Raw genomic sequence first — 56,042 nt, forward strand, 5'->3', positions numbered from 1 at the left:
GCGCGCCGACCCCGATCGCAATGCTTCTTCCGCAGAATGATCAGGTCTGGATCAACTATGTGAACAGCTGGATCAAGCTGAAGCAGGAAAAGGGCTTCTTCGACGCCACCGCCGCAAAATGGGGCCTGCAGTAAACGGACTGCCCCCAGAATTGAGAAGGCCGGGTGTTCGCCCGGCCTTTTTCACGCAAGTGGTGCGGTTTGATAAAGCTTCACCTTGGTGCCCCCATGATCGATCGGAGGTCCGGGGGGTAGGAACGGCAGGCCCGTCGCCTTGGCCAACCCGCCATCCGAGGTGATGATCGCCACGCGCCAACCCTTGAACCGCTCCTGAAACACTTTGCCCATCGTGCCGTAAAGCGCGAAGAGAAGTTTCTTGTTGCCGATCCGCGCGCCGTAGGGTGGGTTTACGATGATCAGCCCCGGCTTCGCGTCGGGGCGGGTGATGTCGCTGATCGACGCCTCGGTAAACTGGCACATCGACGCGACGCCCGCGCTTTCGGCGTTTTTCTGGCTGTTCGCAATCGCGCCTGCATTTCGGTCGGACCCGAAAAATCGAACATTTTCGAGCATGGCTGGTACGTTCGCGCTTTTCAGGCTTTCGAAAGCCTTGGCATCAAAACTTGCAAGCTTTTCAAAGGCAAAGCTGCGGTCCCGACCGGGCAGAAGCCCTGCCGTCATCTCGGCCGCTTCGATCAGGAATGTGCCCGATCCGCACATTGGGTCCAGAACAGGTCCCTCGCCATCAAACCCCGCGGCGCGCAGGAACAAAGCTGCCAAGGTCTCGCGCATTGGCGCCTTGCCGGTTGCGGTTTTGTGACCGCGCTTGTGCAGGCTCTCGCCCGAGCTGTCCAAGCTGATGGTCACAAGGTTGTCGTCGATGCGCACCTTGATGACCAGTGCCGCGTCCTTGCTGATCGGCGCACCCAGAGTCTCGGAAATCGCGCGCTCAACACGTTCTGCGGCCCCTTTGTGATGATAGATTTTCGAGCGTTTGCAGACGGCCTCGACCCGCACGGGGGTGTCCGGGCGCAACACATCTCCCCAAGGGAACTTGCGGGCGCGTTTGTCCAGTTGCGCCATGTGGAAGGCCCGAAACTCGCCCAGACGGACCAGTACGCGGGTTGCACCACGCAGGGTCAAGTTGGCGCGCCAGACCTCGGACCAATTGCCACGGGTGGTGACGCCGCCGGGGCTGACTGTTGGCGTTGGAAAGCCAGCAGCGCGGGCCTCGTCTGCAAGGAACGGTTCCAGACCGGGCGGGGCGACAAGGAAAATCTCAAGATCATCGGTGCTCATGGGGCCTTCTAGCCCAAAGGTCGCGGAGCGGCGAGCGAAATGCGCAAGGCTTGCTCACCCAAGCTCGTCCGTTGGAATAAGCGGGAAGAACTGACCATCCGACCAAACGCCAAACCAGCTTGCGCCTTGGAAATCTTCGGCCACGCCCAGATCGATCAGGCGATAGAAGGTCTTGCGATCAATCAGCGCCTCAAGCCCTGCGCGAACCTCGACATAGGGGCAGGGGGTTTGAGACGTGCAACCCAGCCGCAGGGGGTGATCCGGACCCGCGGTCACAGTATCGCCGACATGGGTCGTAAAATTTAGCCGCTGATCTCGTCCCTCACCTTTCACCGTCATGTCGGTGGCCACAAAAGGTGCGTCTTCGACCGTGATGCCCCACTTTTCAACGGGTGTGACAAGGAAATACTTCCCGTCTTCACGCTTCAGGATGGACGAAAACAGCCGCACAAGCCCTTCGCGTCGGATCTCGCCACCTTCGTGAATCCAAGTGCCGTCGCGGGTGATGCGGATGTCGATCTCGCCGTTATATTCCGGTGTCCAAAGATGTACGGGGGGGAGAGATCTCCCGGCGTCCACCCCAACGGCTTTCGACACCGCGTCGGCGTCAAAGGCCCGTATACCCGCCGATTTTCCAGAGCTTGCCGAATTTGTCATTTGGTCCCCATCTAAATCTGGCCTTTAATGAACTTAGTAGTCACGCAAAGGAATTGCCATGCAGAACGAAGATCTTCTGAGCGATGTCGAGGCCCTTGGCGCAAAACTTACCAAAGCGCGCAAGATGGTTGGCCGCAGGATCATGGGGCAGGATCAGGTGGTGGATCTGACGCTGGCCGCTGTTTTAGCCGGTGGGCATGCGTTGCTGATTGGTTTGCCGGGACTGGGGAAAACCCGATTGGTCGAGACGCTGGGGACGGTCATGGGATTGCACGATGGGCGCATTCAGTTCACGCCGGATTTGATGCCGTCCGACATTCTAGGGGCCGAGGTGCTGGAAGAAAGCGACACTGGCGCGCGATCTTTTCGCTTCATCAAAGGTCCGGTGTTTTGCGAACTTCTGCTGGCAGACGAAATCAACCGCGCCAGCCCCCGCACGCAATCCGCACTGCTGCAAGCGATGCAGGAACACGAGGTTTCCGTCGCAGGGCAGACCCATAACCTTGGTGAAGTGTTCCACGTGCTCGCCACGCAAAACCCGCTTGAGCAAGAGGGGACTTATCCGCTGCCCGAGGCGCAGTTGGACCGTTTTCTGGTGCAGATTGATGTGGATTACCCGGACCGCGATGCGGAACGGGACATCCTGCTGGCCACCACGGGAACCGAGGATGCACAGGTTTCGCCCGTCTTCAGTCGGGCCGAGCTGATCGCCGCGCAGACGCTGTTGCGCCGGATGCCGGTCGGCGAAAGCGTGGTCGAGGCCATTCTGGATCTGGTCCGCGCCTGCCGCCCCGATGATCCCAGCGCGCCGCAGATCGTGCGCGAAAACGTCAGCTGGGGGCCGGGCCCACGCGCCACGCAAGCGCTGATGTTGCTAGCCCGGGCGCGGGCGCTTTTGGATGGGCGCTTGGCACCGGGGATCGACGACATTCACGCGCTGGCGGCGCCTGTGCTCAGCCATCGCATGGCCTTGGGCTATGCCGCGCGGGCCGAGGGGATGACCCTGTCTGATGTCATCGGACAAACGGTGGCTGCGGTGCTGCAAACCGAGGTCGCGGCGTGAATTCCGACGGCGCCCCCATTCAGCTTCGGTCCCGTGCCGAGGCCTTGGCGGCGCGCCTTCCGCCCCTTCTGGTGGCGGCGCAGCACTTGGCCCAGTCCGTCGAACTTGGTGAACACGGGCGGCGACAATCCGGGCAGGGCGAGGCGTTCTGGCAATTCCGCCGTGCACAACCGGGGGATCCGTCGCACCGCATTGATTGGCGTCGCTCGGCACGATCCGACCGGCACTATGTTCAGGAAAAAGAATGGCAGGCGGCGCATTCGGTACAGATCTGGGTGGACCCGTCTGCATCTTTGGCGTTCACGTCCAACCCGAAACTGCCTGAAAAACGCGCGCAGGCTCAGATCATCGCGCTGGCCTTGGCGTCTTTGTTGCTCAGCGGCGGCGAGCGTGTTGGCCTGCTGGGCAGTGCCTTAACGCCGGGACGTGGTCAACTGACGCTGTCGCGCATGGCGGATCAGATGCTGCGGACGGATGCACCCCTAAGGGACGTTTTCGCGGTACCCCGCGCGCGGCAGGTGGTGTTTTCGGACTTCTTAGGGCCTCTGGATTCCACCCGCGATTTCCTACACGCCGCGCAGGGCAGGGGGCAGCGAGGGGTCCTATTCCAAGTGCTCGACCCGATGGAAGAGGTGTTCCCCTTCCATGGCCGGGTGCTGTTTCAGGACGTGGGCGGTGTGCTGCGCCATGACACGCGCGAAGCGGGCGATTTGCGTGATCGCTATCTGGATCGTCTGGCGCAGCGCAAAGCCGAGCTCTCCGAGATCGCAAAGCGTGCAGGCTGGCGGTTCCATAGCTATCACACGCAAGATCCGGCAAGCGCGGCGCTTTTGTGGTTGTGGAACGCGATCGGGGGGCCACGGTGAGCGTCGTTGGCATAGGCTTCACGACGCCTTTGCTATTGCTGGGGCTTCTGGCGCTGCCCGTGATCTGGTGGCTTTTGCGGGCCGTGCCCCCTGCACCCCGAAAACAAGTTTTCCCGGCTGTCACCCTGCTTTTGGGGTTGGAAGATAAAACTGTTCAGGCGGATCGCACGCCGTGGTGGCTTTTACTTTTACGACTTCTGGCGGTGGCCGCGATAATCATCGGATTTGCCGGTCCGGTGCTTAATCCGGATACCGCACCGGGCAGGTCGGGGCGGCTTTTGATCTTTGTCGATGACTATTGGCCTGCAGGGTCGGATTGGTCGCAGCGGATGCAGGTGATCGAGACGCGGCTTGAACGCGCACAGGTCGCCGCGCGCCCTGTTACCCTCGTATTGGCAAGTTCCGTTGGACGCACGGATGTGGATCAGGACACCGTGTGGCAGACCGCGGACGCGTGGCAATCGGCGCTTCCGGGGCAGTCTCCGGTGGCGTGGGACGTCCCCTATGCGGTCACCAAGGACTGGGCGCAGGCGCAGGGATCTGCGGATGTGTTGTGGATTTCGGATGGGGTCGCGCGCGCGGGCCGTACTGATCTAATTGCATATTTCGAACAAATGGGCGTGTTGGAGGTATTGGAGCCCCCGTCGGCCCGCATTGGCATTTTGCCTGCCATATTGGACGGTGGTGATCTGGTCCTGTCGGTGCTTTCCACCGGCCCCGCCCCTGCAACCGAGCTGACCGTCGAGGCGCTGGGACCGGACCCCGAGGGGATCGAGCGCGTGTTGCTCTCGGCCCCGGTCTCGTTCGACATTGGGGCCAATCGGGTCGAGCTACGGTTGACCGTCCCAAGCGAATTGCGCAACCGGATTGACCGTCTGCAGATTGCCGATCATCGGGCTGCCGGGGCCATTACCCTTGCCGATGACAGCCTGCGCCGCCGCCGGGTGGCCCTGATGAACACGGTGGGCGAGCGTGAAGGGTTGGAGCTTTTGTCGCCACTTCACTATCTGCGCGAGGCGTTGGTCACGACCGCAGAAACGGTCGAACTGCCCGCGCTGTCCGAGCTGATCAAGGCGGGTCCTGATGTGATTATCCTGCCGGATGTGGCCAACTTTTCAGACTCAGATCGCGCGGCTTTGACCGAATGGGTCACGGAAGGCGGGCTTCTACTGCGGTTCGCAGGCCCACAACTGGCGTCATCAGATCTTGGACAGGGGGAAGAGGACACGCTGCTGCCCGTGCGCCTGCGGGCAGGCGGGCGCGTGGTCGGCGGCGCGATGAGCTGGGGCGACCCGCGGGCGCTCGCGCCGTTCACCGAAGAATCGCCCTTTTACGGGTTGCCCGTCCCGGATGACGTGCAGATCGAGGCTCAGATCCTCGCCCAACCCGGCCCCGATCTGGCCGAGCGCACGATTGCCACCTTGTCTGACGGCACGCCCATCGTGACTCGGCGTGCGCTGGGGGCGGGGCAGGTGGTGTTGTTCCATGTCTCGGCCAATGCCGAATGGTCGTCCCTGCCGTTCTCGGGACTGTTCGTGCAGATGCTAGAGCGGCTGGCGGTCTCGTCCCAAGGCAGCACGCGCGACGGCGTGACGTTGGAGGGGACGACGTGGGTCGCCACTCACATTTTGGACGGATTCGGACAACTGTCGCCCCAAGATGCGGTCGCGGGTGTGCCGGGGCCAAAGCTGGCGGATCCTGCCGGACCTGACCATGCACCGGGGCTCTATGCAGATGAGGACCGGGTGCAGGCGGTGAATGTGCTGCGCGCAGACAGCGTGCTGGAACGCGCCGAGTGGCCCGCGCGTTTGGCCCCAAGCTGGCAGGTCGAAGAGACCCAACAAGAGTTCGGCCCGTGGGTGTTGGCGCTGGCGCTTGCGCTTGGGGCGCTGGATGTTCTGCTGACGCTCTGGTTGGCGGGACGGTTGTTGCCGACCGCGCGGCGGGTCGCTGCAGGAGTGGTCACGGGCCTTTTCCTGCTTGCTTCGTCGCAGTCTGTCGATGCCCAGTCCGACACGCCGCCCAGTGTCTTGGACGCGGCCAGTATCGTCACGCTGGCCCATGTGAAAAGCGGAGATCCTGCGGTCGATCAGGTGGCGCAAGCGGGTCTTCTGGGCCTGTCAGATCAACTTTTCCTGCGCACTTCGGTCGAGCCAGCACGCCCTGTTGGTGTTGATGTCGAAGTCGATGACCTGTCGGTGTATCCGCTGCTCTATTGGCCGCTGACCGACATGACACCGATCCCCAGCCCTGACGCGACCCTGCGCCTGAAACGCTATTTGGCCGCGGGTGGGCTGATCCTGTTTGATACGCGCGACGCGGGGGCCGGGGGCAACTCGCCTGCCAGCCGCCGGTTGCGCGCCGTTGCGTTGCCGTTGAACCTGCCGCTTCTGGATCAGGTGCCGCATGACCACGTGCTGACGCGCAGCTTTTACCTGCTGCAAGAATTTCCCGGTCGCAACCGAGGACCCGTCTGGGCCGAGGCCCCGCCCCCGAACGCCGAACGCGCCGAGGGGATGCCTTTTCGCAATCTGAATGACGGGGTGACGCCGGTGATCGTCGGCGGCAACGACTGGGCCAGCGCTTGGGCCATTCGCGAGGATGGACGCCCGATGTTCCCCGTAGGACGGGGGCAGGCGGGCGAGCGGCAACGGGAAATGGCTGTGCGGTTCGGGATCAATCTGGTGATGCATGTGCTGACCGGGAACTACAAATCTGATCAGGTCCATGTGCCTGCACTTTTGGAAAGGCTGGGGGAATGAGTGCCGTGTCACTTCACTTTGCACCCGGTCTGCCGTGGTTGCTGATCCTAACTTTGGCAGCCGTTTCGCTTGTGGTGCTTTCTGTGGCTCTGTGGCGCGGACTGTCCGGCTGGGCGTTGCGGGCCGTGGCGGCACTGGTCCTTCTGGCGGCACTGTGCGGGCCGTCGCTTCAGCAGGAAGAACGCGATCCGCTGACGGATATTCTGTTGGTGCTGGAAGATGACAGCCCCTCGCAATTCCTGTCGGACCGCCCTGCGCAGAACCAACTGGCGCGCGCGGGATTGATGGCGCAGATCGCCGCCCGACCCTCGGTCGACGCCGTCGTGCAACGCCTGTCCGACCTTGCACCTGAAGGCGAGGATGCGACTGAGGGGACGCGTCTTATGGCTGCCCTTAAGAAAGCTTTGGCCGAACTTCCCGCGAACCGACTGGCAGGGGTGGTGCTGATCACGGATGGTGCCGTGCATGATGTGCAGAACGCGCCCGGTTTGCCTGTGCCCGTGCATGCGATGATATCGGGCCGTGCGCGGGATTGGGATCGGCGGGTCAGCGTCACCGAGGCGCCGGCCTTCGCCATTCTGGGCGAACAGATCGAACTGCGCCTGAAGGTCGAGACACTTGGCAACACTCCCAGCGGACTGCCCCCTGCCTTTCTGTCCGTCTCTCATGATGGCACGCCCCTTGCGGATATCCCGGTGACAGACGGCGCAGACATCGTGATGTCGCTGACGCTGGAACATGCGGGACGGAACCTGATCCATGTGACGCTTCCGGTGGAAGAAGGCGAGTTGACCGGGCGCAACAACGAGGTGGTGATCGAACTGAACGGCGTGAGGGACCGCCTGCAAGTGCTTCTGATTTCAGGCACGCCGCATCCGGGGACGCGCACCTGGCGCAACCTGCTGAAATCCGACAGCGCGGTGGATCTGGTTCATTTCACCATCCTGCGCCCGCCTGAAAAGCAGGATGGTGTGCCGGTGAGCGAACTCAGCCTGATCGCCTTCCCCACGCAAGAGCTGTTCATCGACAAAATTGACGAATTCGATCTGATCATCTTCGATCGGTATCAACTCCGGGGCATTCTGCCGGGCGGATATCTGGCAAGTGTGCGCAATTATGTGCAGCGGGGTGGGGCGGTGCTGATCGCGGCGGGGCCGTCTCTGGCCAGTGCTGATAGCATAGGGCGCACCGCGCTTGCCGACATTATGCCCGCGACGCCGACTGGGCGTTTGTTTGAAGTACCGTTCAAACCTGCCGTTACCGATGACGGCCAACGCCATCCCGTCACGCGCGACCTGTTGCGACACGCGCCGGAGGGTGGCTGGGGGCCATGGATGCGCCATGTCGAAGTCCTGCCGCAGCGCGGGCATGTGATCCTGTCAGGACCGGATGACGCACCGCTTTTGATGGTGGATCGAAGTGATGAGGGACGTGTGGCGCTTTTGGCATCAGACCACGCGTGGCTTTGGGCGCGGGGGCATCAGGGGGGCGGACCTCAGTTAGAGCTACTGCGCCGTTTGGCCCATTGGCTGATGCGCGAACCCGAGCTGGAAGAAGAAGCGCTTTCGGCGGTAGCAACGGATGAAGGTCTTTTGATCCGGCGCAATACGATGCTGCCCGAACTGCCCGAGGTGACTGTCACCGCACCGGGCGGCGCGCGTATTCCGGTACTTCTGTCTCAAGGCGTCCCCGGCGTGTTTGAAGCGCAGTTTGCAACGGAGGCAACGGGGCTTTTCCATGTGGAGCAGGGCGAGCTTTCAACGGTTGTGGTCCGTGGCGCAGCGACATCGGTCGAGTTCAGTAATCCTTTGGCGCGGGGTGATTTGTTAAAGCCCGTGCTGGCAGTAAGCCGCGGGGCCGCGTTGCGGATTGAAGATGGCTTGCCCAGTTTGCGGGCCGTGCGTGCGGGCCAACCCGCATCGGGCCGCGGGTGGCTGGGCTATACCCCGCGCGAAGCCTATGTCACGACGGCAATCCGACTGCGTCCTCTGGCGCCGCCGTGGGCCATGTTGATTGTGGCTGCATTTGCTTTGGTGTCTGCGTGGTTATGGGAAGGACGTGGTGGCGCGGCACGACGCGACAGCTGACCGGGTCAAGCGTCAGGTTGCATCAATACCGAGCGCGATTGGGACGCAAACTCGCGCCGCCACAAAACCGAAAATGTAAAGAACGTGGCCACGATCAGGCTGATTGGCCCGATCAGCCACGCCAAAGCGGCCATCGAGAAATAGACCGACCGCAGACCCCGGTTGAAACTGCGCGCCGCGGTGATGTTGATCTCGCCAGCCTTTCGCGCGCGGGGCAGGGCGGTTGGGTCGGTTTCATCGTTGGGAACTGACGCCATGACCACCGCGCAATACCCAAACAGCCGGTGCGACCAGACAAATTTCAGAAACGCATTGGCTAGAAACAGGATGACCAGAAGGATTTTGACCTCCCATACCAATTCTGGTGCGCTGGTTTGGGTCAGGTCATGTGCTACACCGCGCAACCGCTCGGTATTGCCAAGCAAGGCCAGCCCGCCGCCTGTGGCGATCATTGTGGCAGAGGCGAAGAAGCTTGCCCCTTGCCGCAAGTTGGACAGGATCGCGCTGTCAAAAATGCGCGGTTGGCGCGTGACGAACTGTACCATCCAGTCGCGCCGATACTGGGCCACAATCTTTGATACGGATTGTTTTTCACCTGTGGCGCTTTCAATGCGCCACCCGATTGTGACCCAAGCCAGCAAGATCACAGCAACGGCGGCCAGATCAAGGATCGAAAACAGTGTGAAACGGTCAGCAAAACTCATGTTTCACGCTTAAGCCGTTCCTTGTTGTTGCTAAAGTGAAAAATTGGTTATATTTTTTTACCAATTTACTCGCGAGGGGGATTCTCATGCAGATGCCAGAACCAAACGCCAGCATTCTGTCGCGCAAGGACCACATCGTCTCGCGGCTGCAATCTGTGTTGCCGCAGGGTGCCGTGGTGCATGACCCGATCCAGACACGCGCCTATGAATGTGACGCGCTGACGGCCTATAAATGCCCGCCGCTTTGCGCGGTCTTGCCGACCTCGACCGACGAGGTGTCGGCGGTCATGCGCATCTGCTTTGAGGAAGGTGTGCCCGTCGTGCCGCGCGGGGCAGGGACGTCACTGGCGGGCGGCGCACTGCCCACTGCAGACAGCGTGATCCTTGGCGTTGCGCGTTTGAATGACGTGCTGGAAACCGACTATGACAACCGGTTCATCCGTGTGCAGTCGGGCCGCACAAACTTGTCGGTGACCGGCGCGGTCGAGGAAGACGGGTTCTTTTATGCCCCCGATCCGTCCTCGCAGCTGGCCTGTGCGATTGCGGGCAACATCGCGATGAACTCCGGCGGGGCGCATTGTTTGAAATACGGTGTGACCACCAACAATCTGTTGGGTGTAACCATGGTCATGGCCGATGGCGAGGTGGTTCAGATCGGCGGCGCGCATCTGGATGCGGGCGGGTTGGACCTTCTGGGGCTGATCTGCGGCTCGGAAGGCCAGCTTGGCATCGTGACCGAGGCCACCCTGCGCATCCTTGCCAAGCCCGAGGGCGCCCGCCCGGTGCTGGTTGGTTTCGACAGCAACGAAGTCGCTGGCCATTGCGTGTCCGACATCATCAAATCCGGCATCCTGCCCGTCGCGATCGAGTTCATGGACCGCCCCTGCATCCGCGCAACCGAAGCCTTCGCGGGCGCGGGCTATCCCGATTGCGAAGCGCTGTTGATCATCGAGGTCGAGGGATCAGAGGCCGAGATCGACGACCAACTCTCGCGTATTGTAGAGATTGCCAAACGTCACAACCCGGTGGAAGTGCGTGAAAGCACCTCGGCTGAGGAAAGCGCGAAAATCTGGCTGGGCCGCAAATCGGCCTTCGGCGCGATGGGGCAGATCAATGATTACATGTGTCTGGACGGGACGATCCCCGTGTCCGAACTGCCCTTGGTCCTGCGCCGCATTGGCGAGATGAGCAAGGAATACGGGCTGGACGTGGGCAATGTGTTCCACGCGGGCGATGGGAACATGCATCCGCTGATCCTGTTTGATGCCAACAAGCCAGGCGATCTCGAGAAGTGCGAGGCGTTCGGCGCTGACATTCTGCGCCTCTGTGTTGAGGTCGGCGGTTGCCTGACCGGTGAACACGGTGTGGGGGTCGAGAAGCGCGACCTGATGGTGTCGCAATTTGGCAGTGACGATCTGGAAATCCAGTTGCAGGTCAAGGACGTGTTCGATCCAGGATGGCTTTTGAACCCTGCCAAGGTCTTCCCTCTGAAGGTCACCGAAACCCGACGCGCCGGATAGGGGCTCTGCCCCTTCGGCTTGATCTGCGATCTGCGCCTACCCCGAGATATTTGAGACAAGAAAATGCGAAAAACTCCGACAAGTGAAGAAGACCTTTCCGATCTGATCCAATCCGCAACGGGGCCGATCCGAATTGTAGGCGGCGGGACGCGTGATATTGGCGCGCCGGTTGATGGAACGCTGGTATCCACGGCTGGTCTGTCGGGTGTGACACTGTATGAACCGGGCGCGCTGACCCTTGTGGCGCAAAGTGGAACGCCGTTGGCGGAGATCGACGCACTGCTGGCCAAGGAAGGGCAGCGGCTGGCGTTTGAGCCTTCAGATTTGCGTGGGCTGTTGGGCACCGAAGGGGTGTCGACCATCGGCGGCGTTGTGGCCACCAACGCGTCAGGCCCGCGTCGCGTTCAAGTCGGGGCCGCGCGGGATTTCTGCTTGGGTGTGCGCTTTGTCGACGGCGCTGGGCGCGTGTTGAAAAATGGCGGCCGCGTCATGAAAAACGTGACGGGCTATGATCTGGTCAAACTGATGGCGGGCAGTTGGGGCACGCTGGGCGTGATGACCGAAGCCAGCCTGAAGGTCATGGCCATTCCTGAAACAGAAACCACTCTGGTGGGCGAAGGCCAGACCGCCGCGCAGGCGGTCGAAAGCCTGTCCGCCGCGCTGGGCTCGCCCTTCGATGTGACGGGGGCCGCGTTCTCGGAAGGGAAGACCTTTGTGCGGATCGAGGGGCTTGAGGCCTCTGTCGCGTATCGCGCGGCAGAGCTTGCGAAGGGTGTGCTGGCCGGGTTCCAGCCCGTTTCGGGTGTTGCGTCGTCCGACATTTGGGCGCGGATTAGGGATGTCAGCGCTTTTGCGGGGCGCGATGGTGCCGTCTGGCGCCTCTCGGTCAAACCTTCGGACGGGCCACGTCTGGTGGCGGCGCTGGACGATCTGTCGCCAGAAGCGATCTATGACTGGGGCGGCGGCCTTGTCTGGCTGCATGTGGCGGATCAGACGGATGCAGGTGCTGCGCGTGTGCGGGCCGAGCTGTCCAAGCTGGGTGGTCATGCCACCTTGGTTCGCGCCCCTGCAGATGTGCGTGCAACCGTTCCCGTGTTCCAACCCGAATCCACCCCGATTGCCGCCTTGACCAAGGGCCTTCGCCAGAAATTCGACCCGCGCGGGATCCTCAATCCCGGCCTGATGGGAGCCTAATCCATGCAGACCCATTTCACGCCTGAGCAGTTGAAAGACCCTGCTATCGAACGTGCGAACGAGATCTTGCGCTCTTGTGTGCATTGCGGGTTTTGTACCGCGACATGCCCCAGCTATCAGGTGCTGGGCGACGAGTTGGACAGTCCTCGTGGCCGGATCTATCTGATCAAGGACATGCTGGAAGCCGGGCGCCCTGCCGACAAGAAAACGGTCGAGCATGTGGACAAGTGCCTGTCCTGTCTGGCCTGTATGTCGACCTGCCCGTCGGGCGTGCATTACATGCATCTGATCGACCACGCCCGCGCGCATATCGAAAAGACCTATAAGCGTCCGCTGTTCGACCGGCTGCTGCGCTGGACGCTGGCGCAGGTGATCCCCTATCCGGGCCGGTTCCGGCTGGCGATGCAGGGCGCGCGGCTGGCGCGACCCTTGCGCAAGTTCATGCCCGATCCCCGTCTGGAAGCGATGCTGGAAATGGCGCCGCCGAAGCTGCCGCGCAAATCCGCCAACGACGCGCCGCAGGTGTTCCCGGCTAAGGGCGACCGCAAGAAACGTGTGGCCCTGCTGACGGGCTGTGCGCAGAAGGCGCTGGATACGGATATCAATGACGCCACCATTCGCCTTTTGACCCGACTGGGCTGTGAGGTCGTCGTGGCCAAGGGCATGGGCTGCTGCGGTGCGCTGACCCATCACATGGGCAAAGAGAACCAAAGCCACGCGCAGGCGGCGGCGAACATTACCGCGTGGATGCGTGAAAAGCGTGGCGACGGGCTGGATGCGATTGTCATCAACACCTCGGGCTGTGGCACCACGGTGAAGGATTACGGCTTCATGTTCCGAAATGACGCGCTGGCCGAAGATGCGGCGGCTGTGTCGGGTATGGCGATGGACATCAGCGAGCTTTTGATGACGCTGGATCTGCCTGAGGCGACGATGGAACTGCGGGTGGCTTATCACTCGGCTTGCAGCCTGCAGCACGGGCAACAGGTGAAAACCCACCCGAAAACGCTGCTGAAAAAAGCGGGGTTCGAGGTGGTGGAGCCTGCCGACCCGCATCTGTGCTGTGGCTCGGCTGGGACCTATAATCTGATGCAGCCCGAGATCTCGAAAGAGCTGAAAAAACGCAAAGTGGCCAATCTGGAAGCCAAAACGCCGCAGATCATCGCGGCGGGCAATATCGGTTGTATGATGCAGATCGGGTCGGGCACGGGCATCCCTGTGGTCCACACGGTCGAGCTTTTGGACTGGGCAACTGGCGGCCCAAAACCGCGCAAAATACAACCGGCAGCGCATTAATCCTTTCGTAACCGTCTGTTTTCGCCTTACATATAGCGCAAAGGGCAGAATAACTGCCCAGACTAGGCAGTTGTAGATGAAGTATCTTGTGGCATTCCTGATGGCCGCATTTTTGCTGGCCGGACCTTTAGGGGCATCCGATCCTTCGCCTTTGCGCACCTTGATGACCGGGGATGACAGCAAGGGTTGGGAAGGCGTGGGGCGCCTGAATATCGGTGGCGGAAGCTTCTGCACTGGGTCGTTGATTGACGAAAACCTCGTTCTGACAGCAGCGCATTGCCTGTTTGATCGGGACAGCGGCGAACGCTTCAAACTGTCGGAAATCGAGTTTCTGGCTGGGTGGCGCGGCGGACGGGCCTCGGCCTATCGTGGGGTGCGGCGTGCTGTCGTGCATCCGGGGTTTGAGTTCACGCCAGAGAAAGGCCCGACCCGCGTGGCAAATGATCTGGCGCTGCTCGAGCTGGACACACCCATTCGCAACATGTCCGTCAAACCGTTCAAGACCTTCTCGAGGCCGCGCAAAGGGGCCGAGGTCGGCGTCGTCTCCTATGCCCATGATCGCTTGGAAAGCCCGTCGCTGCAGGAGACCTGCAAGGTGCTGGCCCGGCAGGGCGGGGCATTGGTGCTCAGCTGCACTGTGGATTATGGCTCGTCCGGTGCGCCGGTATTTGTCATCGAAGGCGGCGAGCCGCGCATCGTCTCGGTAATTTCTGCAAAGGCGATGGTGCGGGACATCCCCGTGTCCCTGGGAACAGATCTGGAAACGCCACTTGCAGAAATGTACGAGATGCTGGCGACCGATAACGGCGTGTTCAAGCGGGTTGAAACGGTGAAGGCCCCCACTGTTCGCCAGGTAGGCACCGGCGCGGCGGGTCCCGGAGGGGCCAAGTTCGTCCGCCCGTGACCTCGTGTCCAAAGGGGTCTTGAACCCGTCATTTCCTGACATATCTCTATTCTACGGATGCCGCCGGGCGGGTCCGTGAACTGCCTGTCCCAATCGGGAAGGCCCAACATATGTCGCTTTGTGAAAGGACACCAAATGCGTAATTTTGATATGTCGCCCCTTTACCGTGCCACCGTTGGCTTTGACCAGATTGCCGACCTGATGGACCGGGTTTTGACCAATGATGTCAGCCGCGACAGCTATCCCCCGTATAACATCGAGAAAACCAACGAAGATGCGTGGCGTATCTCGATCGCCGTGGCTGGGTTCACCGAAGATGAACTGTCGGTCGAGTTGCGCGACAAGGCGCTGTTTGTCTCGGCCAAGAAAGCCGCGGAAGACGAGCGTACCTATCTGCACCGTGGCATCGCCACCCGCGCGTTTGAGCGCCGCTTCCATCTGGCCGATCACGTCCGTGTCTCGGGCGCGACCCATGAAAACGGCATGGTGCATATCGACCTGATCCGCGAAGTGCCGGAAGCGCTGAAACCGCGCCGGATCGAAATTGCGGGCAAGAATGATGTCGAAGCCAAGGCTATCGAGGCCTGATCCGACACCTCAGACGAAACGAAGGGCGCGGAATATTCCGCGCCCTTTCTGTATGTCACCGGAATTTTCGAAAATTCCGGCCAAAACTCTTGCAAGAGTTTTGGCTACGCAGCTGCCCCGCGGCGTTCCTGTTCTAACAGCCAAAAGCTGGCCGCCAGAATGATCGCCGTGCCGATCCACATGGACCCGGTGGGCAGGAAGCCGAAGACCACAAACCCTAGCACCACGTTGAACACCAGTTTCAGGTGGTCAAACGGCTGCAAAAACGCAGCATCCGCCATCGCATAGGCGCGGGCGAGCACGTGTTGGGCAAACGCCGTCAGAAGACCCGCGCCCACCACCAGCCAGATCGCATTGGGCGGCAGGGTGAACCCGGTGCTCAGCGCCAGACCTGCATTGATTGGGCTGAGAAGGAGCAGCAGATAGATGGTGATCGTTTCGGTGCTGTCGCGATGGGTCAGGAACTTCGTGACGACCGAGCTCGACGCCCACAGCGCCGCCGCGCCCACAGGCAGCAGGGCGGCCAGCTCGAAGCGATCTGACCACGGCTCCAAGATGATTGCGCCGCCGATAATGCCCAGCACCACCGCGCCCCAACGATGGACCGAGACCTCTTCCCGCAGCACCAATCCCGCGCCCAAAGTCACGAAGAACGGCGACAGCAGGATCAACGCAATCGCCTGCCAGATCGGCACATGCGCCAGCCCCAGCGTCCACAGCTGCACACCGCCCGCCGCCAAAGCGACGCGCAGCACATGCAGCCATACCTGTCCGGTTTTCATCACCGCCGCCCGGTGGCGAAACACCCAAGGCAGGTAAAAGCCAAGCGCAATCAGATATTGCCAGAAAGTCACGGCAGGGGCCGACGCGCCCTTGCCCATGGTTGCCGATTGCAACCCCGTATTGACCAGCGCAAAGGTCGCGCCCGCCAGAACCATAAGCCCCGCCGCGCGGGCAGGTTGAGTAAGATAAGTTGACTGAGTCATGCGAGATGTCCTTTCTTCCTTACGCAATGACCCAAGGCAGAAGGACAGGGCACACGAGAACCCCGCGCACCCCAACCCATTCTCTTCCATCCGGACTGTGACCGTCGGCTCTGGAGTTTCACCAGATCTGCTGACACCCCCATTGGGGGCCGCTCGCGGGCTTTATTTTTTGTGCGGCTCAACGGCCTCGCAATTCAAACTAAGTGTGTTTGATTTGCGAGACACACAGATGTGACTCCGCAAAAAAACTTACCGCCGGTGGGGAATTTCACCCCGCCCTGAGAATGTCACCACCCCGGCTGGGGCAGCGACAGGGAACGTAGGGTGGGGAGGAGGGAGGGTCAAGAGTGCACACGATTAGCTAAATCTCGGCGTCTATGCGGCTTGCGCTTGAGATCCGTTTCAATCAACTTAGCCGGGCAAGAATTAAGGGCCGAGCAAACAAGGACGCCAAGTGCATAAGACTAAAATTAATTGGATTTACGTCATCGGATTACCGACGATCGCGTTCGGTATCATGATGTTCAAAGGTGCCGTTGATCAACAGACACTCTTTCCATTTAAAATAGACGCGTTTGGCTCAGGACTTTTGTATTCTGGTCTGATCGTCGTTTTCAGCGCTCTTGTTTTCGATGCGAAAAACATCGCAACCGCTTGGGTGGTAAACGCAATAGCGCTGTTGCTGCTATCTATCACAGCGGTGGATATGTCTGAATTTGATGGACCAACTGACTTTTGGGCCGATGCTGGGCTTAAGACCTACGGATATTTGATCTTCCTAGGCTTTGTGATCAGGATTGCCCTTTATTTCGACAAATCAGAATAGAAAACGGAGGGTCTCCCCTCCGTTTCCTTGTCGTTTTTTATGAACTTGATCAGTTCACCACGGCATCGTCAATTTTGCCGATGTTGAAGAACATGGTCTCGCCCGAGTGGTCGTCGACACCATCATTATCGGTCGACACCCACGCGGTGCCGTCAGCCGCGATGGCCAGTCCTTCGACCTTGTCCAGAACATAGCCGCCGGTGGCGGTCAGGTCGGGCAGCAGGTCGCGCACTTCCTGTTTCGAGACAACTGGCAGGTCACCACCCAGCGGCGCAGGCACCATGTCGGCGGCCGGGATGCGATAGATCTTTTTGGTCACGGCGCGGTGGTCATGCTGGTTGTCGCGCTCGATCACGTAGAAATAGTCACCGTGAGCTACGATTTCCGACAGGCCAACCCAACCGGTGGCGGGCTCGGCTTTTGGATAGTGCACGGCGCCCCATTCCTTGGTCTCAAGGTTATAGGCGACCAGTTTCACGTGGTTCTTCGGGTCGTCGTTCCATTCGCGCTGCACGGCCATCCACAGGGTGTCACCCACCTTGGTGATGCCTTCAAAGCCAAAGCGTTTCTCGACGGCGGCCAGTTCCGGCGGGATGCCGATCTCGCCCTTCAGGTTCTTGATCGAACCGTCGGCCTTCACGTGATAGATCGCGTGCGGGATCAGGCGTTCGGTGCGGCCTTCCGAGGCGACGTAGAAGCCCCCTTTGCCGTCCAGCGTGATGCCTTCAAGGTCCAGCTTCTGCGCAGGGGCACCGTTACGGGTGATGCGGATCACGTCGGTGATGCGGGCGGGGGTGGCGTTGGTGTCGATCTTGAAGATCGAGGGCTGGAAGCCATAGAAGCTGTCCGAAACCGCCCAGACGATGCCGCCTTCGTCGGCAACCATGCCCGAGATTGCACCCCAGCCAATCAGCTGATCCGCGCCTTCCGAGGTCAGCATGGGATAGCTGGCAGGGGCGTTCTGCAGCTCGTAAATCATGACATGCGCGCGCGCGCCGCCATCTTCGATCAGGTCTTTTTCGTTTGCGGACACCAGCAGGTTGCGGCCCGGGATGGTCACGTAGCCTTCCGGCCCGACGCCCGAGGGCAGCAGCTGTTTCAGAACCGGGTTGGCCAGATCAGCGACGTCATAGACACCGACGACCGAGCCGCGTTCCGATCCGATAAAGGCCAGCTCCATGTCGCCATAGGTGGCGGCCGTTACGCTTTCCGGCTCGACGCCTTTGGCATCAGACCGCTTGTCGGGATAGTGGCCGATCTGCACGATGGCATGTTCGAACGACGCACCGCTTTCATAAACGACCGTGCCGTCCTGATGGAAGATCGTCCAGCCGCGCGAACCGCCTTCATAGTCACCTTCGTTGGCGGTGGCGAAGTGGTCATTGTCCAGCCATTTCACCGCGTCAGGCTCGCGTTTGCGGCCCTGTTGGATTTCGGTGAAGATCAGCGCGCCGCGTTCGTCTGTGGCGTCGATGCCCTTAAGATCAACCGCGCCAGCCGAGAAATGGCTGAGCAGTTTTCCGTCCTTCGACACAACCGCGATGTGGTTGTTTTCCTGCATTGTGACGACGATCTCGCCCTCGGCGTTGATATCGACATATTCGGGTTCGGGGTCCGACGGGGCGACGTCGGCCAGACCGGTCAGGTCAACGCGTGTGATGCTGTCACAGTCCAGCATGCCGTTTTTCAGAGTAGCCAGAACCAGATCGCCCGCCGGCCCCTGCGGGATGATGCCATCATTCAGGTCTTCGTCACGCTCGTTCTCGATGGCAACGGCGATGAAGCTGCCGTCCTGCGCCTTGGCGACGCTATCCGGCTGACCGCCCAAATCGCACGAGGCCAGTTCTTCACCGGTCACAACGTCGATGGCTTTCAACTCACCCGACGGCGCGGTGTAGCTTTCCGAGGTGTTCACACCCACAAACGCGGTCCCGCCGATCACAGCGACCGAGGTCGGCTCGCCCGGCAGCGCGATGTTGCCCAAAGGCTTGGGGTTGGCGGCGTCGGTGATGTCGATGCGGCCCAGAACGCCCAGCGGGCTGTCCGTATAGACCAGCGTCATGCCGTCGGCGGTGACATCAATGATCTCGGGGCTGGTTTCGCGTTTGGTGTCCTCACCCGCGGCCATGTTTTTCACGACGGGGAAGGACGCGATGCGGTTAAAGTTCATCTCGGCCATTGCCGCACCGGCGGTCAGGGCGAGGGCGGAGGTCAGACACATCAGGCGTGCAGTCATACTAAAATCCCAGGTTTACGTCATAGTTGGACGTGGGATGGCGGTGTAAGTTGACGGCTGCGCGACAGATTTGAATCAGTTTTGTAAGAAGGGGTGGATGGGCGAAACCAAACTTTAATTGTTGGGTGAAATACTGTGAATCCGAGCATTTGAAGGCTAAGTATTATGGACAGCTCTGATATTTCTCTGGTTCAATCCAGTTTCGCCCGCGTCTTCGCCCGTAAGGCCGAATTGACAGATCGCTTCTATGCGCATCTCTTTGCACGGATGCCTGAGGTCGAGCCGCTGTTTAGCGGTGATTTCGTCAGGCAGAAGCAGATGTTTGCATCCATGCTGGCATCAACTGTGCGCAGCCTTTCGGATTATGAAACTTTCGCGCAGCTTGCACAGAAGCTTGCCCAAAGCCATGCGCGGTTCCATTTGAGCGAGGTACATATGGAAAACGCGGCCCAATCGCTTGTGGCCGCGTTGCACGAGGTGATGGAGGGGAAATTGACCCCAGAAGAGGAAGCGGCCTGGACCCGCGCCATCACCAAGCTGAGCTCAGTGATGGTGGCGCGCCCAGCCGCGACTGCCGGTTAGACCGACATGCAGATGTACTTCATCTCAAGGAAATCCTCGATTCCGTGGCGCGAACCTTCGCGGCCAAGGCCCGACTGTTTTACGCCACCAAACGGGGCGACCTCGGTCGAGATGATGCCAGTGTTCACGCCAACGATGCCGTATTCTAGCGCCTCGGCCACTTTGTAGACGCGGCTCAGGTTGTTGGCGTAGAAATAGGATGCCAGACCAAAGATCGTGTCATTGGCCTGCGCGATCACGTCATCTTCGTCCTTGAACTTGAACAGCGGTGCCATCGGGCCGAAGGTCTCGTCCGTGGCGACGTCCATGTCGCGGGTAGCGTTTTTGATGATGGTGGGTTCGAAGAACAGCCCGCCCAGATCATGCTCTTTCCCGCCAAGGATCACTTCGCCCCCTTTCGAGGTCGCGTCGGCCACATGCTCGCGCACTTTCTGAACGGCGGCGGGCGAAATCAACGGACCAAGGGCGATGCCTTCGTTCAGACCGTCACCAACGGGCAGGGCGGCTACGGCTTTCGCGAAACGTGCGGCGAAGTCGTCGTAGACGCCTTCCTGCACATAGATCCGGTTGGCGCAGACGCAAGTCTGGCCGTTGTTGCGGAACTTACAAGCAATGGCACCTTCCACAGCGGCGTCCAGATCTGCGTCGTCAAACACGATGAACGGGGCGTTGCCGCCCAGCTCCATCGAGCATTTCAGAACCTGATCGGCGGCCTGACGCAGCAGGATGCGGCCCACATTGGTCGATCCGGTAAAGGTCAGTTTACGCACCAGCGGGTTCTCGCAGAACTCTTTCCCGATGTCCGAACTGCGCGAGCTAGGCACGATGTTGAAGACACCTGCAGGCACGCCAGCGCGCTCGGCCAGCACGGCCAGAGCGGTGGCCGACAGCGGGGTCAACTCGGCCGGGCGGCCAACAAAACCACAACCTGCAGCAATCGCCGGGCCGCATTTGCGTGTGATCATCGCGTTGGGGAAGTTCCACGGCGTGATCGAGGCGACAACGCCAATCGGTTGACGTATGACCATCAGACGCTTGTCGGGCTGGTGGCCGGGGATAGTTTCGCCGTAAATGCGCTTGGCTTCTTCACCGAACCATTCGATAAAGTTGGCACCATAGGCAATTTCGCCCATGGCTTCAGCCAGAGGTTTGCCCATCTCGGCGGTCAGGATGATCGCCAGATCGCCCTGGTTTTCCATCATCAGGTTGAACCAGTTGCGCATGATATTGGCGCGGTCTTTCGCGGTGCGCTTGGCCCATTCGCGGCCAGCCTTGTCGGCGGCCTCGATCGCCACCGCCACATCTTCGCGCGACAGGTCGGCCACTTGGGCAATCACCTCGCCGCGGGCGGGGTTGGTCACGTCGAAGGTAGCGCCATCCTTGGCATCCACCCATTCGCCGTTCACATAGGCGCGGGTTTCGACCAGCGACGGGTCTTTCAGAAGCTTCTTCAGCGCAGCGGCATTTGCGGACATGATCGTGTCTCCCAAGTCGAGTCTTGCTGGATGACTAATGGCATAACCGCACATTAGTTAACAAGGCAAATAATTTTAATGGGTGTAATCCCCAGTCTCGACTCGGGCATAGCCCAAAGACGTGTGAAATTCATCCTGTTTGGCGTCTGGATTTGATCATTTTTTGAAACTGGCTGTATAGGAATGTCGTTCCGGCACAACTTTCTTCCAAAAAGGCAGATGTAGGCAGAGATTCTGCCTGCATCCCTGATGACTTACGCAAGGATCAGCGCCCGAAGTCTTCCAGCCCGCGATGATCGATCTCGGCCAGAACGGATTTCATCCTTTCGACATCTGCACCCGAGGCCTGGATCAGGATGCGCCCATCCACGATACCCGACAACTCGCCATCTTGGTTGAGGTATTTCTGGCGCCCAACGCGCTCCAGCTTTATGCCCATCAAGCTGGCATTGGCCATCATGCCGGACAGAGCACCGACCATGGGATTGTCGGCCATGATGGTGATCGTGAAGCTTTCGGTGTCGTTGCTATAGGTGGCTTCGGCACCCGACCCACCGCCGAACATGGCCATGCCCGTGCTGACATCATTCGACACCTCGCGGGTCCACCCTTCGGGCGCTTCCGGCAGGAAGGTCGCCAGATCGGCGGTTTTCATCGCCTGCATCAGCTGCTTGGCAAATTCCAATTCTTCCAGCGCATAGGACAGGTCGCCTTCCTCATAGGCGCTGAGGGCAGATTTCAATGTGTCTGTGACCTCGTCCGCATGGGCAAGTCCGGGCGTCAAAAGCGTGGCGGCAAGCGCCAGTGTGCGTAAATAGGACATGCGTATCTCCTTTATCGAAATGGGCCGAAGCCGGTCATGAAAACTTTTCCACCCAAGTGGGCAATGTGTCATTCGGATGGGCGCGGGCCGCATAGACTCCGCGGGCCACCGCGCGGGCCAGACAGGTTGCGGCGGCATGACCCAGCCGAAGCGCATCAAATCCGGGTTCCGCGAGCGTGATCTTTCCTGTTGCAGCGGCAAAGATCAGATCGCCATCAAACGGCGTGTGGCTGGGATGAATGGCGCGCGCCATGCCGTCATGGGCCGCGGTGGCCAACCGTGTCGCCTGCGCCTGATCCAGATCTGCATCGGTGGCGATGATGGCGATCGTTGTGTTCTCGCCCAATTGCGCCTCGGGGCGCGGTTCAAAACTGGGGTCATGTTGCCCCATCCCACGCGCGCCGAACTCTCCGTCCATCTCCCACGGGGCGGCCCAGAACGAGGGCTCGTCGCCCATCGTGACAGACCCCAGCGCGTTCACGGCGACCAAGGCGCCGACGGTTACGCCGTTTTCCAGCACCAGTGACGCCGATCCAAGCCCGCCTTTCAGGCCCGCGGTGGTCGCGCCAAACCCAGCACCGTGACTGCCGATCCGGAAGTTGTCTGACGCCGCCGCATAAGCAGCGCGCCCCAAGCCTTTATAGGGGTTCTGGGCCCATCCCTTGTCGCCGCCGTTCAGCAGGTCAAACAGGATAGCGCCCGAGACGATGGGCACATGCTGGTCCCCCACCTGAAACCCACGCCCTTCCTCGCGCAAGGCGTCCGCAACGCCTGATGCCGCGTCCAACCCAAAGGCTGACCCGCCCGACAACACCAAGGCATCCACCTGTTGAACCAGCTTGTCCGGGGCCAGCAAATCCGTCTCGCGCGTTCCGGGTGCGCCGCCCATGACGTGCACGCCTGCGGTAAAAGGCGCGTCCCCGACCAATACCGTTGCTCCCGTTTTAATCACTGCGTCGTCGGCATTGCCCACCCGCAATCCGGCCACATCTGTGATCAGGTTTTTCGGTCCCGGTTTCATAGCGCCCTCTTTTTCTTGTTAGAAATATCCCACGGGGGTTTGGGGGTGTGAAACCCCCAATTGCGGCCTCAGATACAGCGCCCGCCATCCACTTCCATCGCAACGCCTGTCACCATGCTGGCTTCGTCCGAGCATAGGAAGCAGGCGGCATTTCCCATATCCTCAGGGGTCGAGAACCGCCCGATGGGAATGGATGCGATGAACTTCGCGCGCATCTCGGGCGTGTCTTCGCCCATGAAGCTGGACAGAAGCGGGGTTTCGCCCGCCACGGGGCAAATCGCGTTCACACGCACGCCATGCGGGGCCAGCTCGACCGCCATGGCCTTGGTTGCGGTGATCATCCAGCCTTTTGATGCATTGTACCAGTTCAGGTTCGGGCGCGGGCTGAGCCCTGCGGTCGAGGCCACGTTCAGCACTGCCCCCGTACCTGCCGCCTTCATCCCCGGCACGAAATAACGCGCAGTCAGATAGACGGATTTGGCATTCACGGCCAACACGCGGTCAAACTCGCCCTCATCGACCTCTTCCATCGGTTTGGGCAGATGGGTGATGCCTGCGTTGTTCACCACGATGTCCACGTGGCCCCACAGCTCATGCGCCGCGCGGGCCATCTGGGCCACGCTGTCACCCGAGGACACATCCACATGATGTGCCACGCCGTCGACCTCCGCGGCGACCTCGCGGGCCAGTTCGTCATTCAGATCGGCCACCATCACCCGCGCGCCCTCGGCGGCGAATTTGCGGACGATTCCGGCGCCAAAGCCCGATGCGCCGCCCGTGACGATGGCTGTTTTGTTGTGAAGCCGCATATTCATCTCCTGATTGCAGGATCAGCTTGCGCCCAATTCGGCCCGCGCGCAAGTCAGGCGCGCATGACCTGCCAGTTGGTCGCAGACAGCCCCGCGAATCGTGCGAAACGTGCGAGTTCAGCATCCAGTTTCGCGTAACGCGCAGTGCCCCAGCGGGTGCCGGATTCCGGCCAGAAGCCGATGACGGACAACTCACCGGTCTTACGGTCGGCCTTCAACTCGATCCGGCCCACGAAACGGTCGCCTTCCAGAAGCGGATAAACATAATACCCCCAGCGGCGCTTGGCTTTCGGGACGAACATCTCGTTGCGGTAATCAAAACCGAAGAGCTTTTCGAGCCGTGCGCGGTCGCGGATGGCCGGATCAAACGGATTGAGGATCCGCAGGCGCGAGGTGGGGGCGGAAAGGGTGTCCAGCCGCGCCTCGATATCAGCAGGGGCGAGGGCAGCATAGCTGCCGCCATCTGCGGTTTCGACTTCGACCGGGACCAGCGGGGCCGTGTCGCACCACGCCTTTGCCTCGCGCGCGGACATGGCGTCCCAGAAGCGACCGATTTCGCCTGTCGTACCGAAGGACAGCCGGTCCAATGCACCACGACACAGCCAGTCGACGGCCTCGTGGTCCGGGGCGGGATCATGGGATGGAAAGACCCGCTCGCCCAGATCATAGAACTTGACGAAGTTCTTGCGGTGGCAGGTGGCAAGCTCGCCGCCATACCACATCTGGTCCAGCGCCTTCTTGTGCGGAGGCCGCGCCCACATCTCGCGTTTCTCAACCTTGGTGTCGAAGGCATGGGTGGACAGCGCACCCTCGCGCGCGATGCGATCGCGGATCTCGGCAATTTGCGCTTTTCCAAGCCCGGATTGGTACCATTCCGACCGCCCCATATATTCGCCCAGCCGGTCAAACTGTCGTCGCCAGTACGGCAGCACGCGCATGTCGATCAGGCTGGCGTCATGGGTGAAATGTTCGAACAACGCACGGTCGGACAACTGCGTCCAGATCGCGCCCTCGCGGATGTTCTGATTGCGGCTCCATAGGATGTGATTGTGCGCGCGGGTGACATTGCGGATCGTGTCGATCTGCACAAAGCCCAGTCGCCAAATCATCTCCTGCAGATCAGCCGCACCGGTCGGCGTGGCCGCCAACAGGTTGGTAGACAGCCAAAGATGCCGCGCCTGCCGGTTCGAGATCTTCAGCGCGGCGCCCATTTAGCCCTCGACCAGAAAGGCTTGCATTTGGGTCTTCAGATCTTCGTCGATCACAGTGGCCTTGCGCGCCTCAAGATCCATCAAGACGCATTTCGCGGTCACGTCGAACAGCAGCTCGTCATCCATGCCGCGGTACATCCAGTGCTGGAAGGTGGCCGAGCGGCGGCCAACCTCGGCAATGCCCGAACGCATATAAACCCATTCGCCCGCCAGAACTTCGCGGTGGTAAGTGGCGTCGGAATGGACCATCGCAAAGGCCTGACGACGTCCGCCGGTCAGCTGGTCATGGCCCAGCCCGAAGGCGGTCATCAGGCCCAGACCGGCATCCGAGACGCAGCCGAAATAACGGCTGATGTTCATATGCCCCAGCATGTCGCAGTCAGTTGGGTCGATCACCCGGCGGAAGGTTTCGATGATGGCCATTGGTCCCTCGGTCAGTCGTGTTTTGCGGCGACGGTTTTCAATTGAGAAAATCCGTAGAGCGCTTCGAAGCCTTTTTCGCGCCCGTGGCCTGATTTGCCAACCCCGCCGAAGGGCAATTCGACGCCGCCCCCTGCACCGTAATTGTTGATAAACACCTGTCCGGCGCGCAGACGCTTGGCCAGACGCATCTGACGGGCACCATTGGCGGTCCAGATGCTGGCGACCAGACCATAGTCGGTGGAATTTGCGATCTGAACGGCTTCTACTTCCGTGTCGAAGGGGATGATGACCTGTACCGGGCCGAAGATTTCGTTCTGGGCGAGCGGGTGATCGGGCGACACATCGGCAAAGAGGGTGGGGGCGACGTAATGCCCACCTTTAGGCGTATCAGTGATCTGGCCGCGCCCAGCGATTTTCAGGTCCGCGCCTTGGGTCAAGAAGCCCTCGACAATCTCTTTCTGCCGACCCGAAATCAGTGGTCCCACATTCAAATCCGCATCCGCCGGTCCCACGCGCAGCGCGTCATAGGCCGCGCCCATACGCGCGACGACCTGATCATAGACACCGCGTTGTACCAAGATACGTGAACTGGCCGAGCAGGTCTGGCCAGCATTCTGGATGCAGGCCCCTACAAGGAAGGGCAGGGCGGCGTCCAGATCAGCGTCGTCAAAGACCAGCTGCGGGGATTTACCGCCAAGTTCCAGCGTCACGGGCACGACGTTCTGGGCCGCCGCGGCTTGTACCAGCCCGCCCACGGGGACCGAGCCGGTGAAGCTGATATGGTTGACGTCGGGGTGCGAGGACAGGGCCGCGCCGGCTTCCTCGCCCAAACCTGTCACCACGTTGAGCGCGCCTTTGGGCAGGCCTGCTTCCTCGGCCAGTCGCGCGAAGGCGAGGGCTGTCAGGCAGGCCTCTTCGGCGGGTTTCAAGACGCAGACATTGCCCATCGCCAACGCCGCCCCGACCGAGCGACCGATGATCTGCATGGGATAGTTCCACGGGACGATGTGGCCCGTGACGCCATGCGGTTCGCGCAAGGTATAGACGGTGTAGCCGTCCAGATACGGGATGGTTTCGCCCATCACCTTGTCCGCCGCGCCGCCGTAGAATTCCATATAGCGCGCTAAGGCAATGGCGTCGTTGCGGGCTTGCGTCAGGGGCTTACCCACGTCGCGGGCTTCCAACGCCGTCAGGTCGTCGATGCGCGTCTGTACCAGCTGTCCGATCCGGGTCAGGATGCGTCCGCGTTCGACCGCGGTCATGCGCCCCCAGTCGCCATCCAGCGCGTCGCGGGCGGCAGCGATGGCAGCGTCCACATCCTGCGCGCTGCCGCGCCCGATGCGTGCGAATTCCTTGCCGGTCGAGGGATCTTCGACGGGGAGCGTTTCCTTCGTGGCGCGCCAATTGCCGCCGATTAGGATTTCCGTGGGATCAAACCAAAGCGCGTCCATTAAGCCGTCCTCCACGCGGGCGGAATGACCGGCGCCGCGTTTATCAGGTTTCGTGTGTAGTCATGTTGCGGGTGGGCAAATACGGTGTCCGTGTCGCCCTCTTCCACGATCTGTCCCGCGCGCATCACCAGCACGCGGTCGGTGACATTGCGTACGACGCCAAGATCGTGGCTGATAAATAGATAGGCCAGTCCGTGCTTGGACTGAAGCTCTGCTAGAAGGTCAAGAATGTCGGCGCGGATCGAGACATCCAGCGCCGACACGGCCTCGTCCAGCAGGATCAGTTCGGGGCGCAGGATCAGGGCGCGGGCGATGGCGATGCGCTGGCGCTGACCGCCAGAGAACTCGTGCGGATAGCGGGTCATGGCCTCACCGGGCAAGCCGACCTCGGCCAGCGCCTGCTGTACCCGGTCGCGCCAGTCTTCGGGTCTTTGGCCCAACAGATGAAAAGGCTCAGCAACCAGTTTTTCGACCGTCCAGCGCGGGTTGAAGCTGCCATAGGGGTCTTGGAACACGACCTGAAGTCCGGCGCGGCGGGCCGGGTCCATGTCGGGCGTGATGGGCATTCCATTCAACAGGATTTCCCCGCCTTGCAGCGGTTCCAGCCCCAGAATGGCGCGGCTGAGCGTAGATTTCCCGCAGCCACTTTCGCCCACCAGCCCAAGGCTTTCGCCCTTGTTCAGCGTGAAGCTGACGCCATCCACTGCGCGAAATTGCGGGGCGGGACCAAAAAGACGTGTTCGGGGCAGGGGATAGTCGCGTACGGCAGCGCGGACTTGCAGAAGGGGTGCTGTGCTGGGCAGTGCGGTGCCATCGGGCGCGTGGCTGGAGGCTTCCAATAGCTGTCGCGTATAAGGATGCGACATGGTGCGAAAGAGCGTCTCGGTTTCGCCCTGTTCGACAATCTCGCCCTTGCGCATGACCGCGACGTGATCGGCCATTCCGGCGACCACGGCCAGATCATGGGTGATCAGAAGCAGGCCCATGCCTTCCTCGGCGACGAGCTCTCTCAACAGATCGAGGATCTGCGCCTGCGTGGTCACATCCAGCGCGGTGGTGGGTTCGTCCGCGATCAGAAGGTCAGGGTGCAGGGCAATGGCCATGGCGATGCAGACGCGTTGACGCTGACCACCGGACAGCTCGTGCGGGTAGCGGTCCAGCGGGAAACGGTCCTGCGGCAGGCCCACGCGGGCCAGTTTCTCGGCGGCGATGCGCAGGGCGTCTTCGCGGGACGTGTCGGTATGGATCAAGAGCGTCTCGGCCACCTGATCCCCGATGGTTTTCACCGGGTTCAGGGCGGTCATCGGCTCCTGAAAGATCATCGAAATCCGCCGCCCACGAATGTCGCAAAGCGCGGGTTCGTCCAGCGTCGCAAGGTCCGTATCGTCGAGCATCACTTGACCCGAGACCTCGGCCCCGCTTGGAAGCAGTCCCATCAAGGCCAAGGCTGTCATCGACTTGCCCGACCCGCTTTCGCCCACCAGCCCGACCACCTGACCGGGTGCGATGGATAGATCGACATCGCGCAGGATGGGCGTGTCGTGGATAGACAGCAAGAGGTTCTGGATCTTAATCATTCGCGCGCCCTTCTGATCCTTGGATCCAGTAGATCACGCAGCCCGTCGCCCATCAGGTTTAGCCCCAGAACCATGACAACAATCGCCAGTCCGGGCGCGATGGCAAGGCGTGGCGTTGTGTAGATCATGGTCTGTGCGTCCGCGAGCATGCGGCCCCAGCTGGGGGTGGGTGGCTGTGCGCCCAGGCCTACATAGGAAAGCCCTGCTTCGGCCAGAATGCCCAGCGAAAACTGGATGGTGCCTTGGACGATCAACAGGTTTGCGATGTTGGGCAGGATGTGTTCGACACTGATGCGGGCCTTGCCTTTGCCCGCGACACGGGCGGCCATGATGAACTCGCGCGTCCAGATCGTCAGTGCGCCACCACGGGCGACACGGGCGAAAACCGGGATGTTGAAGATTCCGATGGCGATGATCGCGTTGGTGGCGGACGGGCCGAAGGTCGCGGTGATCAGAATTGCGATCACCAGCGAGGGGAAAGCAAAGATCAGGTCATTGCCGCGCATGATGATTTCGTCCAGCCAGCCACCCCGATTGGCTGCGGCCATCAGGCCCAACGGAACGCCGACGCCCATGCCGATCCCCACGGCCAAGACGGCGACGGCGATCGAGATTCGTCCGCCCTCCATCAACATGGACAGAAGGTCTCGGCCAAAGTGGTCGGTGCCCAGAAGGTACTCGGCCGAGGGTGCTTTCAGCTTGTCCGCGATGTTCAGCGCGGTGACGTCATAGGGCGTCCACAGGAACGAGATCAGTGCTGCGGCGAGCAGCACGACGCTAAGCACGGCGCCGATCCAAAGTTGGGCGGGCAGGCGGGTCATGCGCGCCTCCTCAGTCTTGGGTCAACGACCACATAGGCGACGTCCACAAGGAAGGTCACAAGGATGACGGCGAAGACCAGCAGCATCACGACGCTTTCCACCACCACCAGATCGCGCTGGGTGATTGCTTGGAAGATCAGCCGCCCAAGGCCGGGCAGGAAGAACACGTTTTCAATGATGATCGCGCCCGCCAGCAAGAAACTGAACTGAAGCCCGATGATGGTCAGAACCGGAATCATCGCGTTGCGCAGCGCGTGGCGGCGGGTGGCTTGGGCGACGCTTAGCCCCTTGGCGCGCGCGGTGCGCATATAGTCCTGATGCAGCACGTCCAGCAGGGACGAGCGCATGACGCGGGCGAGAATTGACGCTTGTGGCAGGGCCAATGCGATGGCGGGCAGGGTGAGAGCCTTCAGTGTCGGACCAACGCCCGCGTCCCAGCCCGGAAAGCCCCCGGCCGAGAACCAGCGCAGTTGCACCGCGAAGACCAGCACCAGCAGCATGGCGAACCAGAAATTCGGGACCGCTATGCCCATCTGGGTCACGCCCATGACCGTGTAATCCGTCATCTGGCCCCGGCGCGCGGCTGCGATCAGGCCGACGGGAATAGCGATCAGCGTGGACAGAAGCAGGGCAAACAGCGCCAGCGGCAAGGACACCTGCAACCGTTCCAGAACCAGTTCAGATACCGGCACGCGATAGGTGTAGGATATACCGAAATCCCCGACCAACAGGCCTGAGATCCAGTTGAAATAGCGTGCGCTGAGGGATCCGTTCAGCCCCAGATCATCGCGCAGGGCGGCAACCGTGTCGGGTGACGCATTCAGCCCTAGCATGAAAGACGCCGGGTCACCGGGGATCACCTCGATCATGGCGAAGATCACCAGCGAGGCCACAATCAGGCTGGCCCCAAGCGACAGGGCGCGGGTGATCAGATAACGCAACATGAGGCGAGCCTAGCCCCCGATAATGCCTGCGGAAAGAGAATTCCGCGCCGAAGGGTGCTGCGTCAGATTTTGACGTCTACACCGGGCAGATTCAGAGCCTTCATCAGCTCACGCAATTCCTGACGGGCCGCCACGTTCGAGATGTTCATCTGCCCCATGACGCCAATATCACGTAGGTCCAGAAGGGTCAGGCCGCGGGTGAAAAGCTCGCGGAAGATGACGCGTTCGTTAAAGCCCGGGGCCACGCGGAAGCCAATGCGGCGCGACAATTCTTCAATCGCGTCGCCCATCTTTTTCTTGTTGTGCATCATCTGGGCGCCCAGACGGTTGCGCACGACGACCCAATCCATCGGTTTCAGCCCGGCCTTGGCGCGCAGTTGGCGCGCGTTCCAAACCATTTCCGAGTACACGGACGGACCGGTGACCTTGCCCGAGGTCGGGTCAATATGTGCAAGCAGGTCGAAATCTACGAAACTGTCGTTCAGGGGCGTGATCAGCGTGTCAGCCAGCGAATGCGCCACTTGGCTCAGGCGGGTGTGCGATCCGGGGCAGTCGATCAGGATGAAGTCCTGGCTGTGCTCAAGCGACGCGATGGCCAAGGCCAGACGGCGGTCATAGGGGTTTTCGCCGTCCTTCAACCCGGATGGATCAATGTCGGGTAGATCGTGATATTCGGGGGTGGGAAGATCAGAGCCTTCACGCTCCATCGTGATCTTGCGGTTTTCGATGAACCGGCCGAAGGTCTGCTGGCGCAGGTCCAGATCCAGAACGCCCACGCGATGCCCCAAGCGCGACAGCGATGTCGCCACATGCATCGACACGGTCGACTTGCCCGCACCGCCCTTTTCGTTCCCGACAACAATAATATGTGCCACGCCACTATCCCCGGTATCTTGAGTGTTTTTATCTTTCGGCCACTATATGTCGCATCATTCGCAGGGGGAAGAGGTGCAAATCCAATTTGCACAACTCTTTCGCGAAGGCTGGCTATATGGTCGCAGAAATGCTGCGGTAAGCATGGTCAAAAGCCCGAGGAGATCTGATGGAAAAGAAACGCGTACTTGTAGAGTTCGGCATGGGCACGTCCTTGCGCCGCGAAGACTATACCGAGGCCGCCGCCCGCGCGATCCGGGATGCGCTGTGGCACAACTCGGTCAATATGGCCGAGCTGTTCGGGTTCGAGAAAACCGACATGATCGTGGATGTGGAAGTTGCGGTGCAAGCGCCGGATCAGGTCGACACCAGCCAGCTGGCCAAGGACTTTCCCTATGGCAACATCTCGTTCACCGTGAAGCATGGTGGCTTGGACATCGACAAGCCGCATGGGGGCAAGACGCTGATCGCCAATGTCGCCATTGCCGTGTCGTTCATGATGGAGGCCGCGTGATGGGTGAGAAACGTATGATCCTTGAGATGGGGATGGGCAACGATCTGTATGGTCAGGACTATACCAAAGCGGCGTGTCGCGCGGTGCAGGACGCGCTGCACCATTCGTCGATCACCTTGTTCTCAACGCTGGGGCTGGACCATCAGGACATGCGCGTGTCCGTGACCATCGGCGTGGCCGAGCCCGAAAAGCTGGACCTAGAAATCGTCCGCGCCGAACTGCCCCGAGGTCGGGCCGAGGTGCGCGCTGTGAAAGGCGGAATGAACACAGAAAGCGCCGGGCAGGTGCATGTGGTGGCCACCGCCGCGATCGAGGCATGGCTGCCGGATCAGGCAGGGAAGTGGCGGGTGATGCGATAAGCTTTGCCCAATCTGAAGAAAACACCGCGGCGCGCCTACAGGGCGATGGGATGATAACGTGATCGAGCAGGGACATTCAGCAAGCTTGAATGTGCCCGCAGGTCGTTTTTTAATTGGCAAGAATCGGATTTGGCCGCATAGGAGTGCCCTGTCGATCCTTGACACATGACTCTCGCAGTTTTTGCGAGCTGTGCCGAAGATCCTGCCGTTTCGAACAAAACAGGAGCTCGCGATGTCTCAGTTTTCCATGGGATGGGAAGAATGGCTTTCCCTTCCAGAATTGGGCCTTCCGGCCATGAAGGCAAAGGTTGATACCGGGGCTAAGACCTCGGCCCTGCATGCTTTTGCGATCGAGCCCTTTGGCTCTGAAAAGCGGCCTATGGTGCGGTTTGCAATCCATCCCGACCCTGATGATCCGTCATTGGAAATCGTCTGTTCGGCACCGGTCAAGGATCGGCGTCAGGTGACCTCGTCCAATGGGGAAAGCGAACTGCGCTATGTGATTGAAACGGTGGTTTCGATGGGCGAACGGGATTGGCCGGTCGAGGTTACTCTTACCGATCGTGGATCTATGGCGTATCGCATGCTGCTGGGCCGAACGGCCTTGGTGGGCGATGTTCAGGTCGATCCGTCAAGCGGCTTCCTTCAGCCGGAACTGAGCTATGACGCCTATCGCAGTTTCCCGCGCGCAAACTGGACCAAGCGCGTCTTGCGACTGGCGGTGCTGACACGAGAACCGCAGAACTATTCAAACCGCCGCCTGATAGAGGCTGCCGAGAGCCGTGGGCATTCGGTCGAGGTTATCGATACCTCGCGCTGCTATATGAAGATTCAGGGGGTCGGAGCCGAAGTGCACTATGACGGGCGTAAACTGCCGCATTTCGACGCAATTATTCCGCGCATTGGCGCCTCGATCACCGCCTATGGGACATCGGTCGTCCGGCAGTTCGAAAGCACCGGTACCTATAGCCTGTCCGCATCATCCGGGATTTCGGTTTCGCGGGACAAGCTGCATGCGCATCAGGTGCTGGCACGGCATCGTATCGGGATGCCGGATACGGCATTTGCGCGCAGCCCGAAGGACAGCAAGAACCTGATCAATCTGGTCGGGGACGCGCCCGTCATTTTGAAACTGCTTGAAAGCGCCCAAGGCAAAGGTGTCGTGCTTGCTGAGACTCGCAAGGCGGCAGAAAGCGTGATTTCCGCGTTCCGGGGGCTTAAGGCAGACTTCCTTGTGCAGCATTTCGTAAAAGAAGCGGCGGGCGAAGATATTCGTTGCATCGTTCTGGGGGGTAAAGTCGTGGCGGCCATGCGGCGCCAAGGCCCGCCGGGCGAGTTTCGGTCAAACCTGCACCAAGGGGGAAGCGCCCAAAAAGTTCGGATCACCAAGCAGGAACGAGAGACCGCGCTTAAGGCAGCCCGCGCTATGGGGTTGGAGTTCGCCGGGGTGGATCTGCTTCGTTCAGAGGGCGGTCCCAAGGTGCTCGAGGTGAACTCGTCGCCGGGGCTTGAGGGGATTGAACTGACGACCGGAAAGGATATTGCGTCGTTGGTGGTCGAGCATATTGAAAAGAAAGTTGCGCCAAAGCTTCCAAGGACAAAGCGTCGGGCTTAGCGCTGTGCGTCTGTAAGATTTCGGTCAACATGCGCAGAGCGCGGCGCTGTGCATGTTTCCCCAAAACTGACCTTAGAAACAAAAAACGCCGCTTCGAATGAAGCGGCGTTTCTGTCTCGAAAGAAGCTTGGTTTAGAAACCAAAGCCTTCGTATTTCGATTTGAACTTCGACACGCGGCCACCGGTGTCCAGCAGGCGGGTGCCGCCGCCGGTCCATGCCGGGTGTACGGTGGGGTCGATGTCCAGCGACAGGGTGTCGCCTTCTTTGCCCCAGGTCGATTTCATCTGAAAGATGGTGCCGTCGGTCATTTTGACGTCGATCAGGTGGTAGTCGGGATGCAGATCCTTTTTCATATCGACGCTCCTCAGGCTTTCTTGGCTTTGTATGTGGTGTCTTCAGCGATACGTGCCGACTTACCACGACGCGCACGCAGATAGTACAGTTTGGCGCGACGGACGCGGCCACGACGTACTACGGTGATCGAGTCGATGTTGGTCGAGTGCAGCGGGAATACACGCTCCACGCCTTCACCGAAGGAAATCTTGCGAACGGTGAACGAACCGGCAATGCCAGCGCCGTTTTTACGGCTGATGCAAACGCCTTCGTAGTTCTGCACACGGGTGCGCGAACCCTCGGTCACCTTAAAGCCTACGCGAATGGTATCGCCGGCTTTGAAATCGGGGATGTCTTTCCCCAGGGCGGCAACTTGTTCCGCCTCGAGCTGTGCGATCAGGTCCATCTGATCATCTCCTATCTGCTTGCGGTTGTTCCGCAAAGTTGGTGCCGTCCAAGAGCTCCGCGTCTTCACCGGGTCCGTCATGCGCCCGCGGGAGTGTAGTCCGTCGTTTCTTTGTCAGTTTCCGTTGCGCTGTGTGGTTGCCGAAGAAAGGCAGCAGCCCAAAAGGAAAAGGCCCGTGCGACTCGGAAGAGCGCCGGACGGGCGGTGTATAGGCGCTTTAGCCCTGTGGATCAAGCGCTTTGGCGGGGTGTAACCACAGTTCAAGATAGGGGCGCAGCCGGTCACGGACCGGGCGGTGACTATTGAGGGCGCAGAAGTTCAAAGCGAGCGCCTGAAACACGAATGCTTGGACACCTTCGGCCAGCGTGGCAGGGTCGGCATCCTGACGGAAAGGCCCGTCGACAAACCAGCCGGACAGCACATGCACGAACCGCTCGAACGTCGCTGCGATCGGCCCGATTTCCTCGACCGATGCGGCGCCGGAATAGCGCAGGATGACGTCAAACACCGCGCGCTCGCTGCCCATGAATGTCATCAGGGGGGTCAGGATGTCTAGAATCGCGTCGATCGTCTCGGGCGTGGTCTGCGCGCTGATCTGATCGAGGTGCCAGTCGATGATTCCCCCGATCATCCGGTCCAGAAGCGCGTCCTTATCCTTGAAATGGGTAAAGAACGTGCCTTTTGCGACGCCAGCGCGGCGCACGACCTCTTCCACCCGTAAATCGGTGAAGCTGCTTTCGGCAACAATGGCCGTTGCGGCCTCGATCAGGCGGGCGCGGGTTTTCAATGTGCGGGGTTGGGTGGTCGTTGTCATAACGCTTTATCCCACATTTTCTGACCGTGGTCAAAATTCATTATTGACCACGGTCAGTTTTGTGTGCGATGAAAGTGACCGTGGTCAATTTGGAGAGTCACATGACACAAAAACGGATATTGGTGTTGAACGGCCATCCGGCCGAGACATCGTTAAACAAGCGTTTGGCAACGCAATATGCCGAGGCGGCAACAGCAGCAGGGCACGAGGTGCGGGTGCTGCATATTCACGACATGGCGTTCGACGCCGACTATGGGTATGGCGGATACAAGACGCACAAGCCGCTCGAACCAGCGTTGGAGCAGTTTCTGGGCGATCTGAATTGGTCCAGCCACGTCGTAATTGTCAGCCCGATGTGGTGGGGCGGCTTGCCTGCCAAACTGAAGGGGCTGATTGATCGGGCGTTTTTGCCGGGTGTTGCTTTTGATCCACGCGGAGCAGGTCTGCCAAAACCACTTTTGAACGGTCGCTCTGCCCGCGTCATCCTGACCTCGGACAGCCCGTGGTGGTACTTTCGGTTCTTCCTGCATCGCCCGCTGTTCTGGCAGCTCAAGAAGCAGATTCTCGAGTTTGTCGGTCTGCGGCCCGCCCGTTTGACCCATTTCGCGCAGGCTAGCCATCCAAGTGAAAAGCAGATTAATCGCTGGGCACAGACGGTCGCCGCTTTGGGGCAGCGCGGGGTATGATCGCACACGCCGCATACAAGAAAAGAGGCCGCCCTTTTGCGGAGCGGCCTCTTTCAATTTAGCGCCGGGCGGCTTGGCCCGATGACAGGCTTACGCCTCTTTCTTGATTTCCACCGAATGCGGATAGGGGATCGAGATGCCGCCGCCATCAAACGCTTCCTTCACCGCCTTGGTTAGCTCGAACTTCACGTTCCAGTATTCGGCATTGTCGCACCAGACACGGGTGGTCAGGTCGACGCTGCTGTCGCCGAGGTTGGTGACACGGACCCACGGGGCGGGATCGGCATGGACGCGCAGATCGGCCTCGGCCAGATCGGTGATGATTTGCATCGCCTTGTCGATGTCATCGCCATAGTCGATTCCAAAGACCATATCGACGCGGCGGGTGTCATGATGCGAGAAGTTGCGGATGATCGACCCCCAGGCCTGACCATTTGGTACGATCACTTGCACATTGTCGGGGGTTGTCAGCTCGGTCACGAACAGGTTCAGGTCTTTTACCGTGCCAGCGGTGCCGCCAATATCAACATATTGTCCAAGTTTATAGGGGCGGAACAGGGTCAGCATGAAGCCCGCAGCAATGTCGCTGAGTGTGCCTTGCAGCGCCAAGCCAATCGCCAACGTGGCCGCGCTGAGCATGGCAACAAGGCTGGTGGCCTGAATGCCGAAGATGCTGAGAACGGCGGCCAGCACCATCAGTAGAATGACCCATTTCACCATCGAGGCAATGAAGTTGCCAAGGGTCGGGTCGATTTCGGGCGTGTTGTTGACCTTGCGCCGGGCCAACGATCCAACGGTATTGGCTACCATCCAGCCGATGACCAGCGTAACAAATGCCTTGGCAACATTCAGGATCAACGGTCCATAGCTTTGGACCTGTTCAAGAAGGGTTTCCATTGTGGTGCAACCTTTAGAAAGTCAGAGGGGGGCGTGGTCAGGTGTCGTCCTGATCGCGCGTCAGTGTCTCCCACAGGTCGGGCCTGCGTTCACGGGTAATTTTCTCGCTCATTTCCCTCCGCCATTCAGCGACTTTGCCGTGATGGCCCGAGGTCAGAACCTCGGGGATCGTGCGGCCACGCCATTCGGCGGGGCGGGTGTATTGGGGGTGCTCAAGCATTCCGGCGGAAAAGCTTTCTTCTTCGGTTGAGGCTTCGTTGCCTAGGACACCAGGCAGAAGACGGACGGTGGCGTCCAGCATTGCTTGGGCTGCAATCTCGCCGCCGGTCAGGACGAAATCACCAAGACTGATCTCTTCGATGTCGTATTCTTCCAGCACGCGTTCATCGACGCCTTCGAAACGACCGCACAGGATGGTCATGCCCTTGCAGTCGGCAAAGCGGCGTGCGGTGGCTTGATCCATCGGCTTGCCGCGCGGCGACATGTACACGATCGGCCATTTCGCGCGATCCTGTGGCACACCGCGTTGCGCCATGTCGATTGCACGGCCCAGAATGTCCGCGCGCAGCACCATCCCGGCGCCGCCCCCGGCAGGCGTGTCATCAACGTTGCGATGCTTGCCTTCGCCAAAGATGCGCAAGTCGATGGGCTCCAACGCCCAGCCTCCGTCTTTCAGCGCTTTGCCCGTCAGGCTTTCGCCCAGCACGCCGGGAAAGGCACCGGGGAACAATGTGATCACCTTTGCGGTCCACGTGCCTGCAATGCGCGGCGTGTCTGTCATCAGCTCGCGCGGTTTCAGGCTGGCAGAAATCGCCAGACGACCATGAGACCGGCCTTTGGTATTCGGGGGCGTGGAGGACGCGCTATTTTCATTGACCTTAGACATAGCGGCTGTCTACGACAGTCAGAGTGAAATGCAAACCGCCGAGGTGCTCTTTTGAGCGAACTTGAAGATCGCCAAGCTGCCGAGCACGCCGCGCTAGAGATCGCCGCCCAGCATGCGTGGCTGCGCCCGCATCTTTCAAGCCTGATGCCGGTGGTGCTGGCCGATCGGACCTCGAACAAAGGGCGGCGGTTCGTGGTGCGTTTGACCAATCTTGGTCGTGTGGATGATGCTGATGCCATCGACGTCGTTCTAAAGGCTTTTGCCGCGGGCGATGCGCTGGAGGAGTTTGAGCACCATCTTGGAGGGCATCAGAAAGCGCTCGAAAACCTCGGGCCGGGTGCCGTGCCGGAAATCCTGTCGATCCATCCTGAATCACGCAGCCTGATCATGCGCCATATCGGTTTCAGGACGGCGCAAGATATGCTTGGGATGGCCGAGCTGGGGGTGACCAAATCTGACGAGATTCTGGAAGCCTGCGGGCAGTGGATCGGCCAGTTCCACCGCGCCACCTTGGAAAAGCCCCGGCCGATTAATCCGAAGTTCATGCTGCGCTGGGTTGCGACCATGCAGGCCGAGGTTCGGGACCGCAGCCACGATGTCCCGCGCCGGGACCTCTTTCTGGCCTATGCCGATCAGATCCCCGCAATGGCCGAGGCCGTCACGGGAGAGTTGACGCCAATTGCCGTAGCCCATGGTGACATGCATCTGCGCAACCTGCTGATTACGGAAAACGGAGCCGTCGGTCTGGATTTCGAGGGCGTCCGAACCGTGACTACAGCGCATGATCTCGCAAAATTTTTAGTGCGGTATCACGGCAGGTTTGATGCCGATCCGCACACCTCGGCGCTGGATGCATTTTGGCGCGGCTATGGGGCTGATCTGCAAAAGCTGTCGCAGCCTGCGCTCAGCTATATCCTGCCCATTCGCGTGCTGGGGGATTGGCGCGATATCCCGAAACGGCGCGGGGACCGGCGCTCCGGCCAGCAACAGCGCTTCCAGAACCTTCTGAAACTCGCCGAAAATCTTTTCGCAGATTAAGCGGTTTTGTCGTCTGGAAAGACGCCCTCGGGCGGGTCGGCGATGATCCGGCCCGACGCCAGATCCACGGTCGGCACTGCATCCAGCGTGAAGGGCAAAAGCGCGGTGGCCGAGCTTCCGGGAAGTCTGATTTCAAGAACATCGGATGCACCGTGATTGTGAACGGCATGAACCTTGCCCAGCTCTTCCCCACCTGTGTTCAGCACCGTCAGACCTACAAGATCAGTGTGATAGTATTCGTCATCGGGCAAAGCGGGCAAGGCGTCGCGGTCGACGTAAAGCTTCACGCCTTTCAGCGCGTCGGCCTGTTCCTTGGTGGTCACGCCGTCGATCCGGACTGAAAAGCCGTTCTTGATCGGGCGCAGCAGTGTCAGGGAAAAGGCGCGCGTGCCATCTTCCGATGCCAACGGGCCGTAATCTGCAATCGCAGTGGGTTCGGCGCAGAAGCTTTTGATGCGCGCATCGCCCTGAACGCCATATGCACCACCAATGCTTCCTACACAAATTCGGTCGTCACTCATTTTGCACCTATGCAGACAGCTTGTTCCATTTTGCCCCCGCGGGCCTCGCATTTGTCACCCAGCACGCCGCGCTCATAGACCACGCCCGCGGAAAAGCCCGCGCTGATCAATATGATCAGCTTCACCGGATGAAAAAGCAAACCCATTTGGCGTCACCTTACTTCGACAGGAAGCGAACCACGGCGGCTTTCCCATCCTGCTTTTTCCAGTTCCGGGCTGTCGGCATTCTGCTCGGGCCAGCCAAGGCAGAAATAGCCGACGAGGCTCCAGTCTTCGGATATGTTCAGATCGCGGCACAGCTGCTCGGGGTCAAGGATCGATACCCAGCCCAGTCCCAACCCGCGCGAGCGCACCGCCAGCCAGAACAGCATAATGGCCGATACCACGGAATAGCGGCGCATCTCGGGCATGGTTTTCGCACCAAGACCCGCGCCCTTCTCGGTCGCCTCGTCACAGAAAATCGCCAGCTGAACGGGCGCATTTTCCATGCCGGACAGTTTCAGGCCGGAATAGAGCTGCGCCTTATCGCCGGAATACCCGGACAGAGCTTCGGCATTCGCAGCTTTGAAATTCTCAAGTGCGGCGGTGCGAGCATGGTCGCTTTGGACACGCACCACCCGCCACGGTTCGGACAGCCCCACCGAGGGGGCCATCAGAAACGCGTCGAGGCACTGCGTCAGCAATGCCTCGTCCACAGGATCCGTGCGGAAGCGGCGCACGTCGCGCCGCCAACGCATCAGATCTTCAAGATCCGACTGAAACTCGTCTGAGAAGGCGTGCATGTCAGATCCAGTCCGAAGGATTTATTCCTCGGCAGCAGCTTCTTCAGCCGGAGCAGCGGCAGCTTCAGCAGCGGCAGCAGCTTTTTCGGCTTTTTCTTCTGCGCGGTCTTTGGCTTTCTGGCCCGGCTCACCTTTTTTCAGGTTCGCACGCTCTTTCTTCTCCAGAACGCCAGCGGCTTCCAGGAAGCGCGATACGCGGTCCGACGGCTGAGCGCCTTGGTCCAGCCAGTACTGAACGCGTTCCAGGTCCAGCTTTACGCGCTCTTCCGAATCTTTCGGCAGCAGCGGGTTGTAGGTGCCCAGCTTCTCGATGAAGCGGCCATCGCGCGGCATGCGGCTGTCAGCAGCTACGACGCGATAGAAGGGACGTTTTTTCGAGCCGCCACGGGCGAGACGAATTTTCATAGCCATGAGAGTTTTCCTTTTTACTAGCTATTTGAGGGGCTTTCCGATTGGGGGAGCCCCGTCATTCCGTTGTTATTCTTGGTGTTTCTTGTGATGCCTGATGACTTCATCAATGATGAAGTTCAGGAATTTCTTGGCGAATTCCGGATCCAGATTGGCGCGGGTGGCCAAATCTTCCAGCCGTTCGATTTGACGCGCCTCGCGCGCCGGGTCCGACGGGGGCAGGTCGTGTTCGGCCTTCAGCTGGCCTACGGCCTGCGTGTGCTTGAAGCGCTCGCCCAGCGTGTAGACAAGGATCGCGTCCAGCCGGTCGATCGACTCGCGATGCTCTTTCAGAAGGTCCGCGGCGCGGGTGGATGCGTCGGTCATGCGTAGGCCTCCGGGGTGCCGTATGTGTCAGGTGCAGGGTGGCGCCAGACGTCATAGCTGTCGTCTTCGTCCTCAAAACGCGGGGCGTCCGCGTCGATCTCGCAGCCCAACCGTTTGGCCAAGGCGGCCGAGGGGGCGTTGTCGCGATCCACGTAGCTGACAAAGCTGTCGATGTCGGTGTTTGTATAGGCCCAGTCGAGGGCGGCCACGGCGGCCTCGTGCGCGAAGCCTTTGCCTTCATGGGCATCGGACCAGATCGACCAGGCGATCTCGGGTTCCGGCCAGCCTTCGGGGCACCACGGGCCGACCCAGCCGATGGGTTGGCTGTTGGATTTATCCACCAAAATGAAGGGGCCGTAGTCCTTCAAGACCCAGTGGCCGACTGCATGCCCGAAAGCGCGCCAGACGGTACGTCGTGTGTTGTCGCTGTCCGGTCCGCCACCAACAAATTCCGCGCGCGGGCTGTCCATCAGGAAATCGCGAAACGCGTCCCAATCGCCAGCTTCTGGCGGGCGCAGCACAAGGCGCGGCGTGGTGATATGATCGAAGGGCAGTTTCACGGGACGCTTACTTTTTCTTCCCGAAGCCAGACAGGCCGGGGGGAAGGCCACCGCCGCCCAGACCGGGCAGGCCACCGGGCAGCTTGCCACCCATGGCTTTCGCCGCTTGTTCCAGCGCTTTCGGGTCCATCTGCGAGGGATCCATTCCACCCATATCGGGCATGCCGCCGCCTTTGCCAAACATGCCACCCATGGCCTGTTTCAGCATCTTGCCTTTGCCCATCTTGCCCATCTTCTTCATCATGTCGCCCATCTGACGCTGCATTTTCAGAAGCTTGTTCAGGTCGGACACTTCCATGCCCGCACCGGCGGCAATACGCTTTTTGCGGCTGGCTTGCAGGATCTGCGGATTGGCGCGCTCGCGCTTGGTCATCGACTGGATCAGCGCGATTTGCTGCTTCAGCACCTTGTCATCCATGCCGGCGGCTTCGGCCTGTTTGGCCATTTTGCCCATGCCCGGCATCATCCCCATAATGCCCTGCATGCCGCCCATCTTGATCATCTGCTCCAGCTGCATCTTAAGGTCGTTCATGTTGAACTGACCCTTCTGGAAGCGCTTCATCATGCGCTCGGCTTGCTGGGCCTCGATGGTTTCTTGGGCTTTTTCAACAAGGGCAACGATGTCGCCCATGCCAAGAATACGGCCAGCGATCCGGTCGGGCTCGAAGGTTTCCAGCGCGTCCATCTTTTCGCCAAGACCGACGAACTTGATCGGCTTGCCTGTGACAGCTCGCATTGAGAGCGCCGCACCACCGCGTCCGTCACCATCCATACGGGTCAGGACCACGCCCGAGATGCCGACCTTGTCGTCAAATTCCTGCGCGACCTCGACGGCGACCTGACCGGTCAGGCCATCGACCACCAGCAGGGTCTCGCGCGGGTTCACAACGGCCGAGACTTCCTCGACCTCGCCCATCAGGACTTCGTCGATGTGCAAACGGCCAGCGGTGTCGAGCATATAGACGTCATAGCCGCCCATCGTCGCCTGCTGCTTGGCACGTTTGGCAATGTCGACGGGCTTCTGGCCGGGAACGATCGGCAATGTGTCCACGCCAATCTGTTTACCCAGAACCGCCAGCTGATCCATAGCGGCCGGACGGTAGATATCAAGCGAGGCCATCAGAACCCGCTTGCCTTCTTTTTCTGTCAGACGCTTGGCCAGCTTCGCAGTGGTCGTGGTTTTACCACCACCTTGCAGACCGACCATCAGGATCGGGGCAGGGGGGCTGTCGACCTTCAGTGCGCCGGGTTCGCCTTCGCCGGTCAGAACGTCGACCAGAGCGTCGTGCACAATCTTGACGACCTGCTGGCCGGGCGTAACCGATTTGGTCACGGCTTGACCGGTCGCTTGTTCCTGCACCTTCTTCACAAAGTCGCGGGCAACAGGCAGCGAGACGTCAGCCTCGAGCAAGGCCACACGCACTTCGCGCAGGGCGGTTTTTACATCATCTTCGGACAGCGCACCCTGTTTCGTCAGACGGTCAAAGACGCCAGACAGGCGATCTGAGAGGCTCTCGAACATATCTCGGCTCCTTTGCCGTTTCGTTTCCCCCAAGATAGGGGCGGGGTTGCGCTTTTCCAAACGCCCAAAACACGATGGCCCCTGTGGGCGTAACACGCTGACAGGGGGCGATCCCGGCATTGGGCCATGGGACCGGAAGTTTCGCACTTCCGAGATTTGGGGGTGAGTTACGGGGTTCGTGGCTCAGAGTCAAGCTGCATTGGGTTAGATCGCCCGTTCAGCCACGTATTGATGGCCTCGGTCGTGCGGCGAGGTCCAGACCCGTTGGTGTAATAAGATACCACCGGTAGGTTCGGCTGCCCGGTCATCACCAGAACCGGGCGATACATACTGGATCCATCGCGCCGTGTTTCCTCAAGCTCGGCTCCGCAGAGGGCGTCCAGCGGATAGACATCCTGTGCGTATCCAAAGAACGACCGCTTGCGCTTCACGATCTGTCCAGCGCGCGCATCGAAGATCAATTGCACCCGTCTGGCAAAAGCCAGAAAGCAGCCGCCCCATGTAAGCGTGCCTATGCCCGAAAACATAACACCAAACAGTATTTCACCTTGCATCAAAGCGTTCGTCCCAATCCCCAGAAAGATCAGAAGACCTGCAATCATGCCGAGCGATAGCAGCCACGGCTTGTGGTCCAGAACCAGTAATTCGGGCGTGTTTGTCAGCGGTTTCATGGTCTCAGGGTAGAAAGGAAAGCCCGACAAGAAAAGAGGGGTATTTGACCTGTGTCATATTCACCAGATCGTTCGCGCGTTACGTATTGGGCAAGAAGACTTGAAGCCCATGAAGGAGCTGACTCATGTATAAAAACATTCTGGTACCGATCGCACTTGACCACGATCGCAACACCGTTGAAGCGCTTGAGATTGCCAACGCCATTTCCGAAGATGGCGCCAAGATCACGGCACTCCACGTGATGGAGGAAGTCCCCGCTTATGTCGCCCAGTACCTGCCGGAAGGGCAGCTGGAAGACAATGTGAACGAGCTGGAACGCCGTTTGCAGGACGAGCTGAAGGACGCTCCGAATGTCTCGATCGCGGTGATTTCGGGCCACGCGGGCCATGCCATCGTGGATTACGCCAAAGACAACAACGTGGACTGCATCGTTGTCGCCTCGCACCGTCCTGGCCTGACAGACTTTTTCCTGGGATCGACAGCCGCGCGTGTTGTACGCCATGCGCCCTGTGCGGTTCACGTGTCGCGCTGACCTCTCTCCCTTCTTGCGTGACTGAATTGCGGGCCCCTTGTGGCCCGCTTTTTCATGCCTACATGATCCTCAACACAGGAGGATCCATGATGAAATGTCCGGTAGACGGAACCGAGCTTTTGATGACCGAGCGCCAAGGGGTCGAGATCGACTATTGCCCCAAATGCCGTGGTGTCTGGTTGGATCGGGGCGAGATGGACAAGATCATTGAAAAGGCGACCCCTGCGGTCGAATTGGATGATCCGGATCCCTACGTCGCCCCACCGCCGCCCTCATCCAAGCCGATTTACCGCGACGAACCCATCCGCCAGCGCCCGCGTGAAGAGATGGAGCGCGGTGCTGGGTTGAAACCCGGAGGCTCGTACAAGCGCAAATATGATGAAGACCATGACGACGACGAGTATCGCCACGCCAAGCGGTATAAGAAAAAGCGCAAGAAATCGGTCCTGTCCGAGCTTTTCGACATCTTTGACTAACACTGTGGCAAGATCACATATTCATATGTGATCCAAATCGGGCTAGGCTTCTTTTTTCAAGGAGGAAGCCATGCCCAAAATCAGCAAAGCCCCCGACTATCAAACCGTTATCACCACGTTCGAGATGACGCCCGGCACCTGTCAGGATCTTCTGGACGCGCTGACAGATGCCTACGAAAGCTTCATCTCGAAGCAACCGGGATTCGTCGGCGCGGGGCTTCACGTGAATGACGCCCAGACGCGGATTGCCAATTACAGCCAATGGAATCGCCGCGAGGATTTCCAAGCGATGCTGCGCACTGAAGAAATGCGCGAGCGAAACCGTAAAATCGCCACGCTGTGCAAAAGCTTCGAGCCCGTCATGTATGACGTGTTCGAGACCTATAACTGATCCCGACCGCAGGAGCCGACATGAAACCCTTTCTGATCGCGGCGGCCGTTGGCCTATTCGTCGCCCCCGTCTTTGCTGACGTAAACATTACCCCGGACATGCCTTGGGTGACGGTTCAGACCGAAGATGGCGAGGTTGAAATCTCGCGCATTGATGATCCCGCGCACGAGCTGTCGGGCGAATGGGCGCGGACCTCGCGCAATTGCCCGAATTTCTGCGTGCAGCCGATGGTGCCCGCACCCGGTGTTACCCCGATTGGCGAACTGGAGCTTCTGAACATGTTGCAAGACCCTGACGCGATCGTGGTCGACAGCCGTGTCGCAGCGGATCACGAAACCGGAACCATTCCGGGTGCGATCTCGATCCCTTACAACGAAGCGACGGACCGTCTGGACGAACTGGGTTGCGAGCTGGATTTCGACGGGTTTGATTGTGAAGCAGCCAAACCGGTGGCGCTGTTTTGCAACGGCAACTGGTGTGGTCAGTCCCCCACCGCCGCCCGCCGCATGATCGAAGCTGGCTTTCCCGCCGACAAGATCCACTATTATCGCGGGGGCATGCATGCGTGGCGGATGCTGGGTCTGACAGTGACGGGTGGCAGTTAAGCAACGGTCAGGTCTGCCACCATTGACCTTGGGAAGCGTCATCCCCATTCTTTAGGCACGCCGCTTGCCGGTCCGTATGTAAGGAATGGGATATGCGTTATCGCATCCAACTGCTGAAAACTGCCGCTTTGGCGCTGGGCATGGCCTTGGCGTCACAAACTGCTGTGGCGCAAGAGCAGATCGGCGCGTTCACAGTCTTCATCGGAAAATCGGACCTGACGGACGAAAAAGGCGCGGCTTTGTCCGAGCCTTGGAAAGTCCTGCGCAGGGATCGGGCGAATTATCACCGTTTTGGTGTTAGTCAGTCCGGCGATCAGTGGGACCCGTATTTCGGCAGCAGCCAAAGCCGCAAAAGCCTTCAGGCGTTGGTCGCGCGTGGAAATGTGGACCCCAAGGCGGCCAAACGGCTGAGAAGTGGCGGGATTATCCTTGTGCACGTTTTTGGGCAGGGTGGCACACCCACGGCAATCAAGATTTCTGTTCCCTAAGAAGAGCGTTGGACGCACGTTTGCTGAAACAGGCCGAGCTTACTCGGGATAGGCGCGTATGCACGCCTCTCGTGAGGCTGCCGCTGCGGGGGCAAGCTTGGCACGCTGCGCCTTGAGACGCGCCAACTTCTCGCGCACGTCGTCCATATCTACGGATACTGGCGTTTCGATTGTCTGAAACCGCGTTCTTGGGCAGGGAAACGGCTCTTTTCCCTCTACGCGGCAGATGCGCGTATAGGTGTAGGGGACGGTTTGCCGATGCAGCGCGTACCCGCGTTCCAACGTTTCTTCCAGTTCTTCGATCTGTGCGGATACCGCCCGGTATTCGGCCGTTTCACGCGCAATGCACTGTTTTTGCGGCGTGGCGCAGGCCGCAACCAGTGTCAGGGCGATCCCGAAGGCGGGCAGGCGCAGGCTGGATAGGGTAAACATGATACGCGCTCCGATACTCGAAATTCCTATGCGGCTATTATAGCGCGAACCTGTCCTGGGCAAAAGCATGTCTGCGCGACGCCGTTTGCCGCAAATATTCAATGTCGCTTGTGTGTATTGGGTGGTTTCGGTATCCGTGCACCAAAGGAGCAGATCACATGGCAAGACAGGCAGGTGCGTCCAGCGTCGAGATGGACGAACGCGAGAAATCCAAACGTATTGGCGCGCTGTCAGGTCTTTGGCCTTTCATGCGTCCCCATCGGATGTGGATGCTGGCGGCCTTCGTAGCACTTGTGTTCACCGCCGGGATCTCGCTGATCCTGCCCATCGCGGTGCGCCGTGTTGTGGACGGATTTGGCGAAGCCACGCCTCAGCTTCTGGACAAGTACTTCCTTGCTGCTCTTGGGGTTGCATCGCTGCTCGCGCTGGGGACGGGGCTGCGGTATTACCTTGTCACGCGACTGGGCGAGCGGGTCGTGTCGGACATCCGCAAAGCGGTGTTTGCGCGCGTCGTGGGGATGAGCCCGGCCTTCTATGAGAAGGTCATGACCGGCGAAGTTCTGTCGCGGATCACAACCGACACCACGCTGATCCTGTCGGTGATTGGGTCGTCCGTGTCCGTGGCGCTGCGCAATGTGTTCATCTTCATTGGCGGCATCATCCTGATGCTGTTCACCTCGGCCAAGCTGACCGGGCTGGTTCTGTTGATCGTGCCGGTCGTCATTGTGCCGATCATCGTTCTGGGCCGCCGCCTGCGCGTGCTGGGGCGTGAAAATCAGGAATGGATCGCCAAAAGCTCGGGCAATGCGTCCGAAGCTTTGCTGTCGGTTCAAACCGTGCAGGCGTTCACCCATGAAGACCTCAGCCGTACCGAGTTCTCGCGCCTGACCGAGGAAAGCTTCCTGTCTGCCAAGCGCCGGATTCTGACCCGCGCGATCATGACGGTGATCGTGATCTCTCTGATCTTTTCGGGCGTCGTGGGCGTCTTGTGGATCGGGATGCGCGATGTGACTACAGGCGAGGTGTCCATCGGGGCGCTGGTCCAGTTCGTGATCTATGCCGTGATGGTTGCCGGCGCCGTCGGTGCCCTGTCCGAGATTTGGAGCGAACTTCAGCGCGCAGCAGGGGCCACCGAACGTCTGGTCGAGCTTCTGAATGCCGAGGATCAGGTGAAAGATCCCGCCCAACCCATCGCGATCACCGAACGCCCGACCGGTGCACTGACCTTTGACGATGTGACCTTCCACTATCCCGCGCGCCCTAATCAGGCCGCGTTGGAAGGGATCACGCTGGATGTCACTGCGGGCGAAACGGTTGCGCTTGTTGGCCCGTCGGGCGCAGGTAAGACAACCATCGTGCAGCTGATCCAGCGCTTCTATGACCCCGAAAGCGGGGCGGTGAAGTTGGATGGCGTCGACCTGCGCGACATGCGCCGTGATGACTTCCGACAATATGTTGCCCTTGTCCCGCAAGACGCGGTGATCTTTGCAGCATCGGCCCGTGACAACATTCGCTTTGGTCGCCCCGACGCCACCGATGCCGAGGTCGAGGCCGCCGCCAAAGCTGCTGCTGCCCATGACTTCCTGTCGCGCCTGCCCGAAGGCTATGACACCTATGTCGGCGAACGCGGCGTGATGCTGTCGGGTGGCCAGAAGCAACGTATCGCCATCGCCCGCGCCATCCTGCGCGACGCACCCATCCTGCTTTTGGACGAGGCGACCTCGGCCCTTGATGCGGAAAGCGAACGTCTGGTGCAGGGCGCGGTGGACGAGCTGGCCCAGGGCCGCACCACCCTGATTGTGGCGCACCGTCTGGCGACCGTGAAGAAGGCCGACCGGATCGTGGTCTTTGACGAAGGCCGGATCGTGGCACAAGGCACCCATGACGAACTGGTCGCCCAAGATGGTCTCTATGCGCGTTTGGCGCGGCTTCAGTTCACCGAAGGCCAGATTTAAGCACCCCTCGCGAAAATCTCGGTCATACGCTACGTCGCTTACCTTCCGTAAACGTCAATTCCACGTCACGTCAGACTTGCGAGCAATGGCGTTTCGGACCATTCTCAGCTTCCAAACAGGCCCGAAAAATGGGCTAAGGGAGGATGTAGGATGTATGAATTTGGATCGATGTTCGATCGGGACGCTGTTGAGGCGGAAATGTCATGGGAAGCGCGGGATAAACCCCAGACGCTTTACCAGATGCTCGAGCGTACGGCGCGTGCCTTCCCCGGCCGCCCAGCGGCCTCGTTCCAAATTACGTCCGGCCCAACGGATCCCAAGGAAACCGTAACGTGGCAGCAGATGCTGGATCGCTCGGTTCAGGCGGCGAACCTGTTTCGGTCGCTGGGCATCGGGGAAAACGACGTGGTGGCGTACCTGCTGCCCAACTCGAACGAGACGATCTATACCCTGATGGGTGGTGGCATCGCCGGGATCGTGAACCCGATCAACCCTCTGCTGGACGCTGAACAGGTGGCCGGGATCTTGAAGGAAACCGGGGCCAAGGTTCTGGTGACGCTGAAAGCCTTTCCGAAATCCGAGGTCGCCCAACTGGCGAACGAGGCCGCGGCGATGGCGCCGAACGTCAAGACGGTGCTTGAGATCGACCTGAACAAGTACCTGAAGCCGCCGAAAAGCTGGATTGTGCCTTTGGTGCGTCCGAAGAACCCGGTGAAGCACAATGCGAAGGTGTTGGATTTCGTGGCCGAGATGAAGCGCCAGAACACCACACTTGATTTCGAAGACAAGACCGATGACCGCGTGGCGGCCTATTTCCACACCGGTGGCACAACCGGCACGCCGAAAGTGGCGCAGCACAAGCAATCCGGCATGGTCTATAACGGCTGGCTGGGCGCGAACCTTCTGTTCAACGAAGAAGACGTGATCATCTGCCCGCTGCCGCTGTTCCACGTCTTTGCGGTCCACGTGATTTGGATGGCCTGCCTGATGTCGGGCGCGCATTTTGTGCATCCGACCCCTGCGGGTTATCGCGGCGATGGTGTCTTTGACAATTTTTGGAAGCTGATCGAGCGCTACAAAGTCAGCTTCATGATTTCGGTTCCAACGGCCTTTGCAGCCCTGATGCAGCGTCCTGTGGATGCGGATGTCTCGACCCTGAAAACGGCGTTCTCGGGCTCGGCCCCCTTGCCGATCGAATTGTATAACCGCTTTGTTGAAGCGACCGGCGTGAACATCGTTGAAGGATATGGCCTGACCGAAGCCACCTGTCTGGTATCCTGCAACCCGCCCACCGGCGCGAAAAAGGTCGGGTCGGTTGGCGTGCCGTTCCCCTATACGGACGTCAAAATCCTGACCTGCGACGATGCTGGAACCGTGTTGAAAGAACATGGGGTCGATGAGGTCGGCGAGATCTGCCTGACCAACCCCGGTGTTGTCACAGGGGCGACCTATACTGAAGAGGCCAAGAACAACGGGCTTTTCGCACAAGACACATATCTGCGTACCGGCGATCTGGGGCGTCTCGATGAAGACGGCTATCTGTGGATCACCGGCCGCGCGAAGGACCTGATCATCCGTGGCGGTCACAACATCGACCCCGCCGAGATCGAAGAGGTTCTGGCCGGGCACGAGGCCGTCGCAATGGTCGGTGCCATCGGTCAGCCCGACAGCTATGCGGGCGAGCTGCCCTGCGCCTATGTCGAGCTGGTCGGCGGTGCTCAGGTCACGTCGGAAGAGCTGATGGCCTTCGCCAAAGAGCACATCCACGAGAAAGCCGCCCTGCCCAAGCATATCGAGATCCTGGATGAGCTGCCCAAGACGGCCGTCGGAAAAGTGTTCAAACCCGATCTGCGCAAATCCGCAATTGCCCGCATCTATGACAAGGCGCTGGCCGACGCGGGCCACGCCGCCCATGTGGCCGAGGTTCTGGACGACAAGAAACGTGGTCTGGTGGCGCGCTTGAAGGCGACCGGAGATGTCGACCATGAAGCCGTCAAGCATTGCTTGGGAGAGTTCACACGTCCCTTCGAATGGATGGATTGATCGGATTGGATCAGAACGGAAGGGGGCGGCCAGTCGGCCGCCTTTTTTTGGTTGATGGACCAGCTTATGCCGGACCGATCACCCAACTTAGGCCCCATGTATCACGACGAACGACCAGACCCCCGCATTGATCTGGCGCATTGTACCGGAACGCATCGTGGTCAAACCTGTTAGAGTGAAACGAGATGGCACAGGAAGATGAATGGAAGCTGAGCGGGCAGAGATCCAAACGACCGGCCTGACGAACGTCGAAGCGCAAGACCGTTTACGCGTGCATGGTCCCAATGTTGTCGGAGAAGCAAAAGCAACCCCCGCATGGGCGATCCTTGTGCGCCAGTTCACCGGACTTTTGGTAATTCTACTGATCATTGCGGGGCTGGCTGCGCTGATCCTTGGCGAGCGGGTCGACGCCATTGCCATCGGTCTGGTGGTTGTTTTGAACGGCGCGTTGGGCTTTGTGCAAGAATGGCGCGCCGAAACCTCGCTTGCTGCTTTGCGCGAAATGCTGTCGCCCAAGGCCCGGGTGGTGCGCGATGGCATTCCGGTCGAAATCCCCAGTCGCGACCTTGTCCCCGGAGACCTGATTTTGCTTGAGGCCGGCGATCAGGTGCCTGCGGATGCACAGGTGGTCTCGGCTGTGGCGCTGCGCGTTGATGAAAGCGTGCTGACGGGGGAATCTGTATCTGTGGCCAAGTCTTCGGGCGTCGAGGGTGACCGGAACCAGGTTATGATGGGAACCTATGTGGTCGCCGGCCGCGCCGAGGGGGTGATTAGCGCCACCGGGGCAGCGACAGCGTTCGGCAAGATTGCCACCCTGACCGTCTCGGTCGAGGACAAGGGCACCAACCTCTCGCGGCAGCTGGGGCGGCTTGGTCGTCAATTGGGCGCCGTGGCGCTTGGGCTGGGTGCAGCCATTGCAGCAACGGGGATTTTGCTGGGGCGCGATGCTGTGGAAATGGCAATGACGGGAATGTCCATGGCTGTTGCCATCATTCCCGAAGGTCTGCCCGCCGTCGTGACCATAAGTCTGGCCTTGGGTGCTGGCGCGATGGCACGGCGCAACGCATTGGTGCGCCGCCTGCAGGCCATCGAAAGCGTGGGTGCGGCCTCGGTTATCTGTACGGACAAGACCGGCACCTTGACCGAAAACATGATGACAAGCGAGCTACTGTGGGTCGCAGGGCAGGAATATACCGCTGTCGGAACGGGATATGATCCCGCTGGGCGGATCCTGCACGGTTCGACCCCTGTCCGGTACGGCGAAAGTGTCGATCTTGATGCTGCGTTAGACGTCATGATTGGATGCAGCCATGCCAGCCTGCACCGGGAAGGGGACAGCTGGCGCATGGTGGGGGATCCAACCGAAGGGGCGTTGGTGACCTTTGCTTATAAAGCTTGGACCCCCATGCCATCGGCAGCCGCGTTGGCGGAAATCCCGTTTTCCTCGGAGCGCAAACGCATGAGCATGGTGCGCGAAAGCGAAGGCGGGTTGATGCTGCTTGCCAAGGGCGCGCCCGAGCAGATGTTGGAAGTCTGCGTAAGCTGGCGAGGACCAGACGGCAGCGCGCCGTTGGATCAAACAGCCCGCGATCAGATCGAACGGAAATACGCAGACATGGCGGCCAAGGGTCTGCGGGTCATTGCTCTGGCGCATCGTCAGGTGGCCGATAAGCGGGTTGGGGATACAGGGCTGGAGTTCATCGGGCTTGTCGGCATGATCGACCCGCCACGCCCCGAGGTTCGGGACGCCATTCAAACCTGTCTACGCGCCGGTATGCGGATCATCATGATCACCGGCGACGGCCCCCTGACGGCGCGTGCGATTGCAGACGCGCTTGGCCTGCCGGTTAGCAAAGTGATGACCGGGAGCGAGCTGGAGGGCATTGACGACGCGGCGCTAAGCGACATCCTTGCCGAACCCACGCTGTTTGCGCGCACCTCTCCTGAACACAAGATGCGGTTGGTGAAGGCTTTGCAGGCACAGGGACATATCGTTGCGATGACAGGCGACGGGGTGAACGATGCGCCAGCGCTGAAACAGGCCGACATTGGCGTCGCGATGGGGATCCGAGGCACGGATGTCGCCAAAAGCGCGGCTGATCTTGTGTTGCTGGACGACAATTTCGCCACGCTGAAAGGCGCAGTCAGCGAGGGCCGACGTCAGTTCGCCAATATCCAGCGGTTCGTGCGCTACCTTCTGGCCTCGAACGCGGGCGAGGTCGTGGCCATCCTGACAAACTTGGCGCTGGGCGGACCGTTGATCTATCTGCCCACGCAGATCCTGTGGATGAACCTTGTGACCGACGGGGTGACCGCCTTGGCGCTGGGGCTGGAACCGGGCACCTCGGACCAGATGAGCGACCCGCCGCGCCGCCCCGAGGCAGGCATTCTAGACCGCAAAGCGCTGGGCATGATCTCGGCGTTTGGCACCTATACGGGGGCCGCAAGCCTGTATCTTTTCTATACGTTCATGCCCGACGGCGTTGTCGTGGCACGGACGGCAGCCTTCAGCGGGATGGTGATCTTCGAGAAGATGAGCGTCTTTGCCTTCCGGTCCTTCTCGCAACCCTGCTGGCGGATTGGGTGGTTCTCGAATCCGAAGTTGATCATCGCGTTGGTTGCAATGGTGTCTTTGCAGGTGGTCGCGATTTATTGGGCGCCGCTGCAACAATTGCTGCGTGTTGCGCCTTTGGAATGGGGACATTGGCAGGCGATCATTCTGTTCGCGCTGCCCTTGATTGTGGTGCCTGAGCTGATCAAATCCCTGCGGATGAAAAGGGACTAGCGGCGGCTAGTCCGATTTTTCCGCCTCGGCACTCGCCACATTGCTTTTCACGGCGAAGAAGCTGTCCGGCGTGACCGAGATCGTGTCGATCCCGGCTTGCACAAGTAGTTTCGCGAACTCGGGGTCGTTGCTGGGGGCCTGCCCGCACAGCCCGACCTTCCGCCCGGCCACATGCGCCTTGGCGATGACGGTGTTGATCATCCACAGAACAGCCGGATCGCGTTCGTTAAACAGATGCGCCAAGGCTTCGGAATCCCGATCCACCCCAAGTGTCAACTGGGTCAGGTCGTTCGAGCCAATGGAGAAGCCATCAAACCGTTCGGCAAACGCCTCGGCCTCGATCACGTTCGACGGAACCTCGCACATCACATAGACCTGAAGCCCGTTCTTTCCACGTTCAAGGCCGTGATCCGCCATTGTCGCCAGCACGCGGTCGGCCTCTTCGACTGTGCGGCAGAAGGGGATCATGACGATGACATTGTCGAACCCCATCCGCTCGCGCAGATGCCGGATTGCTTTGCATTCCAACGCGAACCCTTCCTGATACGCATCATCATAGTACCGCGACGCCCCCCGGAACCCGATCATCGGGTTTTCCTCGTTGGGCTCGAACTGTCGCCCGCCCAAGAGGTCGGCATATTCGTTTGTCTTGAAGTCGCTCATGCGGATGATGGTGGGGTTGGGATACCACGTCGCCGCGATCCGTGAGAGGCCCATCGCCAGTTTCTCGACGAAATAGTCGGCCCTGTTGTCATAGCCGCGGGTCAGGCGGTCGATCTCGGCCCGCACATCCGCGTCGGTCAGTTCGTCATAGCGCGTAAGCGCCAAGGGATGCACCCGAACCTCGTTGTTGATCACGAACTCCATACGGGCAAGCCCGACACCATCCACGGGCAGACGCCACCAGCGCAAAGCGGCGGCTGGGTTGGCGAGGTTTAGCATGACTTTGGTCTGCGTCGACGGGATCTGATCCAGCTGCTGTTCCTCGATCGTCACCTTGGCTTCTCCGGCATAGATCACCCCCGTCTCTCCTTCGGCGCAGGACACAGTAATGTGTTGTCCCGTATGCAGAATTTCAGTCGCATTCGACGTGCCGACAATCGCGGGCACACCCAGTTCGCGACTGACGATGGCGGCGTGGGAGGTGCGGCCCCCGTGGTCGGTTACAATGGCAGCGGCGCGTTTCATGATCGGGACCCAGTCCGGGTCGGTGTTCGACGTGACAAGGATTGACCCGTCCACAAACTGGTCCAGATCGGTCACGTCATGGATCATGCAGACCTCGCCCGTGGCGACCGAGCTTCCCACGCTAAGGCCGGTTAGCAATTCCTCGCCCGTATCGTGCAACGTATAGGTCTGAAACGCGCTGGCAGCGAGATTGGACTGCACGGTTTCGGGGCGCGCCTGCACCACGTAAAGCAGCCCGGTTTCCCCATCCTTGGCCCATTCGATGTCCATCGCGGTGCCGTAATGCGCTTCAATTTTCACGGCGGCGCGGGCTAGCTCAAGGATTTCGGCATCTGATAGCACAAAGCCCGCGCGTTCAGCCTTCGAGGTCGGAACATTCCGCACCGGCGCGCCTTGTTCGCGGCCATAGATCATCTTGATTTCTTTGGCGCCAAGCGCTTTGTGAACGATCGGGGTCAGCCCCTCTTGGTCAAGAAACGGCTTGTAGACTTGGTATTCGTCCGGGTCGACGTGACCCTGAACCACGTTTTCACCAAGTCCCCACGCCGCGTTGATCAGCACGATCTTGTCAAACCCGCTTTCCGTGTCGATTGAGAACATGACGCCCGATCCGGACAGGTCCGAGCGGACCATGTGCTGTACACCGACGGACAGGGCGACCTCGAGGTGATCAAAGCCCTTGATCTGGCGATAGGTGATGGCCCGGTCAGTAAACAGAGAGGCCAGACAAGCCTTGCAGGCGTCTAGAAGCGCGTCCTCGCCCCGCACGTTCAGAAAGGTTTCCTGCTGTCCGGCGAAACTTGCGTCAGGCAGGTCTTCGGCGGTGGCCGACGACCGCACAGCGACTGCGGGATCAGACTTCCCGACGCGCGCACCCAGCTCGTGATAGGCCGCGCGGATGTCCCGTTCGGCATCGTCGGGCCAGACCCCTTCGGTGATGGCCTCACGGATCGTCTTGCCCGCTGCCGCTAGCGAGATCCGGTTGGCTTCGAGCTTCGGCAGAACTTCTAGCAGCACACGGTCCAGACCGTTGGTCGAGATGAAGCTGCGATAGGCGTCAGATGTGGTCGCAAATCCGGGCGGTACGCGGATGCCGCGCTCGGAAAGTGACTGCAGCATCTCGCCCAATGAGGCGTTCTTCCCCCCAACTTTGGCGATATCCGTACGCGAAAGATCGTCCAGCCAAATCAGCGTCGGCGACGTCGTCTTCAAGGCATCTGTCATGCAACCCTCCCAAAGTTCATCGCCTATATGGTAGCCTATTGGCGCATATATGCGTTGATCCCGGTCAATGCGGGTTGCATGAGGCCTATGCGCAGCAGTTCGACATCAGGCGATAGGTGATCTGGGCTGCGGTGAAGTCCCATGCCTCGTCGCCGTTTGGCGCAAGCTCGACCACATCAAGCCCGACACAACGCCGCCCTTTTAGTGCGCTTTCTACGATGTGCAGCGCCTGATAATAGGACAGCCCGCCGGGAACGGGGGTGCCGGTCGCGGGCATCTGGCTGGGGTCCAAACCGTCCACGTCGAAGCTGACATAGACCAGTTCGGGGAAGTCGTCGGGCAGGTCGACCGAGAAGACGTTCTGCGTGACCAGCTCTTCCGCGTCGATGAAGACCACGTTGTTTTTCAGGCGGCTTTCAGCCTCTTGCGGGCACAGGGCGCGTACGCCGTATTGCGCCAGACGGACGCCATCTTCGGCCAGCAGATGCATGACTGAGGCGTGCGAGTGCTTTTCCCCCTGATAGGCCACACGCAGGTCGGCATGGG

The 56,042-nt window shown here is 60.2% G+C and carries 57 protein-coding genes and 1 riboswitch (2 of these 58 cut by a window edge); of the genes, 25 read left to right on the forward strand and 32 right to left on the reverse strand.

The window, feature by feature from the left end:
• A protein-coding gene (locus tag MWU53_RS12160) for a transporter substrate-binding domain-containing protein (protein WP_247093704.1) crosses the window boundary here: on the forward strand, window positions 1-134 show its 3' portion. The gene continues 643 nt to the left of window position 1, outside the view; 134 of the gene's 777 nt are visible here — the last part of the coding sequence; the start codon falls outside the window, past its left edge; the stop codon is at window positions 132-134.
• A gap of 48 nt (window positions 135-182) precedes the next feature.
• Here the strand turns inward: MWU53_RS12160 and MWU53_RS12165 are convergent, their stop codons facing one another.
• The gene (locus MWU53_RS12165; RefSeq protein WP_247093706.1) at window positions 183-1,298 is read right to left on the reverse strand and encodes a class I SAM-dependent RNA methyltransferase; all 1,116 of its coding nucleotides are present in this window, start codon (window positions 1,296-1,298) and stop codon (window positions 183-185) included.
• A 54-nt stretch (window positions 1,299-1,352) separates the two neighbouring features.
• Window positions 1,353-1,955, reverse strand: a complete 603-nt coding sequence (locus tag MWU53_RS12170) for a DUF1285 domain-containing protein (protein WP_247093708.1) — start codon at window positions 1,953-1,955, stop codon at window positions 1,353-1,355.
• Between the two features lie 58 nt (window positions 1,956-2,013).
• Between MWU53_RS12170 and MWU53_RS12175 the strand changes: the two genes are divergently transcribed.
• The 4 genes from MWU53_RS12175 to MWU53_RS12190 are packed head-to-tail and all read left to right on the forward strand — an operon-like array spanning window position 2,014 to window position 8,733.
• A complete protein-coding gene (locus tag MWU53_RS12175) occupies window positions 2,014-3,018 on the forward strand; it encodes a MoxR family ATPase (RefSeq protein ID WP_247093710.1) in 1,005 nt (334 codons plus the stop codon).
• Window positions 3,015-3,884 carry a DUF58 domain-containing protein gene (locus MWU53_RS12180; RefSeq protein ID WP_247093712.1) on the forward strand — a complete coding sequence of 290 codons (870 nt, stop codon included), beginning with the start codon at window positions 3,015-3,017 and terminating at the stop codon, window positions 3,882-3,884. The genes MWU53_RS12175 and MWU53_RS12180 overlap by 4 nt, the downstream gene beginning before the upstream one ends.
• Complete coding sequence (locus MWU53_RS12185; RefSeq protein WP_247093714.1) at window positions 3,881-6,646, forward strand: DUF4159 domain-containing protein; 2,766 nt, start codon at window positions 3,881-3,883, stop codon at window positions 6,644-6,646. The genes MWU53_RS12180 and MWU53_RS12185 overlap by 4 nt, the downstream gene beginning before the upstream one ends.
• A complete protein-coding gene (locus MWU53_RS12190; RefSeq protein WP_247093716.1) occupies window positions 6,643-8,733 on the forward strand; it encodes a hypothetical protein in 2,091 nt (696 codons plus the stop codon). The genes MWU53_RS12185 and MWU53_RS12190 overlap by 4 nt, the downstream gene beginning before the upstream one ends.
• 5 nt (window positions 8,734-8,738) lie before the next feature.
• Here MWU53_RS12190 and MWU53_RS12195 read toward each other — a convergent pair whose 3' ends face one another.
• Window positions 8,739-9,437 carry a DUF599 domain-containing protein gene (locus MWU53_RS12195; protein WP_247093718.1) on the reverse strand — a complete coding sequence of 233 codons (699 nt, stop codon included), beginning with the start codon at window positions 9,435-9,437 and terminating at the stop codon, window positions 8,739-8,741.
• An 86-nt stretch (window positions 9,438-9,523) separates the two neighbouring features.
• Here MWU53_RS12195 and MWU53_RS12200 point away from each other — a divergent pair, with 86 nt between their 5' ends.
• The 5 genes from MWU53_RS12200 to MWU53_RS12220 all read left to right on the forward strand — a co-directional run bounded on the left by MWU53_RS12200 (window position 9,524) and on the right by MWU53_RS12220 (window position 14,939).
• Entirely contained in the window at window positions 9,524-10,957 is a 1,434-nt protein-coding gene (locus MWU53_RS12200) for an FAD-linked oxidase C-terminal domain-containing protein (protein WP_247093721.1), read from the forward strand.
• A 63-nt stretch (window positions 10,958-11,020) separates the two neighbouring features.
• Window positions 11,021-12,151, forward strand: a complete 1,131-nt coding sequence (gene glcE, locus MWU53_RS12205) for a glycolate oxidase subunit GlcE (RefSeq protein WP_247093723.1) — start codon at window positions 11,021-11,023, stop codon at window positions 12,149-12,151.
• Window positions 12,152-12,154: 3 nt separating this feature from the next.
• Entirely contained in the window at window positions 12,155-13,447 is a 1,293-nt protein-coding gene (glcF, locus tag MWU53_RS12210; protein ID WP_247093725.1) for a glycolate oxidase subunit GlcF, read from the forward strand.
• 76 nt (window positions 13,448-13,523) lie between these two features.
• Window positions 13,524-14,351: a S1 family peptidase gene (locus tag MWU53_RS12215; RefSeq protein ID WP_247093727.1), complete on the forward strand. Its 828-nt coding sequence runs from the start codon at window positions 13,524-13,526 to the stop codon at window positions 14,349-14,351.
• A gap of 135 nt (window positions 14,352-14,486) precedes the next feature.
• Window positions 14,487-14,939, forward strand: coding sequence for an Hsp20 family protein (locus tag MWU53_RS12220; protein ID WP_247093729.1), 453 nt, complete (start codon window positions 14,487-14,489; stop codon window positions 14,937-14,939).
• A 104-nt stretch (window positions 14,940-15,043) separates the two neighbouring features.
• Here the strand turns inward: MWU53_RS12220 and MWU53_RS12225 are convergent, their stop codons facing one another.
• A complete protein-coding gene (locus tag MWU53_RS12225) occupies window positions 15,044-15,925 on the reverse strand; it encodes a DMT family transporter (RefSeq protein ID WP_247093731.1) in 882 nt (293 codons plus the stop codon).
• Between the two features lie 74 nt (window positions 15,926-15,999).
• Window positions 16,000-16,215: riboswitch (FMN riboswitch) on the reverse strand.
• 164 nt (window positions 16,216-16,379) lie between these two features.
• On the opposite strand from MWU53_RS12225, the gene MWU53_RS12230 reads away from it, so the two are divergent.
• Window positions 16,380-16,751, forward strand: coding sequence for a hypothetical protein (locus MWU53_RS12230; protein ID WP_247093733.1), 372 nt, complete (start codon window positions 16,380-16,382; stop codon window positions 16,749-16,751).
• 49 nt (window positions 16,752-16,800) lie between these two features.
• Here MWU53_RS12230 and MWU53_RS12235 read toward each other — a convergent pair whose 3' ends face one another.
• The gene (locus tag MWU53_RS12235) at window positions 16,801-18,987 is read right to left on the reverse strand and encodes an esterase-like activity of phytase family protein (protein WP_247093735.1); all 2,187 of its coding nucleotides are present in this window, start codon (window positions 18,985-18,987) and stop codon (window positions 16,801-16,803) included.
• A gap of 165 nt (window positions 18,988-19,152) precedes the next feature.
• Between MWU53_RS12235 and MWU53_RS12240 the strand changes: the two genes are divergently transcribed.
• Complete coding sequence (locus MWU53_RS12240; protein ID WP_247093737.1) at window positions 19,153-19,569, forward strand: globin domain-containing protein; 417 nt, start codon at window positions 19,153-19,155, stop codon at window positions 19,567-19,569.
• On the opposite strand, the gene MWU53_RS12245 is transcribed toward MWU53_RS12240, so the two are convergent.
• The 11 genes from MWU53_RS12245 to MWU53_RS12295 form a co-directional block, all read right to left on the reverse strand.
• On the reverse strand, window positions 19,566-21,044 hold the full coding sequence (locus tag MWU53_RS12245; RefSeq protein WP_247093739.1) for an NAD-dependent succinate-semialdehyde dehydrogenase: 1,479 nt from the start codon (window positions 21,042-21,044) through the stop codon (window positions 19,566-19,568). The genes MWU53_RS12240 and MWU53_RS12245 overlap by 4 nt on opposite strands.
• A 265-nt stretch (window positions 21,045-21,309) precedes the next feature.
• Window positions 21,310-21,867: a hypothetical protein gene (locus tag MWU53_RS12250; protein ID WP_247093741.1), complete on the reverse strand. Its 558-nt coding sequence runs from the start codon at window positions 21,865-21,867 to the stop codon at window positions 21,310-21,312.
• A 34-nt stretch (window positions 21,868-21,901) separates the two neighbouring features.
• Window positions 21,902-22,888, reverse strand: coding sequence for a P1 family peptidase (locus tag MWU53_RS12255; protein WP_247093743.1), 987 nt, complete (start codon window positions 22,886-22,888; stop codon window positions 21,902-21,904).
• A gap of 68 nt (window positions 22,889-22,956) precedes the next feature.
• Window positions 22,957-23,697, reverse strand: a complete 741-nt coding sequence (locus MWU53_RS12260) for an SDR family oxidoreductase (RefSeq protein ID WP_247093745.1) — start codon at window positions 23,695-23,697, stop codon at window positions 22,957-22,959.
• 53 nt (window positions 23,698-23,750) lie between these two features.
• A complete protein-coding gene (locus MWU53_RS12265) occupies window positions 23,751-24,908 on the reverse strand; it encodes a crosslink repair DNA glycosylase YcaQ family protein (RefSeq protein WP_247093747.1) in 1,158 nt (385 codons plus the stop codon).
• Complete coding sequence (locus tag MWU53_RS12270; RefSeq protein ID WP_247093749.1) at window positions 24,909-25,331, reverse strand: acyl-CoA thioesterase; 423 nt, start codon at window positions 25,329-25,331, stop codon at window positions 24,909-24,911. It lies immediately after the preceding gene.
• Between the two features lie 11 nt (window positions 25,332-25,342).
• The gene (locus tag MWU53_RS12275) at window positions 25,343-26,782 is read right to left on the reverse strand and encodes an aldehyde dehydrogenase family protein (protein WP_247093751.1); all 1,440 of its coding nucleotides are present in this window, start codon (window positions 26,780-26,782) and stop codon (window positions 25,343-25,345) included.
• Window positions 26,782-28,359, reverse strand: coding sequence for a dipeptide ABC transporter ATP-binding protein (locus tag MWU53_RS12280; RefSeq protein WP_247093753.1), 1,578 nt, complete (start codon window positions 28,357-28,359; stop codon window positions 26,782-26,784). The genes MWU53_RS12275 and MWU53_RS12280 overlap by 1 nt, the downstream gene beginning before the upstream one ends.
• On the reverse strand, window positions 28,356-29,180 hold the full coding sequence (locus tag MWU53_RS12285) for an ABC transporter permease (protein ID WP_247093755.1): 825 nt from the start codon (window positions 29,178-29,180) through the stop codon (window positions 28,356-28,358). Before MWU53_RS12285 ends, MWU53_RS12280 begins: the two co-directional genes overlap by 4 nt.
• Window positions 29,177-30,124: an ABC transporter permease gene (locus MWU53_RS12290; RefSeq protein WP_247093756.1), complete on the reverse strand. Its 948-nt coding sequence runs from the start codon at window positions 30,122-30,124 to the stop codon at window positions 29,177-29,179. Before MWU53_RS12290 ends, MWU53_RS12285 begins: the two co-directional genes overlap by 4 nt.
• Window positions 30,125-30,186: 62 nt before the next feature.
• On the reverse strand, window positions 30,187-30,999 hold the full coding sequence (locus tag MWU53_RS12295; protein WP_247093758.1) for a division plane positioning ATPase MipZ: 813 nt from the start codon (window positions 30,997-30,999) through the stop codon (window positions 30,187-30,189).
• 167 nt (window positions 31,000-31,166) lie between these two features.
• Between MWU53_RS12295 and MWU53_RS12300 the strand changes: the two genes are divergently transcribed.
• From MWU53_RS12300 to rimK, 3 genes are all read left to right on the forward strand, one after another.
• Window positions 31,167-31,511 carry a Lin0512 family protein gene (locus tag MWU53_RS12300; RefSeq protein ID WP_247093760.1) on the forward strand — a complete coding sequence of 115 codons (345 nt, stop codon included), beginning with the start codon at window positions 31,167-31,169 and terminating at the stop codon, window positions 31,509-31,511.
• A complete protein-coding gene (locus tag MWU53_RS12305; protein WP_247093762.1) occupies window positions 31,511-31,870 on the forward strand; it encodes a Lin0512 family protein in 360 nt (119 codons plus the stop codon). Before MWU53_RS12300 ends, MWU53_RS12305 begins: the two co-directional genes overlap by 1 nt.
• A gap of 232 nt (window positions 31,871-32,102) precedes the next feature.
• Window positions 32,103-33,485 (forward strand): 30S ribosomal protein S6--L-glutamate ligase, encoded by a 1,383-nt coding sequence (gene rimK / locus MWU53_RS12310; RefSeq protein ID WP_247093764.1) that lies wholly within the window; start codon window positions 32,103-32,105, stop codon window positions 33,483-33,485.
• 132 nt (window positions 33,486-33,617) lie between these two features.
• Here the strand turns inward: rimK and rpmE are convergent, their stop codons facing one another.
• The 3 genes from rpmE to MWU53_RS12325 form a co-directional block, all read right to left on the reverse strand.
• A complete protein-coding gene (gene rpmE, locus MWU53_RS12315) occupies window positions 33,618-33,839 on the reverse strand; it encodes a 50S ribosomal protein L31 (protein WP_247093766.1) in 222 nt (73 codons plus the stop codon).
• A gap of 11 nt (window positions 33,840-33,850) precedes the next feature.
• Window positions 33,851-34,225: a 50S ribosomal protein L19 gene (gene rplS, locus MWU53_RS12320; RefSeq protein ID WP_247093768.1), complete on the reverse strand. Its 375-nt coding sequence runs from the start codon at window positions 34,223-34,225 to the stop codon at window positions 33,851-33,853.
• Between the two features lie 217 nt (window positions 34,226-34,442).
• Window positions 34,443-35,039: a TetR/AcrR family transcriptional regulator gene (locus MWU53_RS12325; RefSeq protein ID WP_247093770.1), complete on the reverse strand. Its 597-nt coding sequence runs from the start codon at window positions 35,037-35,039 to the stop codon at window positions 34,443-34,445.
• Between the two features lie 101 nt (window positions 35,040-35,140).
• On the opposite strand from MWU53_RS12325, the gene MWU53_RS12330 reads away from it, so the two are divergent.
• Window positions 35,141-35,725 (forward strand): NAD(P)H-dependent oxidoreductase, encoded by a 585-nt coding sequence (locus MWU53_RS12330; RefSeq protein WP_247093772.1) that lies wholly within the window; start codon window positions 35,141-35,143, stop codon window positions 35,723-35,725.
• A 90-nt stretch (window positions 35,726-35,815) separates the two neighbouring features.
• Here the strand turns inward: MWU53_RS12330 and MWU53_RS12335 are convergent, their stop codons facing one another.
• Together MWU53_RS12335 and trmD are read right to left on the reverse strand one after the other, a co-directional pair.
• On the reverse strand, window positions 35,816-36,622 hold the full coding sequence (locus tag MWU53_RS12335) for a mechanosensitive ion channel domain-containing protein (RefSeq protein ID WP_247093774.1): 807 nt from the start codon (window positions 36,620-36,622) through the stop codon (window positions 35,816-35,818).
• A 37-nt stretch (window positions 36,623-36,659) separates the two neighbouring features.
• The gene (gene trmD / locus MWU53_RS12340) at window positions 36,660-37,508 is read right to left on the reverse strand and encodes a tRNA (guanosine(37)-N1)-methyltransferase TrmD (RefSeq protein WP_247093776.1); all 849 of its coding nucleotides are present in this window, start codon (window positions 37,506-37,508) and stop codon (window positions 36,660-36,662) included.
• Window positions 37,509-37,559: 51 nt separating this feature from the next.
• Between trmD and MWU53_RS12345 the strand changes: the two genes are divergently transcribed.
• A complete protein-coding gene (locus MWU53_RS12345; RefSeq protein ID WP_247093778.1) occupies window positions 37,560-38,546 on the forward strand; it encodes an aminoglycoside phosphotransferase family protein in 987 nt (328 codons plus the stop codon).
• Here the strand turns inward: MWU53_RS12345 and rimM are convergent.
• From rimM to MWU53_RS12385, 8 genes are all read right to left on the reverse strand, one after another.
• On the reverse strand, window positions 38,543-39,067 hold the full coding sequence (rimM, locus tag MWU53_RS12350; RefSeq protein ID WP_247093780.1) for a ribosome maturation factor RimM: 525 nt from the start codon (window positions 39,065-39,067) through the stop codon (window positions 38,543-38,545). The genes MWU53_RS12345 and rimM overlap by 4 nt on opposite strands.
• A complete protein-coding gene (locus tag MWU53_RS12355; protein WP_247093782.1) occupies window positions 39,064-39,213 on the reverse strand; it encodes a hypothetical protein in 150 nt (49 codons plus the stop codon). The genes rimM and MWU53_RS12355 overlap by 4 nt, the downstream gene beginning before the upstream one ends.
• A gap of 6 nt (window positions 39,214-39,219) precedes the next feature.
• Entirely contained in the window at window positions 39,220-39,849 is a 630-nt protein-coding gene (gene bluB / locus MWU53_RS12360) for a 5,6-dimethylbenzimidazole synthase (protein ID WP_247093784.1), read from the reverse strand.
• A gap of 21 nt (window positions 39,850-39,870) precedes the next feature.
• A complete protein-coding gene (gene rpsP, locus MWU53_RS12365) occupies window positions 39,871-40,260 on the reverse strand; it encodes a 30S ribosomal protein S16 (RefSeq protein WP_247093786.1) in 390 nt (129 codons plus the stop codon).
• Window positions 40,261-40,326: 66 nt separating this feature from the next.
• A complete protein-coding gene (locus tag MWU53_RS12370; protein WP_247093788.1) occupies window positions 40,327-40,623 on the reverse strand; it encodes a chorismate mutase in 297 nt (98 codons plus the stop codon).
• On the reverse strand, window positions 40,620-41,183 hold the full coding sequence (locus tag MWU53_RS12375; protein ID WP_247093790.1) for a GNAT family N-acetyltransferase: 564 nt from the start codon (window positions 41,181-41,183) through the stop codon (window positions 40,620-40,622). Before MWU53_RS12375 ends, MWU53_RS12370 begins: the two co-directional genes overlap by 4 nt.
• Before the next feature lie 7 nt (window positions 41,184-41,190).
• The gene (ffh, locus tag MWU53_RS12380; RefSeq protein WP_247093792.1) at window positions 41,191-42,705 is read right to left on the reverse strand and encodes a signal recognition particle protein; all 1,515 of its coding nucleotides are present in this window, start codon (window positions 42,703-42,705) and stop codon (window positions 41,191-41,193) included.
• Between the two features lie 167 nt (window positions 42,706-42,872).
• Window positions 42,873-43,376, reverse strand: a complete 504-nt coding sequence (locus MWU53_RS12385) for a hypothetical protein (RefSeq protein ID WP_247093795.1) — start codon at window positions 43,374-43,376, stop codon at window positions 42,873-42,875.
• Between the two features lie 125 nt (window positions 43,377-43,501).
• On the opposite strand from MWU53_RS12385, the gene MWU53_RS12390 reads away from it, so the two are divergent.
• The 5 genes from MWU53_RS12390 (at window position 43,502) to MWU53_RS12410 (ending at window position 45,869) form a co-directional block, all read left to right on the forward strand.
• Window positions 43,502-43,909: a universal stress protein gene (locus MWU53_RS12390; RefSeq protein WP_247093797.1), complete on the forward strand. Its 408-nt coding sequence runs from the start codon at window positions 43,502-43,504 to the stop codon at window positions 43,907-43,909.
• 86 nt (window positions 43,910-43,995) lie between these two features.
• Window positions 43,996-44,385, forward strand: coding sequence for a zf-TFIIB domain-containing protein (locus MWU53_RS12395; RefSeq protein WP_247093799.1), 390 nt, complete (start codon window positions 43,996-43,998; stop codon window positions 44,383-44,385).
• Between the two features lie 70 nt (window positions 44,386-44,455).
• Entirely contained in the window at window positions 44,456-44,776 is a 321-nt protein-coding gene (locus MWU53_RS12400; RefSeq protein WP_247093801.1) for an antibiotic biosynthesis monooxygenase family protein, read from the forward strand.
• A gap of 20 nt (window positions 44,777-44,796) precedes the next feature.
• Window positions 44,797-45,381 carry a rhodanese-like domain-containing protein gene (locus MWU53_RS12405; protein ID WP_247093804.1) on the forward strand — a complete coding sequence of 195 codons (585 nt, stop codon included), beginning with the start codon at window positions 44,797-44,799 and terminating at the stop codon, window positions 45,379-45,381.
• A gap of 92 nt (window positions 45,382-45,473) precedes the next feature.
• Window positions 45,474-45,869 carry a hypothetical protein gene (locus MWU53_RS12410; RefSeq protein WP_247093806.1) on the forward strand — a complete coding sequence of 132 codons (396 nt, stop codon included), beginning with the start codon at window positions 45,474-45,476 and terminating at the stop codon, window positions 45,867-45,869.
• Window positions 45,870-45,908: 39 nt separating this feature from the next.
• On the opposite strand, the gene MWU53_RS12415 is transcribed toward MWU53_RS12410, so the two are convergent.
• On the reverse strand, window positions 45,909-46,301 hold the full coding sequence (locus tag MWU53_RS12415; protein WP_247093808.1) for a hypothetical protein: 393 nt from the start codon (window positions 46,299-46,301) through the stop codon (window positions 45,909-45,911).
• Window positions 46,302-46,459: 158 nt separating this feature from the next.
• Here MWU53_RS12415 and MWU53_RS12420 point away from each other — a divergent pair, with 158 nt between their 5' ends.
• From MWU53_RS12420 to MWU53_RS12430, 3 genes are all read left to right on the forward strand, one after another.
• Entirely contained in the window at window positions 46,460-48,256 is a 1,797-nt protein-coding gene (locus tag MWU53_RS12420) for an ABC transporter transmembrane domain-containing protein (RefSeq protein WP_247093809.1), read from the forward strand.
• A gap of 150 nt (window positions 48,257-48,406) precedes the next feature.
• Window positions 48,407-50,299 carry an acyl-CoA synthetase gene (locus MWU53_RS12425; RefSeq protein ID WP_247093812.1) on the forward strand — a complete coding sequence of 631 codons (1,893 nt, stop codon included), beginning with the start codon at window positions 48,407-48,409 and terminating at the stop codon, window positions 50,297-50,299.
• 202 nt (window positions 50,300-50,501) lie between these two features.
• Window positions 50,502-53,084: a cation-transporting P-type ATPase gene (locus MWU53_RS12430; RefSeq protein WP_247093814.1), complete on the forward strand. Its 2,583-nt coding sequence runs from the start codon at window positions 50,502-50,504 to the stop codon at window positions 53,082-53,084.
• Window positions 53,085-53,090: 6 nt separating this feature from the next.
• On the opposite strand, the gene ppsA is transcribed toward MWU53_RS12430, so the two are convergent.
• Together ppsA and speB are read right to left on the reverse strand one after the other, a co-directional pair.
• The gene (gene ppsA / locus MWU53_RS12435; RefSeq protein WP_247093816.1) at window positions 53,091-55,496 is read right to left on the reverse strand and encodes a phosphoenolpyruvate synthase; all 2,406 of its coding nucleotides are present in this window, start codon (window positions 55,494-55,496) and stop codon (window positions 53,091-53,093) included.
• Between the two features lie 85 nt (window positions 55,497-55,581).
• Window positions 55,582-56,042: the 3' portion of an agmatinase gene (speB, locus tag MWU53_RS12440; RefSeq protein ID WP_247093818.1), read on the reverse strand. 388 nt of this gene lie beyond the right edge of the window; the window shows 461 of its 849 coding nt (coding positions 389-849); the start codon falls outside the window, past its right edge; the stop codon is at window positions 55,582-55,584.

The organism is Aliiroseovarius sp. S1123 (assembly GCF_023015885.1).
Taxonomy (GTDB): Bacteria; Pseudomonadota; Alphaproteobacteria; order Rhodobacterales; family Rhodobacteraceae; genus Aliiroseovarius.

Coding starts and splice junctions, on each gene's coding strand:
- MWU53_RS12165 (WP_247093706.1), bottom strand. CDS start 1,298: ATGAGCACCGATGATCTTGAGATTTTCCTTGTCGCCCCGCCCGGTCTG.
- MWU53_RS12170 (WP_247093708.1), bottom strand. CDS start 1,955: ATGACAAATTCGGCAAGCTCTGGAAAATCGGCGGGTATACGGGCCTTT.
- MWU53_RS12175 (WP_247093710.1), top strand. CDS start 2,014: ATGCAGAACGAAGATCTTCTGAGCGATGTCGAGGCCCTTGGCGCAAAA.
- MWU53_RS12190 (WP_247093716.1), top strand. CDS start 6,643: ATGAGTGCCGTGTCACTTCACTTTGCACCCGGTCTGCCGTGGTTGCTG.
- MWU53_RS12195 (WP_247093718.1), bottom strand. CDS start 9,437: ATGAGTTTTGCTGACCGTTTCACACTGTTTTCGATCCTTGATCTGGCC.
- MWU53_RS12200 (WP_247093721.1), top strand. CDS start 9,524: ATGCAGATGCCAGAACCAAACGCCAGCATTCTGTCGCGCAAGGACCAC.
- glcE (WP_247093723.1), top strand. CDS start 11,021: ATGCGAAAAACTCCGACAAGTGAAGAAGACCTTTCCGATCTGATCCAA.
- glcF (WP_247093725.1), top strand. CDS start 12,155: ATGCAGACCCATTTCACGCCTGAGCAGTTGAAAGACCCTGCTATCGAA.
- MWU53_RS12215 (WP_247093727.1), top strand. CDS start 13,524: ATGAAGTATCTTGTGGCATTCCTGATGGCCGCATTTTTGCTGGCCGGA.
- MWU53_RS12220 (WP_247093729.1), top strand. CDS start 14,487: ATGCGTAATTTTGATATGTCGCCCCTTTACCGTGCCACCGTTGGCTTT.
- MWU53_RS12225 (WP_247093731.1), bottom strand. CDS start 15,925: ATGACTCAGTCAACTTATCTTACTCAACCTGCCCGCGCGGCGGGGCTT.
- MWU53_RS12235 (WP_247093735.1), bottom strand. CDS start 18,987: ATGACTGCACGCCTGATGTGTCTGACCTCCGCCCTCGCCCTGACCGCC.
- MWU53_RS12240 (WP_247093737.1), top strand. CDS start 19,153: ATGGACAGCTCTGATATTTCTCTGGTTCAATCCAGTTTCGCCCGCGTC.
- MWU53_RS12245 (WP_247093739.1), bottom strand. CDS start 21,044: ATGTCCGCAAATGCCGCTGCGCTGAAGAAGCTTCTGAAAGACCCGTCG.
- MWU53_RS12250 (WP_247093741.1), bottom strand. CDS start 21,867: ATGTCCTATTTACGCACACTGGCGCTTGCCGCCACGCTTTTGACGCCC.
- MWU53_RS12255 (WP_247093743.1), bottom strand. CDS start 22,888: ATGAAACCGGGACCGAAAAACCTGATCACAGATGTGGCCGGATTGCGG.
- MWU53_RS12260 (WP_247093745.1), bottom strand. CDS start 23,697: ATGCGGCTTCACAACAAAACAGCCATCGTCACGGGCGGCGCATCGGGC.
- MWU53_RS12265 (WP_247093747.1), bottom strand. CDS start 24,908: ATGGGCGCCGCGCTGAAGATCTCGAACCGGCAGGCGCGGCATCTTTGG.
- MWU53_RS12270 (WP_247093749.1), bottom strand. CDS start 25,331: ATGGCCATCATCGAAACCTTCCGCCGGGTGATCGACCCAACTGACTGC.
- MWU53_RS12275 (WP_247093751.1), bottom strand. CDS start 26,782: ATGGACGCGCTTTGGTTTGATCCCACGGAAATCCTAATCGGCGGCAAT.
- MWU53_RS12280 (WP_247093753.1), bottom strand. CDS start 28,359: ATGATTAAGATCCAGAACCTCTTGCTGTCTATCCACGACACGCCCATC.
- MWU53_RS12285 (WP_247093755.1), bottom strand. CDS start 29,180: ATGACCCGCCTGCCCGCCCAACTTTGGATCGGCGCCGTGCTTAGCGTC.
- MWU53_RS12290 (WP_247093756.1), bottom strand. CDS start 30,124: ATGTTGCGTTATCTGATCACCCGCGCCCTGTCGCTTGGGGCCAGCCTG.
- MWU53_RS12300 (WP_247093760.1), top strand. CDS start 31,167: ATGGAAAAGAAACGCGTACTTGTAGAGTTCGGCATGGGCACGTCCTTG.
- MWU53_RS12305 (WP_247093762.1), top strand. CDS start 31,511: ATGGGTGAGAAACGTATGATCCTTGAGATGGGGATGGGCAACGATCTG.
- rimK (WP_247093764.1), top strand. CDS start 32,103: ATGTCTCAGTTTTCCATGGGATGGGAAGAATGGCTTTCCCTTCCAGAA.
- rpmE (WP_247093766.1), bottom strand. CDS start 33,839: ATGAAAAAGGATCTGCATCCCGACTACCACCTGATCGACGTCAAAATG.
- rplS (WP_247093768.1), bottom strand. CDS start 34,225: ATGGACCTGATCGCACAGCTCGAGGCGGAACAAGTTGCCGCCCTGGGG.
- MWU53_RS12325 (WP_247093770.1), bottom strand. CDS start 35,039: ATGACAACGACCACCCAACCCCGCACATTGAAAACCCGCGCCCGCCTG.
- MWU53_RS12330 (WP_247093772.1), top strand. CDS start 35,141: ATGACACAAAAACGGATATTGGTGTTGAACGGCCATCCGGCCGAGACA.
- MWU53_RS12335 (WP_247093774.1), bottom strand. CDS start 36,622: ATGGAAACCCTTCTTGAACAGGTCCAAAGCTATGGACCGTTGATCCTG.
- trmD (WP_247093776.1), bottom strand. CDS start 37,508: ATGTCTAAGGTCAATGAAAATAGCGCGTCCTCCACGCCCCCGAATACC.
- rimM (WP_247093780.1), bottom strand. CDS start 39,067: ATGAGTGACGACCGAATTTGTGTAGGAAGCATTGGTGGTGCATATGGC.
- MWU53_RS12355 (WP_247093782.1), bottom strand. CDS start 39,213: ATGGGTTTGCTTTTTCATCCGGTGAAGCTGATCATATTGATCAGCGCG.
- bluB (WP_247093784.1), bottom strand. CDS start 39,849: ATGCACGCCTTCTCAGACGAGTTTCAGTCGGATCTTGAAGATCTGATG.
- rpsP (WP_247093786.1), bottom strand. CDS start 40,260: ATGGCTATGAAAATTCGTCTCGCCCGTGGCGGCTCGAAAAAACGTCCC.
- MWU53_RS12370 (WP_247093788.1), bottom strand. CDS start 40,623: ATGACCGACGCATCCACCCGCGCCGCGGACCTTCTGAAAGAGCATCGC.
- ffh (WP_247093792.1), bottom strand. CDS start 42,705: ATGTTCGAGAGCCTCTCAGATCGCCTGTCTGGCGTCTTTGACCGTCTG.
- MWU53_RS12385 (WP_247093795.1), bottom strand. CDS start 43,376: ATGAAACCGCTGACAAACACGCCCGAATTACTGGTTCTGGACCACAAG.
- MWU53_RS12390 (WP_247093797.1), top strand. CDS start 43,502: ATGTATAAAAACATTCTGGTACCGATCGCACTTGACCACGATCGCAAC.
- MWU53_RS12395 (WP_247093799.1), top strand. CDS start 43,996: ATGATGAAATGTCCGGTAGACGGAACCGAGCTTTTGATGACCGAGCGC.
- MWU53_RS12400 (WP_247093801.1), top strand. CDS start 44,456: ATGCCCAAAATCAGCAAAGCCCCCGACTATCAAACCGTTATCACCACG.
- MWU53_RS12405 (WP_247093804.1), top strand. CDS start 44,797: ATGAAACCCTTTCTGATCGCGGCGGCCGTTGGCCTATTCGTCGCCCCC.
- MWU53_RS12410 (WP_247093806.1), top strand. CDS start 45,474: ATGCGTTATCGCATCCAACTGCTGAAAACTGCCGCTTTGGCGCTGGGC.
- MWU53_RS12415 (WP_247093808.1), bottom strand. CDS start 46,301: ATGTTTACCCTATCCAGCCTGCGCCTGCCCGCCTTCGGGATCGCCCTG.
- MWU53_RS12420 (WP_247093809.1), top strand. CDS start 46,460: ATGGCAAGACAGGCAGGTGCGTCCAGCGTCGAGATGGACGAACGCGAG.
- MWU53_RS12425 (WP_247093812.1), top strand. CDS start 48,407: ATGTATGAATTTGGATCGATGTTCGATCGGGACGCTGTTGAGGCGGAA.
- MWU53_RS12430 (WP_247093814.1), top strand. CDS start 50,502: ATGGAAGCTGAGCGGGCAGAGATCCAAACGACCGGCCTGACGAACGTC.
- ppsA (WP_247093816.1), bottom strand. CDS start 55,496: ATGACAGATGCCTTGAAGACGACGTCGCCGACGCTGATTTGGCTGGAC.